The sequence below is a fragment of the Planifilum fulgidum genome, from assembly GCF_900113175.1.
Lineage (GTDB): Bacteria > Bacillota > Bacilli > Thermoactinomycetales > DSM-44946 > Planifilum > Planifilum fulgidum.
Genome location: NZ_FOOK01000002.1, coordinates 51,983 through 107,873, shown reverse-complemented (window position 1 = coordinate 107,873; position 55,891 = coordinate 51,983). Strand labels below are relative to the sequence as shown.

General features: G+C 59.7%; 57 protein-coding genes, 3 tRNA genes and 1 riboswitch (1 of these 61 only partly in view). Of the genes, 40 read left to right on the top strand and 20 right to left on the bottom strand.

Translation table 11 applies throughout. The features are described from left to right. From BM063_RS01535 to fdhD, 3 genes are all read right to left on the bottom strand, one after another. Positions 1–1,307: the 5' portion of a DUF2339 domain-containing protein gene (locus tag BM063_RS01535; protein ID WP_092035558.1), read on the bottom strand. Its footprint begins 1,048 nt before the window's first position; 1,307 of the gene's 2,355 nt are visible here — the first part of the coding sequence; it begins with the start codon at positions 1,305–1,307; the stop codon falls past the left edge of the window. A 219-nt stretch (positions 1,308–1,526) separates the two neighbouring features. Next, complete coding sequence (locus tag BM063_RS01530; RefSeq protein WP_092035557.1) at positions 1,527–3,806, bottom strand: FdhF/YdeP family oxidoreductase; 2,280 nt, start codon at positions 3,804–3,806, stop codon at positions 1,527–1,529. A 43-nt stretch (positions 3,807–3,849) separates the two neighbouring features. Next, positions 3,850–4,716, bottom strand: a complete 867-nt coding sequence (gene fdhD / locus BM063_RS01525; RefSeq protein ID WP_092035556.1) for a formate dehydrogenase accessory sulfurtransferase FdhD — start codon at positions 4,714–4,716, stop codon at positions 3,850–3,852. Positions 4,717–4,962: 246 nt separating this feature from the next. Between fdhD and BM063_RS01520 the strand changes: the two genes are divergently transcribed. Continuing rightward, positions 4,963–5,889 carry a hypothetical protein gene (locus BM063_RS01520; protein ID WP_092035555.1) on the top strand — a complete coding sequence of 309 codons (927 nt, stop codon included), beginning with the start codon at positions 4,963–4,965 and terminating at the stop codon, positions 5,887–5,889. Between the two features lie 81 nt (positions 5,890–5,970). On the opposite strand, the gene BM063_RS01515 is transcribed toward BM063_RS01520, so the two are convergent. Then, a complete protein-coding gene (locus BM063_RS01515) occupies positions 5,971–6,273 on the bottom strand; it encodes an MTH1187 family thiamine-binding protein (protein ID WP_092035554.1) in 303 nt (100 codons plus the stop codon). Between the two features lie 185 nt (positions 6,274–6,458). Here BM063_RS01515 and BM063_RS01510 point away from each other — a divergent pair, with 185 nt between their 5' ends. From BM063_RS01510 to BM063_RS01475, 8 genes are all read left to right on the top strand, one after another. After that, positions 6,459–7,532 (top strand): M42 family metallopeptidase, encoded by a 1,074-nt coding sequence (locus BM063_RS01510; protein WP_143085202.1) that lies wholly within the window; start codon positions 6,459–6,461, stop codon positions 7,530–7,532. Positions 7,533–7,673: 141 nt separating this feature from the next. Beyond that, positions 7,674–8,408, top strand: a complete 735-nt coding sequence (locus BM063_RS01505; RefSeq protein ID WP_092035552.1) for a cysteine hydrolase family protein — start codon at positions 7,674–7,676, stop codon at positions 8,406–8,408. 39 nt (positions 8,409–8,447) lie between these two features. Further along, on the top strand, positions 8,448–9,542 hold the full coding sequence (locus BM063_RS01500; protein ID WP_092035551.1) for an NADH-quinone oxidoreductase subunit D: 1,095 nt from the start codon (positions 8,448–8,450) through the stop codon (positions 9,540–9,542). Between the two features lie 89 nt (positions 9,543–9,631). Next, positions 9,632–10,249: a DedA family protein gene (locus BM063_RS01495; protein WP_092035550.1), complete on the top strand. Its 618-nt coding sequence runs from the start codon at positions 9,632–9,634 to the stop codon at positions 10,247–10,249. 108 nt (positions 10,250–10,357) lie between these two features. Continuing rightward, a riboswitch (TPP riboswitch) is annotated at positions 10,358–10,464 on the top strand. Beyond that, positions 10,460–11,128: a thiamine phosphate synthase gene (locus BM063_RS01490; protein ID WP_092035549.1), complete on the top strand. Its 669-nt coding sequence runs from the start codon at positions 10,460–10,462 to the stop codon at positions 11,126–11,128. (Overlaps the previous riboswitch by 5 nt.) Positions 11,129–11,172: 44 nt before the next feature. After that, positions 11,173–12,285 carry a glycine oxidase ThiO gene (gene thiO, locus BM063_RS01485; RefSeq protein WP_177198919.1) on the top strand — a complete coding sequence of 371 codons (1,113 nt, stop codon included), beginning with the start codon at positions 11,173–11,175 and terminating at the stop codon, positions 12,283–12,285. A 33-nt stretch (positions 12,286–12,318) separates the two neighbouring features. Beyond that, entirely contained in the window at positions 12,319–12,522 is a 204-nt protein-coding gene (gene thiS, locus BM063_RS01480; protein ID WP_092035645.1) for a sulfur carrier protein ThiS, read from the top strand. A gap of 3 nt (positions 12,523–12,525) precedes the next feature. Then, entirely contained in the window at positions 12,526–13,293 is a 768-nt protein-coding gene (locus BM063_RS01475) for a thiazole synthase (RefSeq protein WP_092035547.1), read from the top strand. A gap of 57 nt (positions 13,294–13,350) precedes the next feature. Here the strand turns inward: BM063_RS01475 and ftsW are convergent, their stop codons facing one another. After that, positions 13,351–14,469 carry a putative lipid II flippase FtsW gene (gene ftsW / locus BM063_RS01470; RefSeq protein ID WP_092035546.1) on the bottom strand — a complete coding sequence of 373 codons (1,119 nt, stop codon included), beginning with the start codon at positions 14,467–14,469 and terminating at the stop codon, positions 13,351–13,353. A gap of 254 nt (positions 14,470–14,723) precedes the next feature. On the opposite strand from ftsW, the gene BM063_RS01465 reads away from it, so the two are divergent. Together BM063_RS01465 and BM063_RS01460 are read left to right on the top strand one after the other, a co-directional pair. Then, positions 14,724–14,996, top strand: a complete 273-nt coding sequence (locus BM063_RS01465; RefSeq protein WP_092035545.1) for a hypothetical protein — start codon at positions 14,724–14,726, stop codon at positions 14,994–14,996. 60 nt (positions 14,997–15,056) lie between these two features. Then, on the top strand, positions 15,057–15,278 hold the full coding sequence (locus BM063_RS01460) for a DUF1540 domain-containing protein (protein ID WP_092035544.1): 222 nt from the start codon (positions 15,057–15,059) through the stop codon (positions 15,276–15,278). Positions 15,279–15,326: 48 nt separating this feature from the next. Here the strand turns inward: BM063_RS01460 and BM063_RS01455 are convergent, their stop codons facing one another. Then, positions 15,327–16,544: a cation:proton antiporter gene (locus BM063_RS01455; protein ID WP_092035543.1), complete on the bottom strand. Its 1,218-nt coding sequence runs from the start codon at positions 16,542–16,544 to the stop codon at positions 15,327–15,329. Between the two features lie 304 nt (positions 16,545–16,848). Here BM063_RS01455 and BM063_RS01450 point away from each other — a divergent pair, with 304 nt between their 5' ends. From BM063_RS01450 to BM063_RS18125, 3 genes are all read left to right on the top strand, one after another. Further along, positions 16,849–17,529: a zinc metallopeptidase gene (locus BM063_RS01450; RefSeq protein ID WP_092035542.1), complete on the top strand. Its 681-nt coding sequence runs from the start codon at positions 16,849–16,851 to the stop codon at positions 17,527–17,529. A 169-nt stretch (positions 17,530–17,698) separates the two neighbouring features. Next, entirely contained in the window at positions 17,699–18,214 is a 516-nt protein-coding gene (locus BM063_RS01445; protein WP_177198918.1) for a YhcN/YlaJ family sporulation lipoprotein, read from the top strand. A 161-nt stretch (positions 18,215–18,375) separates the two neighbouring features. Next, entirely contained in the window at positions 18,376–18,660 is a 285-nt protein-coding gene (locus BM063_RS18125) for a DivIVA domain-containing protein (RefSeq protein ID WP_092035540.1), read from the top strand. A gap of 45 nt (positions 18,661–18,705) precedes the next feature. On the opposite strand, the gene BM063_RS01435 is transcribed toward BM063_RS18125, so the two are convergent. Further along, complete coding sequence (locus BM063_RS01435; RefSeq protein ID WP_092035539.1) at positions 18,706–19,626, bottom strand: C40 family peptidase; 921 nt, start codon at positions 19,624–19,626, stop codon at positions 18,706–18,708. Positions 19,627–19,781: 155 nt separating this feature from the next. Here BM063_RS01435 and BM063_RS01430 point away from each other — a divergent pair, with 155 nt between their 5' ends. Both BM063_RS01430 and BM063_RS01425 read left to right on the top strand, forming a co-directional pair. Further along, entirely contained in the window at positions 19,782–21,404 is a 1,623-nt protein-coding gene (locus BM063_RS01430) for a peptide ABC transporter substrate-binding protein (RefSeq protein WP_092035538.1), read from the top strand. A gap of 623 nt (positions 21,405–22,027) precedes the next feature. After that, positions 22,028–22,483 (top strand): hypothetical protein, encoded by a 456-nt coding sequence (locus BM063_RS01425; protein ID WP_092035537.1) that lies wholly within the window; start codon positions 22,028–22,030, stop codon positions 22,481–22,483. Positions 22,484–22,528: 45 nt separating this feature from the next. Here BM063_RS01425 and selB read toward each other — a convergent pair whose 3' ends face one another. After that, the gene (gene selB, locus BM063_RS01420) at positions 22,529–24,421 is read right to left on the bottom strand and encodes a selenocysteine-specific translation elongation factor (protein WP_092035536.1); all 1,893 of its coding nucleotides are present in this window, start codon (positions 24,419–24,421) and stop codon (positions 22,529–22,531) included. A 96-nt stretch (positions 24,422–24,517) separates the two neighbouring features. On the opposite strand from selB, the gene BM063_RS01415 reads away from it, so the two are divergent. Both BM063_RS01415 and BM063_RS01410 read left to right on the top strand, forming a co-directional pair. After that, positions 24,518–24,591 (top strand) — tRNA-Gly (locus BM063_RS01415). A 55-nt stretch (positions 24,592–24,646) separates the two neighbouring features. Beyond that, positions 24,647–25,276 (top strand): O-methyltransferase, encoded by a 630-nt coding sequence (locus BM063_RS01410; protein ID WP_092035535.1) that lies wholly within the window; start codon positions 24,647–24,649, stop codon positions 25,274–25,276. Between the two features lie 29 nt (positions 25,277–25,305). Here BM063_RS01410 and BM063_RS01405 read toward each other — a convergent pair whose 3' ends face one another. The 3 genes from BM063_RS01405 to BM063_RS17500 all read right to left on the bottom strand — a co-directional run bounded on the left by BM063_RS01405 (position 25,306) and on the right by BM063_RS17500 (position 27,858). Next, positions 25,306–25,542 (bottom strand): PGPGW domain-containing protein, encoded by a 237-nt coding sequence (locus tag BM063_RS01405; protein ID WP_092035534.1) that lies wholly within the window; start codon positions 25,540–25,542, stop codon positions 25,306–25,308. A gap of 1,053 nt (positions 25,543–26,595) precedes the next feature. Further along, positions 26,596–27,579, bottom strand: a complete 984-nt coding sequence (locus BM063_RS01395) for a poly-gamma-glutamate hydrolase family protein (RefSeq protein ID WP_092035532.1) — start codon at positions 27,577–27,579, stop codon at positions 26,596–26,598. Positions 27,580–27,761: 182 nt separating this feature from the next. Further along, positions 27,762–27,858: transfer RNA gene (locus BM063_RS17500), tRNA-Sec, on the bottom strand. Positions 27,859–28,076: 218 nt separating this feature from the next. On the opposite strand from BM063_RS17500, the gene BM063_RS01385 reads away from it, so the two are divergent. The 3 genes from BM063_RS01385 to BM063_RS01375 are packed head-to-tail and all read left to right on the top strand — an operon-like array spanning position 28,077 to position 29,369. Next, on the top strand, positions 28,077–28,286 hold the full coding sequence (locus tag BM063_RS01385) for a hypothetical protein (protein WP_092035530.1): 210 nt from the start codon (positions 28,077–28,079) through the stop codon (positions 28,284–28,286). Positions 28,287–28,306: 20 nt separating this feature from the next. After that, on the top strand, positions 28,307–28,633 hold the full coding sequence (locus BM063_RS01380; protein ID WP_092035529.1) for a hypothetical protein: 327 nt from the start codon (positions 28,307–28,309) through the stop codon (positions 28,631–28,633). 34 nt (positions 28,634–28,667) lie between these two features. After that, complete coding sequence (locus BM063_RS01375) at positions 28,668–29,369, top strand: Type 1 glutamine amidotransferase-like domain-containing protein (protein ID WP_092035528.1); 702 nt, start codon at positions 28,668–28,670, stop codon at positions 29,367–29,369. Positions 29,370–29,413: 44 nt separating this feature from the next. Here the strand turns inward: BM063_RS01375 and BM063_RS01370 are convergent, their stop codons facing one another. Continuing rightward, positions 29,414–29,602, bottom strand: coding sequence for a hypothetical protein (locus BM063_RS01370; protein WP_092035527.1), 189 nt, complete (start codon positions 29,600–29,602; stop codon positions 29,414–29,416). A 228-nt stretch (positions 29,603–29,830) separates the two neighbouring features. Then, the gene (locus tag BM063_RS01365) at positions 29,831–30,064 is read right to left on the bottom strand and encodes a hypothetical protein (protein ID WP_143085196.1); all 234 of its coding nucleotides are present in this window, start codon (positions 30,062–30,064) and stop codon (positions 29,831–29,833) included. 227 nt (positions 30,065–30,291) lie between these two features. On the opposite strand from BM063_RS01365, the gene queF reads away from it, so the two are divergent. Further along, positions 30,292–30,711 (top strand): preQ(1) synthase, encoded by a 420-nt coding sequence (queF, locus tag BM063_RS01360; RefSeq protein ID WP_092035525.1) that lies wholly within the window; start codon positions 30,292–30,294, stop codon positions 30,709–30,711. Positions 30,712–30,891: 180 nt separating this feature from the next. Here queF and BM063_RS01355 read toward each other — a convergent pair whose 3' ends face one another. Then, entirely contained in the window at positions 30,892–31,431 is a 540-nt protein-coding gene (locus tag BM063_RS01355; RefSeq protein WP_245751962.1) for a GNAT family N-acetyltransferase, read from the bottom strand. Between the two features lie 270 nt (positions 31,432–31,701). Between BM063_RS01355 and BM063_RS01350 the strand changes: the two genes are divergently transcribed. From BM063_RS01350 to BM063_RS01330, 5 genes are all read left to right on the top strand, one after another. Beyond that, positions 31,702–32,961 carry an extracellular solute-binding protein gene (locus BM063_RS01350; protein ID WP_177198917.1) on the top strand — a complete coding sequence of 420 codons (1,260 nt, stop codon included), beginning with the start codon at positions 31,702–31,704 and terminating at the stop codon, positions 32,959–32,961. Between the two features lie 68 nt (positions 32,962–33,029). Beyond that, positions 33,030–34,328 carry a sugar ABC transporter permease gene (locus BM063_RS01345; protein ID WP_092035522.1) on the top strand — a complete coding sequence of 433 codons (1,299 nt, stop codon included), beginning with the start codon at positions 33,030–33,032 and terminating at the stop codon, positions 34,326–34,328. After that, on the top strand, positions 34,325–35,170 hold the full coding sequence (locus BM063_RS01340) for a sugar ABC transporter permease (protein ID WP_092035521.1): 846 nt from the start codon (positions 34,325–34,327) through the stop codon (positions 35,168–35,170). The genes BM063_RS01345 and BM063_RS01340 overlap by 4 nt, the downstream gene beginning before the upstream one ends. Before the next feature lie 25 nt (positions 35,171–35,195). Next, positions 35,196–36,965 (top strand): glycoside hydrolase family 13 protein, encoded by a 1,770-nt coding sequence (locus tag BM063_RS01335; protein WP_092035520.1) that lies wholly within the window; start codon positions 35,196–35,198, stop codon positions 36,963–36,965. A gap of 57 nt (positions 36,966–37,022) precedes the next feature. Then, positions 37,023–38,990, top strand: coding sequence for a glycoside hydrolase family 15 protein (locus BM063_RS01330; RefSeq protein ID WP_092035519.1), 1,968 nt, complete (start codon positions 37,023–37,025; stop codon positions 38,988–38,990). Between the two features lie 262 nt (positions 38,991–39,252). On the opposite strand, the gene BM063_RS01325 is transcribed toward BM063_RS01330, so the two are convergent. The 4 genes from BM063_RS01325 to selD form a co-directional block, all read right to left on the bottom strand. Further along, positions 39,253–40,230 (bottom strand): S66 family peptidase, encoded by a 978-nt coding sequence (locus BM063_RS01325; RefSeq protein ID WP_092035518.1) that lies wholly within the window; start codon positions 40,228–40,230, stop codon positions 39,253–39,255. 133 nt (positions 40,231–40,363) lie between these two features. After that, positions 40,364–40,846 carry a glutathione peroxidase gene (locus tag BM063_RS01320; protein WP_092035517.1) on the bottom strand — a complete coding sequence of 161 codons (483 nt, stop codon included), beginning with the start codon at positions 40,844–40,846 and terminating at the stop codon, positions 40,364–40,366. Further along, complete coding sequence (gene selA, locus BM063_RS01315; protein WP_092035516.1) at positions 40,843–42,351, bottom strand: L-seryl-tRNA(Sec) selenium transferase; 1,509 nt, start codon at positions 42,349–42,351, stop codon at positions 40,843–40,845. Before selA ends, BM063_RS01320 begins: the two co-directional genes overlap by 4 nt. 108 nt (positions 42,352–42,459) lie before the next feature. Beyond that, complete coding sequence (gene selD, locus BM063_RS01310; protein WP_092035515.1) at positions 42,460–43,515, bottom strand: selenide, water dikinase SelD; 1,056 nt, start codon at positions 43,513–43,515, stop codon at positions 42,460–42,462. A 183-nt stretch (positions 43,516–43,698) separates the two neighbouring features. Between selD and BM063_RS01305 the strand changes: the two genes are divergently transcribed. The 6 genes from BM063_RS01305 (at position 43,699) to BM063_RS01280 (ending at position 50,069) form a co-directional block, all read left to right on the top strand. Next, positions 43,699–44,727, top strand: a complete 1,029-nt coding sequence (locus tag BM063_RS01305; protein WP_092035644.1) for a LacI family DNA-binding transcriptional regulator — start codon at positions 43,699–43,701, stop codon at positions 44,725–44,727. A 151-nt stretch (positions 44,728–44,878) separates the two neighbouring features. After that, entirely contained in the window at positions 44,879–46,033 is a 1,155-nt protein-coding gene (locus tag BM063_RS01300; RefSeq protein ID WP_092035643.1) for a cysteine desulfurase family protein, read from the top strand. 2 nt (positions 46,034–46,035) lie between these two features. After that, positions 46,036–47,232, top strand: coding sequence for a tRNA uracil 4-sulfurtransferase ThiI (thiI, locus tag BM063_RS01295; protein ID WP_092035514.1), 1,197 nt, complete (start codon positions 46,036–46,038; stop codon positions 47,230–47,232). A gap of 261 nt (positions 47,233–47,493) precedes the next feature. Next, positions 47,494–48,162 (top strand): YjbE family putative metal transport protein, encoded by a 669-nt coding sequence (locus BM063_RS01290; protein WP_245751961.1) that lies wholly within the window; start codon positions 47,494–47,496, stop codon positions 48,160–48,162. 97 nt (positions 48,163–48,259) lie between these two features. Continuing rightward, positions 48,260–48,835: a YkoP family protein gene (locus BM063_RS01285; RefSeq protein ID WP_092035512.1), complete on the top strand. Its 576-nt coding sequence runs from the start codon at positions 48,260–48,262 to the stop codon at positions 48,833–48,835. Between the two features lie 94 nt (positions 48,836–48,929). Beyond that, positions 48,930–50,069 (top strand): MGDG synthase family glycosyltransferase, encoded by a 1,140-nt coding sequence (locus BM063_RS01280; RefSeq protein ID WP_092035511.1) that lies wholly within the window; start codon positions 48,930–48,932, stop codon positions 50,067–50,069. Here BM063_RS01280 and BM063_RS01275 read toward each other — a convergent pair. Further along, on the bottom strand, positions 50,066–50,899 hold the full coding sequence (locus tag BM063_RS01275) for a metallophosphoesterase (RefSeq protein WP_245751959.1): 834 nt from the start codon (positions 50,897–50,899) through the stop codon (positions 50,066–50,068). The genes BM063_RS01280 and BM063_RS01275 overlap by 4 nt on opposite strands. Positions 50,900–51,117: 218 nt before the next feature. Beyond that, positions 51,118–51,192 (bottom strand) — tRNA-Gln (locus BM063_RS01270). A gap of 171 nt (positions 51,193–51,363) precedes the next feature. On the opposite strand from BM063_RS01270, the gene BM063_RS01265 reads away from it, so the two are divergent. Genes BM063_RS01265 through BM063_RS01235 form a run of 7 tightly spaced genes read left to right on the top strand, consistent with a single transcriptional unit; the run spans position 51,364 to position 55,502 of the window. After that, entirely contained in the window at positions 51,364–52,446 is a 1,083-nt protein-coding gene (locus BM063_RS01265; RefSeq protein WP_092035509.1) for a GspE/PulE family protein, read from the top strand. Then, positions 52,439–53,479, top strand: a complete 1,041-nt coding sequence (locus BM063_RS01260; protein ID WP_092035508.1) for a type II secretion system F family protein — start codon at positions 52,439–52,441, stop codon at positions 53,477–53,479. Before BM063_RS01265 ends, BM063_RS01260 begins: the two co-directional genes overlap by 8 nt. A 24-nt stretch (positions 53,480–53,503) precedes the next feature. Next, positions 53,504–53,845, top strand: a complete 342-nt coding sequence (locus BM063_RS01255; RefSeq protein WP_092035507.1) for a competence type IV pilus major pilin ComGC — start codon at positions 53,504–53,506, stop codon at positions 53,843–53,845. Further along, entirely contained in the window at positions 53,832–54,287 is a 456-nt protein-coding gene (locus tag BM063_RS01250) for a GspH/FimT family pseudopilin (RefSeq protein ID WP_092035506.1), read from the top strand. Before BM063_RS01255 ends, BM063_RS01250 begins: the two co-directional genes overlap by 14 nt. Beyond that, the gene (locus BM063_RS01245) at positions 54,287–54,655 is read left to right on the top strand and encodes a pilus assembly FimT family protein (RefSeq protein ID WP_092035505.1); all 369 of its coding nucleotides are present in this window, start codon (positions 54,287–54,289) and stop codon (positions 54,653–54,655) included. The genes BM063_RS01250 and BM063_RS01245 overlap by 1 nt, the downstream gene beginning before the upstream one ends. Continuing rightward, entirely contained in the window at positions 54,652–55,116 is a 465-nt protein-coding gene (locus BM063_RS01240) for a hypothetical protein (RefSeq protein WP_092035504.1), read from the top strand. The genes BM063_RS01245 and BM063_RS01240 overlap by 4 nt, the downstream gene beginning before the upstream one ends. Further along, a complete protein-coding gene (locus BM063_RS01235; protein WP_143085194.1) occupies positions 55,113–55,502 on the top strand; it encodes a hypothetical protein in 390 nt (129 codons plus the stop codon). The genes BM063_RS01240 and BM063_RS01235 overlap by 4 nt, the downstream gene beginning before the upstream one ends. Positions 55,503–55,891: the final 389 nt, after the last annotated feature.

Genomic DNA, 55,891 nt, shown 5'->3' with positions numbered 1-55,891 from the left:
ATGAGACAGGCTTCCAATCCCCAGAGAACCGTCAGGGTGTATCCGGAAAACCGGTCCAGGGTGGCCAGGACGACCAGGCCGGCGGCGATGAACAGACACTGGGAAAGCTGTCCCCGGATCGGCTTGGGGAAGGGTTTCATCCGGTCCGCCATCAGGAAGGAGCCCCCGTAAGCCATGCCGATGAGCAAAAGGGCCGCGGCTGTCCAATCGCTCGCCTCAAAGCTCACCAGGTCGTAAACGATGACGGTGAAGAACAAGGCGTTGAAGGCGCTGACGATCCGGCGGATCACCGCGTGGGACTTCACCCTTTTCAGCCAGCAGAAAAGGTCCAGTCCGTGGAAAAGACCCCAATAAACCACGGCAAAGGCGAGGGCAATCCCGGTCTCATCCGCGGAGAACATCTCGGAGCGCCAGAATCCGAATACCAGGTATGTGGCGACAAAGGTCAGGGGCAACAGGACGATCCACTGCTCCCTTTTGGCGATCACCAGCAAAACTCCCGCCGTCAGCAGGGCGAGATAGGTGAGAAGTCCCAACGACTGGGCTTCTCCCGTGCTGAGAAGAAAGGGCGTCAGATAACCTCCGGTCCATCCCAGCAGGGAGACGGCCAGGGAATGATGGCGCATCGCCTGTTGAAAGGCGAGGACGGTGACTCCTGACATGCCCACAAAAGCCGCCATTTGCGGGACCAAGTGGTAAAAGTTGAAGGAAGCGTACACGGAGAGATATAAAACGGCGATTCCCGCTCCCACCAGCCCTTGGGCGAAGATGGGCAATCCCTTTCTCGAAAAGCGGCCGCCGGCGATCAACAGACCGGCTCCGGCCAGGAATCCGATCAGCACGCGCATCCATTCGGGGATCAGATTGTTGTCAAAGGCGTATTTGAGGAAAAACCCGATGCCCAAAATCAGGGCAAACGCCCCGACCCGGTTCATCCATTTTCCCCCGATCAGCTGTTCCCATTCGGAACGGGAGCGGCGGGGGGAAGTGACGGAGGCCGCTTTTCCTCCGGCCGGAACGGGACGAGGAACCGCCGGTTCCGGTTTTTTGCCCGGACCGAAAGGCGAAGGTTTCTCCTTAAGCTCCTTTTCCCGGGAAACCGAAACCGGATGGGGAAGCATCGATGAATCCCCGGCGGCGCGGCGCCGTTCGTCTTGTGGGAGGCCTTGGACATGGGCGCCGGGATCCGGCCGATGCAAGGGAGCGATCCTTTGTTTCAATTCCTTCAATTCGCGTTCCAGACGGTTGGTTCTGTCCCTTTCGAAAATCAAATAAATAATGAGTCCGATGATGACAATCCATTCCATCTTTTCTTCCCTCCCTTTGGTTCGGCGTCCGTTTTTCTTTCGGGTCCCGGATTTTCTTTCATTACGCCATCGAGGAATGGTTTTCCTTCTTTTTCAGGGAATGTTCTTGGCTGGGGATAAAAAAACACCGTTTTTCCCCATCCGGGAAAAACGGCCCGTGTTGCGGCGGTCATAAATCCACTTTTGGCGGATTTCCTTTTCTTCGCGGATGTGAAGGGATCAGCCTTCCCCCGCCGAGGCGGTTTCGGACCCGGTTTCTCGGCCATTCAGGGGGATCGCCTCCACCACGGCGTTGTAGTCCGGTTCGCCGCTGTCGGGATCGAACCGCCGATAGGGGATGAGCACATTTCCCTCAGGCCAATGAACCTGCAGGTTTCCGGGGCGGATGCGGGCGATTTTGACCCGGCCCCGGTATTCTCCGGACTCGGAACGGAGCAGGATCGGGTCCCCTTCTTCCAGGCCCAGCCGCTTTGCATCCTGCCGGGAGATGAAGACCTCGTCGCGCCCGGCGCCCGTCAGGGGATCGCGTTCCCCCCACACGATGCTGTTGAATTGTTTGCCGCGCCGCGTGCTGAGGATGAAGCGGCCTTCCGGGAGGGAGTCCTCCGGCAATCGGGCGATGTGGAAGCGGGCCCGGCCGTCCGGCGTGTTGAATTTGTAGCCTTCGCAGAGCCGGGGACCTCCCCACTGGAAGTTGTCCCCCTTTTTCTTGAGGTGTTGAATGCCGTCGTAGGCCGGAATGATCCGGCTGATGTCTTCCCGGATTTGTGCGGTGCCGTCGTAATGGATCAGGTGCGCCCGGTCGGGATGGACCCGCTCGGCGATCTGCACGGGAATTTCCCATTCCGGCCGGGTTTCGCCGATGCGGGGACCGGGGATTTCCGGGCTGAAGATCACCCGCCGTTCGGTGGTGGTCTCCGTGACGCCTCCCGGCGTTTCGTATCGGGTTCTCCCGGGAAGCAGGAGGACCGTCCCTTGCGGATCCCGGGGTTCCACCAGCATCTGCGGATTTAAGACGATGTCCTGGTGGATGCGGAGGGGCACGCGGGCGATCGCTTCGCGAACGAAGTCCGGATCGGGAAGGGTCTCCAGAAAGTTGCCGCCGATGGAGTAGAGGACGTCCAACTTTCCGTCATGGGCCGCCTGGATCATACTGGACGCTTTCATTCCCGGCCGGTCGGGAACGGGAAAACCCCACAGCTCCCCGATCGCCTTTGCCGTCTCCTCATCCACCGGACGGTCCATGCCGTAACTGTCGGGGACCGCTCCCATTTCGGCCCCTCCCTGCACCCCGGAGTGGCCGCGGATGGGGCAAAGGCCGGAATGGGGCTTGCCGATCCGCCCGAGGGCCAGGGCGAGATTGACGATGGACAGCACGTTGTTGGTCCCGTTTCGATGCTGGGTGACGCCCATGCTCCAGACGATGACGGAGCTGTTCGCCCGGGCGTAGATTTCGGCGAAGCGGCGCATTTCTTCCCGGGAGGTTCCCGCCGATTTCTCCAGCTCCTTCCAGCCGATCTCCGACACGAAGCGGCGCACCTCTTCAAAGCCGGCGGTATGGTTGCGGATGAATTCCTCGTTCACTTTTCCCGTTTCCACGAGATGTTTCAGCGCGCCGTTGAAAAAGGCGGCGTCTCCGCCGGTGCCGATTTGGAAAAATTCATCCATGATCCGGGTGCCGAACAGGGCGCTTTCGGTGACCGAGGGAATCCAGTAACGTTCCAGTCCTTCCTCCTTGTAGGGGTTGACCACGATCACCCGGGTGCCAGCCTTTTTCGCGTAATAAATGTACTTGGTGGCCACGGGCTGATTGTTGGCCAGATTGGTGCCGACGAGGATCAATAGATCGGTTCCGATCCAGTCGGAGTAGGAAATGGTCGTCGCTCCGTAGCCGATCGCCTTTTTCAGGGCGACGGTGCTGGGGGCGTGACACAGTCGTGCGGCGTTGTCGATGTGATTGGTCCCCAGAAAACGGGCCACTTTGTTGGCGGCGAAATAAACCTCGTTGGTCAGGCCCCGGGAGGTGAGGTAAAAGGCGATCCGTTCCGGCTTGGTCCGGCGGATTCGCTCCGCCGCCAGATCCAGCGCCTCATCCCAGGTGATGCGGCGGAACCCCTTTTCCCCCCTGCGGCGGACCATCGGATAGGCAAGGCGTCCCAGGCTTCTAAGTTCCCGTCCCGATTTTCCCCCGAGGCGGGAGACGTCCTCGAGCAGGGCGGGGTCCATCGCCGGCATGGTGTTCAGCCGCAAAAGGTTGAGGCGAACCATGCAGAGGTGGGTGCCGGGAAGGGTCCAGTCCCTCATTCCCATGGTGCCGAGAGCGCAACCGTCGCAACATCCGTCCCGTAGGATCCGCCAGGCGTATCCCGGCTGATCCCGGTTTTCCCAGGCAGCCCGCAACATTTCCCGGAAATGGTGCGGTTTCACCTGGCCCAGTCCGGTGGGGACGAGATTGACCCAACTTTTCGGATTCCACTTTCGGGAAAACCGTTTGGCCATTCCGTGTTGCACCTCCGTTCAGCCCTTTTGCCGTGGGCGTCGCTCATCCGGCCGGAGACGAAGGGATGCGGATCCGCTCCGTGCCCGCGTAGATGTTGAAGCGGTTGTCGCGGGCGAAGCCGATCAGGGTGATCCCGAATTCCCGGGCGACTTCCCTGGCCAAGCTGGAGGGGGCGGAAACGGCGACCACCATGGGTACGCCGGCCACCGCCGCCTTCTGCATGATTTCGAAACTGGCCCGGCCGCTCACCATGAGGATCCCGTCGGAAAGCGGGCATTTCCGCTCCAGGAACGCGTATCCCAGCAGTTTGTCCACGGCGTTGTGCCTGCCCACGTCCTCCCGGACCGCCAACAGCTCCCCCTCGGGAGAAAACCACCCCGCGGCGTGGAGTCCACCCGTCTTCTCAAACACATCCTGTTCCGCCCGAAGGCGTTCTCCCATCCCGTGGATGACGGAGGCGGGAACCGACCACTCGGCGCGGATTTTGGGAACATTTCGGACGCGGATCGCCTCCAGGGAAGCCTTGCCGCAGATACCGCAGCTGGAGGAGGTGTAAAAGTGCCGCCTGAGCTGCGAGAGGTCAAAGGGGGTTTCCGGGCGAAGGTACACGTTGACGATGTTGTAGCGCTGCTCGCCGTCCGCATCGGGATCGGTGCAGTAGGTGATCCTGTGTATCGCCTCCGGCGTCTTCACAATCCCTTCGGTGAAGAGAAAGCCGGCCGCCAGTTCGAAATCGTTGCCGGGGGTGCGCATGGTGACCGAGATGGGAATCGGTTCTTTCGCCTGGGGAAAGACCAGCCGAATCTCCATCGGCTCCTCCACCACCAGCGCATCCTGCCGGTAGCGGAAGCTGTCTCCCTTCACCGCTTGCACGCGCAGCCGGGATGCCTTCGACCGCAATCCGTCCACGGCGATCGCCTCCGGGGAGGAAAAATGGGATAAAAAACACCATTCTCACAATTAACAATATACAAAGCGAAAAAAAGGTTCAACACGGATCCCGATCAGGAATCTTGTCCAAAGAGGGAGAAACGGATGGAAGCGGAAAGGATACGGCAAAACGGCGAAGATTGACCATCGAAAGATCCTTTTGGGCGACGGAGAACCGATTTCAGGAAAAACGCCGTTTTTTGTAGATGAAGGGGGGGAATTCCGTTGCTGGATGCCTTGCGCTTGATCAATCGGCACGGTGGGGCGATTTGGTTGTTTACCACATTGGGAGAAGGAATTCTGTTGGCGGTGTGGGCGGCGGGTCTCGCCGCCGTCTGGCTGATGGCGGATCCTTCGCCGGAGCTGGTACATAAGGTGTTGGCCGCCGTCTATTTCCCGGACCATCCCGAAGAACTCTTTGACCGGATCCCGGAGAAAATCCTGGGAGCTTCGCCGAAGACGATGGCGCTGCCCGCGACGATGGCCCTTTTTTTGGCGGCTTCCATTCTCTTTTCGGTCACGGGGATGTTGGGGCTGATCCGGCAGGCGGCTGTGGAAGGTCGCCTCTCCTTTGCCGACTTTTTCTCCTTTGGTTTTCGTTATTTCTTCCGGATGTCCGCATTGGTCCTGATCCTGGCGGGAATGCTGATGGGTCTCGGTTGGCTGTTTTTTCGGCTTAATTCCCTGGTGGACTCCCAAATCGCCTATTGGATTGCGATTTGGGGGATGGGGGGCGTGGTCGGCCTTTATTTGCTCGCCTGTTTTTCCTTCGCGCAGACGGTGATGTTGGTGGAACGGACGGGGGTGGTCCGCACCCTGGGCAGCGTGTTCCGCCTCCTTGGGAAGCGGCCCGCAAGGGCGGTTTTCATCCTGCTGGGCGCCTGGCTGTCCGCGGGTGCGGGAGTCGCGTTGCTCGGGTTTGTCTCCGCCTTCCCGTGGCTGATTCTGCAGTTTTTTCCGAATGGGACCATCGCGGCGATGGTGGGGAGCTTTTTCGGCCTGCTGATGCTCTTTACCTTTCACGCCTTTCCCGTCACGCTCTACATGGGAACCCTGATCCTGGCTTATGTGAAGATGAGGGAGGAGTTGTTCCCCGCCAGGAAGGGGGAAGAATCTCTTCCGCCTCAGCAGGCGATTTGGAGCGGGAGGTGAAGGGGGGGCATCTTGAGAGGTGAAAGCGGCCGCGGATGTTTTTCGCTCCGCGGCCTTCAGGCGGTGGCTCGGCAATGGGATTTACCGGATAGGGGAAGGTTGAACTTTGGCCACCTGCGAATGGAGATCCATCGGCTGATCCAGCCGGTCATCGATGGTGATCTGGGTGACCACCCGGTCCGCTCCGTGATTAAGCGGCGTCCGGTGGATTTCGACGGCCACGTTCATCAATTGATCGATATTTCCTTCGATCACCGTGGCCGTCGGCGTCACCTGGTAGGGGAGCCCGTGCTGATCGATGACGCGGCACACTTCCCGGATCACGCTGCTGAAGCTGGATGATTCCGTTCCCACGGGCACAATGCTGATTTCCATCAAAGGCATCGACATCCCTCCTTAACCGTAGTTTGAATTGCGTTGACAGGGAATATGTAGGGACGGCGAATCGGCCCTGGCGCTTGCCGGGTCGATTTTTTGCGGCGGGGGTTTTCCTCATGAAGTCGCCGGGACTCACCCATACTAGGATTTAAGGGCTGAGTTTTTGACAGGTGGGTGAGAGGATGTCCGATATGGAATTGTTGAAGGAGCTGACCCTCGCCCGGGGGGTTTCCGGTTACGAAGGGGAAGTGCGCCACATCATGCTGCGGGAACTGAAGCGGATCTCCGCCAAGATAGTGACGGATCACATCGGCAGCGTCTTCGGGGAAAAGGAGGGAACCTCCCCCTCTCCCCGCATCCTGTTGGCGGGCCATATGGACGAGGTCGGGTTTATGGTGAAGGAAATCACGAAGGAGGGATACCTGCGGTTTGCCACGCTGGGCGGCTGGTGGGATCAGGTGCTTCTGTCCCAGCGGGTGTCCGTCGTGACGGAAAAGCGGACCTTCACCGGGGTGATCGGCTCCAAACCGCCCCATATCTTGACGCCGGAGGAGCGGAAAAAAGTGTACCCCATCCGGGAGATGTACGTGGACATCGGAGCGAAAAGCGATGAACAGGTCAAGGAGTGGGGCATTCGTGTCGGCGATCCGATCGTGCCGGTCTGTCCCTTTGAAATCCTTCCGGACAGGGACACGATTCTGGCGAAGGCCCTGGACAACCGGGTCGGTTGCTACATGGCGATTCAAGTCCTGAAGGAACTTGCGAAAGCGGATCATCCCAACACGGTGATCGCGGGGGCGACGGTCCAGGAGGAGGTGGGGCTGCGGGGGGCGGTCACGTCTCCCCATGCGGTGGAGCCGGACATCGCCTTTGTGCTCGACGTGGGGGTCGCCGAAGACGGCCCCGGCAGCGAAAAAGGCAGCAAACCGCGCCTCGGAGGGGGGCCGCTCATCACCTTTCTCGATGCCACGATGATCCCCCATCTGCGCCTCCGCGATCGGGTGATGGAGATCGCGGAAGAATTGAACATTCCGGTCCAGGTGGAAACGATGAGCGGGGGAGGGACCGATGCGGGGAAGATTCACCTGTTCCGAAGGGGGGTTCCGTCCCTGGTGGTGGGGGTGGCCGCCCGATACATCCACAGCCACGTCTCCATGGTTTCCAGAAGCGACGTCCAGCAGGCGGTGCGGCTTTTGGTGGAAGTGATTCGGCGAATGGACCGTGCGTCGGTGAAGAACATGGTCCGGTTTGTCGAGGAGGCGTAGCGCATGCCGGGACGAAACGCGGACGGTGTTCCGGAAAGGGGCCGGAGGGCTCCTTTCTTTTTCTTTCAGGACATATTATAATAGCAACGAAGGTTTCGGCCGGTTTTCGAGGATGCCGGGTTTTCAGGAGGGGGAGCGAGCGTGGAGCCCAGGGATCGGTTTTTCAATCATGTGGCAAAGCAACTGTCCGCCTTGCCGCCGGAAACGGTTTCATCGCTGATCGATCAGGCTGGCGGTCCGGGGCGGGTTGTTTTGGTGTTTGTGGATATCTTGAAGGGCTTTTGCGAGAAGGGGCCTTTGGCCAGCGAACGGGTTGCCGGGATGGTGAAGCCGGTCAAGGCTTTGGCGGAGGCCCTGTTGAAAAGGGGAGTGCCCGGCGAAAACCTGGTTTTTCTCAATGACGCCCATCCCGAGGATGCCGTGGAATTTTCCGCCTTTCCCCCGCATTGCGTCCGGGGCACGGACGAAGCGGAGGTGGTGGATGAACTCAAGCCGCTCCTCGGGCGGGACGGTGTCCGGGTGTTCCGCAAAAACGCGACCAGCGGCCTGTTCGGCAGGGACGAAGGAGGGGAGCGCTTCTTCGAATATCTGGAGAAGCGCTTTGCGGAAGGGCCGGTCACCTTTGTCGTCGTGGGGGATTGTACGGACCTGTGCATTTACCAGAACGCCATGGGCATCCGCCTTCTGGCCAACGAGCACAACGCCCGCGTCCGGGTGATCGTTCCCCTGGAGCACGTCCGAACCTACGACGTGCCGGTGGAGGTTTCCGAGAAGACGGGAGCGCCCGCCCACGACGGAGATGTGATGGACCAGCTGTTTGCCTATCATATGCTGTTGAACGGCATCGAGGTCGTCCGAACGGTGGAAGACCGGTAGAGGCAGTGGTTTTGGAATTCGATGAAGGATGGTGTTTGGATGCGGACCGAAGAGATGCTCCTCAATGTGGGGCCCCAACACCCCAGCACGCACGGTGTGTTCCGGATCTTGCTCAAGATCGACGGGGAGATCATCCGCGAAGCCACCCCGGTGATCGGATACCTGCACCGGGGAACGGAGAAGCTGGCGGAAAACCTGAACTATACGCAGATCATCCCCTACACGGACCGGATGGACTACCTGTCGGCGATGATCAACAATTACGCCGTGGTCCACGCCGTGGAAACCCTGATGGGTCTGGAGATTCCCGAACGCGCCGAATATCTGAGGGTCATCGTGATGGAACTGAACCGGATCGCCAGCCATCTGGTCTGGTTCGGCACCTATCTTCTGGACATCGGCGCGATGAGTCCCTTCCTGTACGCCTTCCAGGATCGGGAGAAGATCATCGATCTGTTCAACGAGATATCCGGCGCCCGCCTCACATACAATTACATGAGGGTCGGAGGTGTCAAATGGGATGCTCCCGAAGGGTGGCTGGACAAGGTGCGCAATCTGGTTTCCTACCTGCGGGAGCGTCACGAAGAATATCTCGAACTGGTGGGGGGCAACGAAATCTTCATCAACCGGACCAAAGGAGTCGGCAAATACGACGCAAAAACCGCCGTCCAGTACGGATTGTCCGGTCCGTGCCTCCGTTGCACGGGAATTCAGCGGGATTTGAGGAAGGATCAGCCCTATTCGATCTATGACCGGTTCGATTTTGATGTTCCCATTGCCACCGAGGGGGACTGTTACGATCGCTTCCAGGTCCGGATGGAGGAAATCCGTCAATCCCTGCGGATCATCGAACAGGCGGTGGAGCAGATCCCCGAAGGGCCGATCATGGCGAAAGTGCCGCGGTTGATCCGCCCGCCGGAAGGGGAAGTGTACACGGCGGTGGAAAACCCCCGGGGAGAGCTGGGCGTTCACCTGATCAGCAAAGGGAAAGCCAATCCCTGGCGGATCCATTGGCGCCGGCCGTCCTTCCACAATCTGCAGATTTTGCCCCAGCTGTTGGAAGGGGAAAACATCGCCAACTTGATCGCCATCCTCGGTGCGGTGGATATCGTGCTCGGTGACGTTGACGGTTGAGAAGCGGAAGCGGTTCCCGTCCCCTTGATGAGGCTGGAACCGCTTTTCACAAGCGCGGTCTGAACTTGATCAAAAACGGGGTTAACTGAATGGAACAGACATGGGCCGAGTTTTTGTTGCAGTACGGATATATCGGGATTGTCTTCTTTCTGATCCTGGGAATCGCCGGCATTCCTCTTCCCGATGAAATCTTCATGACCTTCATCGGGTATCTTTCGTCGGAGGGGAAATTGAATCTGTATCTCACTTACATCAGCGCCCTTTCCGGCTCCGTCGGCGGAATCACCCTCAGCTACGTACTGGGAACGCGTTTCGGCTATCCTCTCCTGAAGCGATACGGAAGCAAACTCTTCATCACGCGGAGAAGGCTCCGGATCACTCAGTTTCTGTTCCGGAAATACGGCAACTGGGTATTGTTTTTTGGCTACTTCATCCCGGGAGTCCGTCATTTGACCGCCTATTTGGCCGGGATATCCAGACTTTCTTACGCCCGGTTCGGTTTGTACGCCTACTGCGGGGCGGTGGTCTGGTGCGCCACCTTCATCGGATTGGGGTATGTGCTGGGTTCCAGCTGGGAACTGGTGTTTCATTTCCTTAACCGTCTCGGGCCGGTGTTTCTGTTGGTCCTGATCCTGGCGGGAGGGTTTCTCGCCTGGTATTGCTGGTCGATAAGCCAGAACCGGGCCGGGTCCTCCCGCCCCAAATGATGAAGGGAGGCTTTCGGAAAATCGCGCCCCCTCTTCCGGAAGGGCGGATGCGGGATGCGATTTGACGCCCTTTGCGGGGGACTGCTAGAATAATAGAAAAACGTGAAAGGAGTCCACTGGGGGTGCACCTGTACGGTGCTGAGAGGGGTTTGCGCCCCAACCCTTTGAACTTGACCTGGGTAATACCAGCGCAAGGAATGTGGCGGTTGCGTGCGTTGCCGGTATCCACCAGGATACCGGTTTTTTGCAGGAAAGGGGGAGACGGGAATCGGAGCCAGACTTCATCTCGTCACCGGGGACCGCCACTTGCCGGACCACATTGTGGCCGTTGTCGAAAAGGTCCGGCCGTGGGTGGACCAGGTCCACCTGCGGTGGAAAAGCCGGACCGCCCGGGAGATGTATCGCTTGGGGAGCAGGCTTTTGGAGCGAGGGCTTTTGACTTCAGGACAGCTGGTCGTTCATGATCGGCTGGATGTGGCCATGGCGCTTGGTTGCGGCATCCATTTGCCGGAAGCGGGTCTGCCGGTGGATCGGGTGCGGGAAATCGTCGGTTGCCGGCATCGGGTGGGGGTGTCGGTTCATTCGGTCCGGGCCGCGGAACAGGCGGCCGCCCTGGGGGCGGACTACCTGATGTTCGGCCATGTATTTTCCACTCCGTCCAAGCCGGGGATTCCACCGAAGGGGCTTGAACTGCTTTCCCGGGTGGTTCGGGCCGTGAAGGTTCCGGTTCTGGCCATCGGTGGGATCAACGCGGAGCGGATTCCCCGGGTGATGGAGACGGGTTGTGCGGGGGTGGCCGTCCTTTCCGCTCTGATGGACAGTCCGAATCCCGAAGGGGCGGCCCGTCGAATGAGGGCACGGCTGGATCGCCTATCGTGACCATCCGGAGTGCGCCGGAGAGGAGAAAAAAGGGGGGCTACAGGTTGCATGAGCGGGATGTGGTGGTGATCGGAGGTGGTGTGATCGGCTGTTCCATCGCATACTATCTGGCCAAGCGGGGAGCGCGGGTCACCGTCCTGGAGCGGGATCTGATCGGCTCCCACTCCTCGTCCGCCGCCGCGGGGATATTGGGAGCCCAGGTGGAGATGGCCGAACCGGGGCCGTTGAGCGAGCTGTGCGTGAAGAGCCGGTCCATGTTTCCCGATTTGGCTTCGGAGCTGTATCGTCTGACCGGCATCGACATCGAATTGATCCGGACGGGCGTGTTGCGGATCGCCTGGACCCGGGAAGAGGCCGAGGCGCTTTATAAGCGGGGGGTTTGGCAGCGCGAACGCGGCGGGACGGCGGACTGGTGGGACAGGGATCGGGTTCGGAGCGTGGAACCGGCGGTGTCCGACCGGATCGAAGGGGCGCTGTACATCCCCGGGGATTCCCATGTTTCCTCTTCCCGGTTGACCCGGGCCTTTTCCTATGCGGCAGAGCTGCTCGGGGCCGAACTGATCGAGCGGTGTGAAGTGACTGCCTTGCGCGCCGGAAAGGACCGGATTGAAAGGGTGGAGTCGGACCGGGGGACGTTTCAGGCGGAGCACGTGGTGCTGGCGGCGGGGGCCTGGAGCGCCGCGCTGGCGGGGAAATTGGGATTGCGATTGCCGGTGGTTCCGGTCAAGGGGGAATCCCTGGCGGTATATCCCCGAAGGGCGCTCTTTGAAAGGACGCTGTTTGCGGAGGGATGCTACCTGGTCCCCAAAGCGGACGGCAAGGTGATCGTGGGGGCGACGGAGCGGGCCGGCGATTTTACCGAATGGGTGACGATGGACGCCATTCAGAAACTGACCTCGGAAGCGGTCCGGCTGGTCCCGGAATTGGCGGACAGCACGTTTATCCGCGCCTGGTCCAGCGTCCGTCCCGGGTCCGTCGACGGCCTTCCCTTTATCGGGAAGTTTGAACCCTACCGCAATCTGTTTGTCGCCACCGGCCATTTCCGCAACGGCATTTTGCTCAGTCCCGTCACCGGCCAGGGGATTGCCGAAATGATCGCGGGAGAGGAAGTTCCGGATCTGAAACCCTTTTCGCCCAATCGCCTGTCGCAGCCGTAAACATTCCGGCTGCCCGTGAAAGGGGGAGAGATTATTCGCATCCGCGTGAATGGAAAAGAGATGGAACTGCCCGAGGAAGTCCGAACCGTCTCCGGACTTTTGGAACACCTGGGGGTGGAAAAAAGGATCGTTGTGGTGGAGCGGAACCGACAGATCCTGGAAAGGGAAGAGCATGACTCGACTCCCCTTGCCGAAGGGGATTCCATCGAGATCGTTCATTTTGTCGGAGGGGGTTAAAGCGTGCTGAAGATCGGGAAATACACCTTCCGTTCCCGGCTTTTTTTGGGAACCGGGAAGTTTCCGTCGCTGGACATTCAGCAGGCTGCCGTGGAAGCTTCGGGGGCGGAGGTGCTCACCTTTGCCGTTCGCCGGTTGAACATCAGCGATCCGAATCAGCCCAACTTCTTGGAGCGGCTGGATCTCAGCAAATACACCCTGCTCCCCAACACGGCGGGGGCCACCAGCGTGGAGGAGGCCCTGCGAATCGCCCGGCTGGCCCGGGCCTCCAAACTGTGCGACATGATCAAGGTGGAAATTATCGGGGATCCCAAAACCCTGCTGCCCGATCCCGTCGCCACCCTGGAGGCGACACGGATTCTGGTGGAGGAGGGATTCACCGTTCTGCCCTACACCTCCGACGATCCGATCCTGGCCAAGCGGTTGGAGGAAGCGGGGGCCCACGCCATCATGCCCGGCGGGTCCCCGATCGGATCCGGGCTGGGACTGCTCAATCCCCACTATTTGAGCCTGATCATCGAACAGGCGAAGGTCCCCGTCATTGTCGACGCGGGGATCGGATCCCCGGCGGACGTGGTTCAGGCGATGGAGCTGGGAGCGGACGGGGTGCTGCTGAACACCGCCGTATCCCGGGCGAAGGATCCGGTGAAGATGGCCCGGGCGATGAGATGGGCCGTCGAAGCGGGGAGATTGGGTTTCGAGGCGGGAAGGATTCCCAGGAGGCGTTATGCTTCGGCCAGCAGTCCCCAGGAGGGATTGGTGGGCTCCTGAGACAGCGGTGTGAAGCTTCCGCCGGAACAGGGGCGCCCTGGGGTGCCCCTTGCGTTTTCATCGGGAAAGGTTTTTCCGCCGGGGATCCGGCCGGTAGCGGGAGATGTTGAGGAGTATTCCCAGGGAAGCCATGTTGATGAGCAGGGACGATCCGCCGTAGCTGATCAGGGGAAGGGGAATGCCCGTCACGGGAAGGATCGCCGTCACCACGGCCAGATTGAGCAGGGCTTGGATGGCGATGGAGCTGACCAGGCCGATGCCGAGCAGGGTTCCGAACGGATCCGGGACGATCAGGGAGGCGCGAATGCCCCGCAAAATCACAGCCACAAAGAGGAGGATCAGGAAGAGGCACCCAAAAAAGCCCAGTTCCTCGGCAATGATGGCAAAGATGAAGTCGGTGTGCGCCTCGGGCAGATAGGCCAATTTTTGGATCCCGTTTCCCAGTCCCCGGCCGGCCAAACCTCCGGGACCGATGGCATAAAGGGATTGGATGATCTGGTATCCCGTGTCGTTGGGATCCTTCCAAGGGTCGTAGGCCGCTTCCAGGCGCTCGATCCGGTAATCCGCCAGATAGAGGACCATGATCAACACAGGCACCGATACCAGCCCCAGCAGCAGCAAGTGGCGGATCCGCGCGCCGGCGCAGAAAATCACCACCATGCAAGAGGCCAGGATGATGATCGTGGCGCTGTAATGGGGTTCGATCATGATCAAGAAGCAGACCAGTCCGATCACAATCAGCGGGGGAAGCAACCCCCGCGCGAAGTTGTCCAGATGGGGCTGCTTTTTTGTCATGATCGAGGCGGTGTAGATGATCATCCCCAGTTTTGTCAGCTCCGAGGGCTGAATCGTCAGCGGGCCGATCTGAATCCAGCGGGAAGCGCCGTTGGCCTCGACGCCGATGAAGGGAACGAACACCATCACCAGCAGGATCAAACAGGCCAGCAAAATCCATCCGACATAGCGCCGATAAAGGGTGAACGGGATGTTGGCGAACGTGAAAAACAGAACCAAACCCAAGCCGGCCCACGTCAGCTGCCGCTTAAAAAAATAGTAACTGTCGTTGAACTCGGTCCATCCCTCATAGTAGCTGGCGCTGAACACCATCACCAGCCCGAATCCCAACAGGACAAACGTGAAGAACATCAGCCAGAAATCCGGTTTGCCGCGAACCATTTCCCCATCCCCTCAACCGTCAAATGCAATTCATCTCAAATGATAACACACGGCTTCTTCGGAAACATCCATGAAATTCCTCCAACCCCGTTACCTTCCATTTTTAGCCATTTTCGCCCCCGATAACACCTGCCGAAGCGCGACTTTTAGTACTTTCTGTAACGGCGTCATCTTTTCCTTTTTCGCTTTGGACGATGAAGTGTCACGGGGGATGTGGTATAATTACCATCGACAAACGCAGGAGGGTGAATATTTTGAAGGTGACACGGATTCACTTGAACATTCACGAGCAGGATTTTGAACCTTATGAGGAGGAACTGGTGCGGCTGGGATGGAAAAAGATCGGAAACCAGCCGGTGTTCCGGAAAACATACGGAGACACGGAAGTGGAAGTGAAGGAATACATCCCCGCCTTCAGCGGCGAGGTTTATTTTGTGGTGTCCGCCAGGAACGAGAACGGCATCTCCTTCGAATCGATTTCCGCCATCCTGGACGAGCTGCGGCAGGCAGACAAAACCAAGGATTAAAATTTCCACTGATACCTTCCTCCTGGCTCGAGAATACTTAAGCCAGGAGGTGATCCGGTTTTGCCTGAAGTCAAATGCAGTGTGGCCAACTGCTACTTCTGGGCCGAAGGGAACAAATGCACGGCGGATGCGATCATGGTGGAAATCGATCCGCATGCCAACCGCCGGTTCGATGAGGAAATCGGGGGAGAAATGGTGGGAACGGGCCACCGGGATTATTCGGCCCGCCGGTCCGCCGACACCTGTTGCCATACCTTTCGGCTCAAGGAAAAGCACCGGTGAAAAGGAAAAAGCACCCTGCCGGGGTGCTTTTTCCCTTTCCGGATTTGGTCAGGGGTTCCGCGAGGGCTCGGTGCGCCGACCGATGAAGGCCTTCAGGGCGGGGGGCGTCACCAGCGTGGTGACCAGCACGATGACCACCGCCGCGGTGAACAGGGACTGGTCGATCAATCCCTTCTGCAAGCCGATGGTGGCGACGATAAGCCCCACTTCCCCCCGGGCGATCATTCCGGAGCCGATGATGGCGGAACTGCGCCAGTTGAACCCGGCCAGTTTGGCCCCCAAGCCGCCGCCGATCAGTTTGGTCAGGACGGCCACGAGGGTGAGGACCACGATGAGAAAGAGCATCTCGAAGGTGAAATTCTTCACCTGTGCCGTCACGCCGATGCTGACGAAAAAGATCGGCACAAAGAAAGAGAAGGACACCGTTTCCACCTTTTCGAACAATTCCTCCCGGAAGCTGGAGAGGCTGAGCATCAGCCCGGCGAAATAGGAGCCGACGATCCCGGCCATTCCGAACATTTCCGCGAAATAGGCAAAGGCGAGGGCGGTGATGATGCCGAAGGTGAGCACCACCTCGGTCGTGAGCATGCCGGAGACGGCGCGAAACAGCCTCGGGAGCACGGTCCGACCCGCCAGGAGGGTGATGATGAAGAAGAGGATGATCTTCACCAGGAGAAGCAGGATGCCCGCAACGCTTCCGCCGCTGTCGTCGCTGGCGACAAAGCCGATGACGACCGACAGGGTGATGATGCCCAGGATGTCGTCCAGCACGGCGGCACCCAGGATGGTGACCCCTTCCTTGGATTGAAGCCTTCCCAATTCCCTCAGGGTTTGCACCGAAATGCTGACGCTGGTGGCCACCAACACCGTTCCGATAAAGATGGCGGTGGAGTAGTTGTAGCCGAACAGCAATCCGACCCCGAAGCCGGCGATCAGGGGAAGGATCACCCCTCCGACGGCCGTAAGGGAGGAACCGTATGCGGTGCGTTTGAATTCGTTTACATCGGTTTCCAGGCCGGCGAGGAACATCAGCAAAATGACGCCGATTTCGGCCAGCTCGCGGAGCATGTCGCTCTGCTGGACCCATCCCAGGAGGGAGGGGCCGAGGATCACCCCGACGAGCAGCTCGCCGAAGACGGCGGGTTGTCCGAACCTTTTGCTCAAATGTCCCGCGATCTTGACCGCGACCAAGATGAGGGCGATCTCCAGCAGGAAATGGAACTGACTCAATTCCTCCGTATTGATCAACTGTTCGATCAGGTTCATCTCCTACCTCCTTTACGACCGATGTCCCTCTTATTGTAACAAAAAATTAATGCCGGTTTCACTGGATGAAAGCGAGGAGATAAAACCTATTCTTTCCCCCGGCGCTTCTTTCCAAAACCGGCCGCGATGAATGGATTCCGCTTATGGTATAATATAATAGCTGAAGAGGCGCGCGCCGTGATGCTCTAAGCGGGGGTGCCGCCGGTCTTTCCTTCCGGTGGTGTGCCGGCAACCGCGCCGGAAGGTCTCGGTCTGAGCTGGATTCCGAGAACATGGAACGCGCTTAAGGAGGAATGAAGCGGATATGTCTTCGGTATTGTATCTATTGATCATCGTCGCCTTCGGACTGTCCGTATGGGCGCAATTCAAGGTGAAGGGAACCTTCAACAAGTGGTCGGAAAGTCCGGCTTTCTCCGGGATGACCGGGGCGGAAGTGGCCCGCCGCATCCTCGATGCCAACGGCCTGCACGACGTGCCCGTGGAGCCGGTGCCGGGGAAATTGACCGACCATTACGATCCGGTGGCCCGGGCGGTCCGCCTGTCGGAGAGCGTGTATTATTCCAATTCGATCGCCGCGGTTTCGGTGGCGGCCCACGAGTGCGGCCACGCCCTGCAACATCGGGATGCCTACGGTTTTCTGGTGCTGCGCCACAAGATGTTCCCGGTGGTCAATTTCGCTTCGGGCGTCGCTCCGCTGCTGTTGCTGGCCGGATTCCTCTTTCAGGCGCTGAACCTTTTGGCGCTGGGCATCCTCTTCTTCTCGGCGGCGGTCGCATTCCAGGTGGTGACGCTGCCGGTGGAGTTTAACGCCAGCAACCGCGCCAAGGACATCCTCGTTCGACAGGGCTTCATTCGCAACACCGAGGAACGGGGCGTGAGCAAAGTGTTGAATGCCGCGGCATTCACCTACGTGGCCGCCACCCTCGTCGCGGTGATGCAATTGCTTTACTACATCTCCATTTTCTTCGGTCAGAGCGATGAATGATGGCCGGAAAAATTCAGGGCGGAGCACCCGGTTGCCGGATCTCCGCCTTGTTTTTGCGTATCGGAAGAGCCGCCCGGGCGGCTCTTTTTTTGTTGCGGGAGGGGAAACACATATTTTTTCCGGCCGGACGGATACTATGGACGAATCCTTTAAGGAAAGGAGGATGCCCATGCGTTCCGCGAGAAAGTGGGCGCTCGGAGCACTTTCGGCGGCCCTGGCCTTGGGGTTCATCGCCGGTTGCGCCACTCAGCAGCGTCCCGAAGAGACGCAAATGCGAAACGACGCCCTTCAGCGGCCCGCCCGGCCCTTAACCCATCAAACGGACCGGCGGGATGCGGCGCGGCAGCCGATGTCCCGGCAGATGCGGGTGGCGGATCAAATCGCCGATTCCCTCGCCGGCATGAAGCGCGTGGACACCGCGACGGTCATCTTGACGGATCGGACCGCGTATGTGGCTGTCATGCTGCCCTCCGGCGTCCGCTTGACCAAAGGTTTGGAGCGGGAGATCGCCCGCAGGGTCCGGGCGAAGGATGCCAGCATTCGGAGGGTGTACGTGTCCGCCAATCCCGACTTTGTCAAACAGATGGGGGATTTCGCCCGGGATATCCGCCAAGGCCGTCCGGTGGCGGGACTGTGGAATAATTTCATGGATGTGGTTCGCCGGACCTTTCCCCACGCGGGCTGATCGCTCCGGAGCCCGGTCCGTCCCCTCTCCGGGAGGAGGAGGTGTCCTCCTCCTCTTTCGCGTTTCTGGCCGGTTCTTTTCCGGCCACTGGACGCGAAAAGGCGGTATCATAGTATAATAAGAAATGAATGGCAGAAGTGTTTGGGGGAGGGATTCGCAACATGAAGCGGCTGACGCCGATGGACATCTTCAACAAGGATTTCAAGCACGCCATTCGCGGGTACGATATCGATGAGGTGAACGAATTTCTGGATCTGGTCATCAAAAATTACGAGGATTTGATCGAGGAAAACGAGCGCCTGAAGGAGCAACTCCGCAAAGCCCAGCGGGGATCGTCGCGAATGACCGCGGAAGATTCCGGACAAAGCGCGGCGATTCGGGACCTCGCCCGTAGGGTGGAGCGGCTTGAGCAGGTGGTGTTTCGGCAAAACGGACGAGGCCGATGAAAAACGGGAACAGGGGGCACCGGAAGTTGCGCCCTTTTTTCGTTTTCAGAAGGTTTCATTTCCCTGATACCTTCGGGCAAGGCAAAATTCCCGCGCATAGTTTTCCTCGGACAGCCGGTCGATCCGAACCGGGTGGCCGGTGCGGGGGGAATGGAGAAAGTTTCCTTCTCCCACGTACATGCCCACGTGATGAATTTCCCCTTTCCCCTCATTGTAGGCGAAAAACACCAGATCTCCCGGCCGAAGCTCCTCCTTCGTCACCCGCTTTCCGAAGCGGGCCTGGTCGCCCGCATCCCGGGGGATGCGGATCCCCGCCGATTCGAAGACGCGATACATCAAGCCGGAACAATCAAATCCGTAGGCGGAAGTGCCTCCCCACAGATAAGGCAGGCCCAGGAAACGCTTGGCGGTGGCGACCCGGACTTCGCCGCCGGCGGTTGGCAAGGTGCGTGCGACGGTGATGTCCTCGGCGGGGAGACGCCCCACCGTTCCCCGGGGGGTGAGGACGATGGCTTCCCCGTCCACTTCGCCCAGCCAGGGAAGTTTGCTCATAAATCCGAGAGATTGTTCCGATTCGCTCCCCTCCAGGCGCAACCGGGTGAAGGGGACGGTCACATAGGCCAAGGGTTCCGTTTGCCACGCCTGGTGATAATCCGGGTGAAAGGTGAGCTGCTCAAGGGGAATCCAGCCGGGATACCCGCTCTCATCTTTATGGGAATACTGTTCCGGGACGCGGATTTCCGCCCACCCGTTCCTTTCTCCGACGATCCACACCGGTTCCCCGTAGAGCACCTGGGTTTCCAAGCGGCCGACCAGGTCGATCCGCCCTTTTTCATCGCCGTCCAGGCGGGAGAGCCATTCCTTGATGTCTGCCGGACGAAAGAGGGAGGGAGCGTCCAGGTCCCGCGGCTTTTCCGGGCTTGACCAGACGTTTCCCACCGTCACGTCCACAAAGCGGATGTCCATGGAAGTCACTCCTCGCGTCGAGAAATTCCTTATACCCTTTCTTCACGGCGAAGCGGGGTTCCTTTTTCCGGGCAAAGGCGACCCCGAACGGAGGGAAAACGGTTCCATCCGTCGAATGTTTGAGAAGCAAGAATTTTTCCGCCTCGACAGGAGGGATGGGTGTGAAGAAAGGGTGGCGCGCGACGATCGCGCTGTTCATGGCCATGGCCCTGATTCTTTCCGCATGCGGCACGTCGGGTGATTCGGAAGAAGGCACGTCACAATCCCAGCCGATTCTGAAGCTGAATCTGCCCAACGGGGAGCCCACTTCCCTGGATCCGGCCAAAGCCTTTGACGCCGAATCGATGGAAGTGGTCAATGCCCTTTTCGAAGGTCTGATGCGCCTTGATGCAAATCATCAGCCGAAACCCGCCGTGGCCGAAAAGGTGGACGTCTCGCCGGACGGGCTGACGTATACCTTCACCCTTCGGAAGGACGTCAAATGGTCCAATGGCGAACCGTTGACGGCCCACGATTTCGAGTACGCCTGGAAGCGGGTCCTCGATCCCAAAACCGCCTCCTCCGCGGCGTTTCTTCTCTATTTCATCGAAAACGCCGAGGAATACAACACCGAGAAGGCCTCCGCCGACCAGGTGGGGGTGAGGGCGAAGGACGATTACACCCTGGAGGTGCGCCTGTCCAAGCCGACGCCCTTCTTTTTGCAGCTGACCGCCTACACTGTGTATTATCCGGTGTACAAAAAAGGATTGGAGGAAGATCCGAAACTTTATGAGAACGGGGATTCCTACGTGAGCAACGGCCCCTTCAAGATGAAGGAGTGGAAGCATGACTCCGCCGTGAAGACCGTTAAAAACGAGCATTACCGGGAGAAGGACCGGGTGAAGCTGGGCGGGATCGAATGGGCGATGGTGAGCGATCCCAGCTCGGCCTATCAGATGTTCAAAACCGGAAAGCTCCATTCCGCGACCCCGCCGCCGGACATTTTGCCTTCGCTGATCAAGAACGGGGAAGCCAAGGTCCTGGATGGATCGGGACTCGAGTTTTTCCGGTTCAACGTGGAGGAAAAGCCCTTCACCAACAAGAAAATCCGGAAAGCCTTCGCTTTGGCGGTGGACCGGAAGTCCATCGTGGAACGGGTGGTGCAGGGGAACCAGCAACCGGCGCTTGCCTTCGTGGCTCCGGGCACGATGACCCAGCTGGGGGATTTCCGGGAAGGGCGCGAGGAGCTGATCGCCGACAATCAGGTGGAGGAAGCCAAACGCCTCCTCAAAGAGGGGATGAAGGAGGAGGGGTGGAAATCTCTGCCCACCGTCACCCTGCTTTACAATGCCAATGAAAAGAACAAATTGGTGGCGGAAGCCCTTCAGGAGATGTACCGGAAGAATCTGGGGGTGAAAATCAAACTTCAAAGCCAGGAGACCAAAGTGTTCTTCGACAGCCAGATCAACCGGAATTACCAGATGTCCCGCTCCAGCTTCCTGCCGGATTACAACGATCCGTACAATTACCTGGAAAGCTTCCAGACGGGGCATTCCATGAACCGGACCGGATGGAGCAACAAAAAATATGACGAATTGCTCGAGAAATCCACAAAAGCCAAAAGTGAGGAGGAACGGGTGAAACTGCTCCAGGAAGCGGAGGAGCTCTTGATGGAAGAGATGCCCGTCTTTCCGTTGTACTATTACAACAACGTGATTATGGAATCGCCGAACCTGAAAAATGTCCTCCGCCATCCCGTCGGTCCTCCGGATTACAAGGAAGCCGAACTGGCCGAATGAGTCGGTGCCTTGATCCCGCAACGGTTGTTGCGGGATTTTTTTGTTTTTTGGTTCGGCAAGAGGGGGACCCAGTGGGGTCCGATTCGGAAACAAAGGTCGGCGCGGCCTTAAGGTTGGCGCCGCTTCGCCGAAGTGGGCCTTCATCCGGCGGTCCGGGACCTCCCGCCCCGGGAGCCGGGCCGCGGATAACGGATGCGGGGACGGGATCCGATATTTGCTGTGCAATGCAGTTTTGACGCAAGCCGGCGTGGACGCACCCCCGAAACTGGCGACGGAGCGGGCGAAGGGGAAGGGACCTCCGGACGCCCACGAACTTAGGAAGATCTGTCTTTTGATTTTGCAAACAACCGGGTGTGATCCCGGCGGAAAATCCGGCCGATTTTAAAGGAGGATGCCGGAAACTGTCCCCAAAAAAAGGGCGATTCCGATGAGCGCGACACCTGGTCCGGACGTTTAAGCGGAGCGTTTCTCCCGCGGTCCCGCCCTGACGATTCGGAGAAACGAAGGAAGGAGGCGGAAGGCATAAGCGGAATTGGCCCTGCGGGAATGCTCCGTAATCTGGAAAATTACTGCTTCCTCCCTCATCGCATACTATGGAAAAACCGTATTGGAGGGGACACTCCTTGCGCGATGAAGAACTGGAACAGATGGACGAGCGGATGCAGACCGACGGCATGATCGATCGGGCCACGCGGAAGACGGACCCGCCCAGGGTCGATTTGCCCCACCTGGAGGGGAAGGACGGCCGGAACTCCCCGAAGCGGAAGGAGACGGGGAAAGGGGACGCGACGGGGGATGTCGATGTGGAAGCCGCGGAAGAAGTGGCTGAACCGGTCCCGGCGGGAAAGGGTTCAAAGGGAGAGGAAGAGGGGTTTGAAGGGAGCTGGTTGGGCACCCTGGCCATAGTTTTGTCGGTCCTGTCCCTGCTGTTGGTTCCCTTCATCCTCGCCCCTGCGGGCATTGCCCTCGGCCTCATCAGCGGCATCCGCGGATATCAACTGGGATGGTGGGCGGTGGGAGTGGGCGCGTTTTCCCTCATTGTCAACCTCGCCGCCGTCCCGTACCTGCGCCAGTACTGAAGGCGCGACGAAGGGAAGCCGTTTTCCCGACGGAAAACGGCTTCCTCATGCGTCGACCAGCTCCCGCACATCGCCGCGACGCCGGGTGATGCCCCTTTGGTCCATGGTTTCCAGCAGAGGAATCAGATATTTGCGGGAGACGGGGAGCCGCTTGCGGAGATCGGAAATGGACTGGGGCCCCTCCCTTCGGATCGCCTCGACCACTTGCTCGACGGCAGCGGAGAAGGCATCGTGGTGAAGCAGGATTTCATCGGTCAAGGGAATCACCGTTCCCTCGCGGATCCAATAGGGGCGCAGTTCCTTGCCCACCTCGGGAGGGATGCCCGCTTCTTCAAGCAGCGCCTTCCAATTCGGCGGGGAGATGCCCTCTTCCTTCAATCGACCGAGCAGTCGATTCGCTTTTTCCGACCACCGGTCGGGAATGTGGGGGGTGAAGGAGGGAAGGGACAGGTTTTCCCCGTCTTGCCGGAGACTCCCCCTTTCCGACCAGAAATCCATCAATCGGGAAGCTTCCCTCGCCGTGATGCCCTCCAGCAGGCGGGAGATCACTTCCGCCTTGGGCGCTCCCTCGCGCATCGGATATTCGCGGTGATACCTGTCGAGCCACTGAATGACCCGATTTTCCCTTTCCTGCAGGTGACGGGTGGAAGCGACGCGATCGAAAAAGGAGACGACCCGGCCCTCCTTTTCCATGTTGTTCAGCGCGCCGCTTACGGCCTTCTCCGGTTCCGTCAGATGGCGGGCCAGCTCGGACGGGCTCATGAAAAGGCGATCTTTCAAGGCTTCCAGAATCCGATCCTCCAGTCCGGCGGAAAGGCGCTGCGCGATCCACAGGGCGGATTCGGGCCGGATTTTGTGTTTGGGGGGATAGGGGTCGATCACCTCGCCGCCGCCGATGGTGGCGGCAGGGGAGGGGCGCCGCAGGATGAAACGGTCTCCCCTTCCCGCCACCACCGGTTCCCTCAACCGCAACGTGACGAAGGTGTCCTCGCCCGGCTCCCACTCTTTCCGGTCGTACAGGATCAGTTCCGCCATCGTCTCGGCGGTGCCGATCAGGAGCTTCAGCAGGGCGCGGTGTTTCAAGGTGAAATCCAGATCGGGAAGGGATTTCACCCGGGCGTCCAATCGGTCGGTCACCGACCATGCCCCGGCTTCCGTCAGGGTTTGTCCCCGGTACAGGCGGTCCGCATCCGCCGCGCTCAGGTTGAATGCCGCCCGTTGGCCGGCCGTGGCCCGGGGGACGGTTTCCCCGTGAACCTGGATCTGACGAACCCTTACCCGCAGGTTTCCGGGGAGAATTTCCAACTCGTCCCCGGTTCGGGCCGAGCCCGATTGCACGGTTCCCGTCACGACCGTGCCGGCTCCGCGGATCGTGAAAACCCGGTCGATCGGGAGACGGAAGGGGGCTTCCGATTGGCGCGGGGGAAGGCTGCTGACCAGGCGGTCCAGAGTCTGGACCAGCTCATCCAGTCCCTCGCCCGTTCGGGCGGAGACCCGGCAGATGGGAGCCCCCTCCAGGGCCGTGTTTTTCGTCAGCATCCGGAGATCCTCTTCGATCAAAGGGATCAACTCGGGGTCCGCCACATCCATTTTGGTCAAGACGATGACCCCGGTGCGGATGTTGAGCAATTCGATGATGTGCAGATGCTCCCGGGTTTGGGGCATCACTCCTTCGTCGGCGGCCACCACCAGCAGCACCAGGTCGATGCCTGCCACGCCGGAAACCATTTGACGGATGAAGCGCTCGTGTCCCGGAACATCCACGATGGACACCTTTTGACCGGAAGGCAGGCGAAAGGGGGCGAACCCCGGCTCAATGGAAATGCGCCGCTCTTTTTCTTCCTTCAACCGGTCCGTGTCCACCCCGGTGAGGGCTTTGGTCAACGCGGTTTTCCCGTGGTCGATATGGCCAGCGGTTCCCAAGACATAGTGGCTCAAGGAATTTCATCATCCTTTCTCCATCGTTTAAAAATGCTTGCAATCCGAAAAAAGGGCTGTTATAATATAAAGTGCATCGCACGAATGAACTTGCGCGCGGATGTAGTTCAATGGTAGAACACCAGCTTCCCAAGCTGGAAACGCGGGTTCGATTCCCGTCATCCGCTCCAAACAGAAACCGCTGCACGAGAGTGCGGCGGCTTTTGCTTTTTTAGGAGGGTTGGAATGGATCAAGTTCGGTACATTCGTTCGTTGTTTGCCCGGGAAGATGAAGTGCTCCGTTCCATCGAAGGCGGTTTGGCGGAGCGGAAAATGCCGCAGATTTCCGTCCCTCCCGAAACGGGAAAAACCCTGTACCTGCTTGCGAAAATATGCAGCGCCCGCCGCATCCTGGAGATCGGCGCGCTGGGGGGATACAGCACCATTTGGCTGGCCCGGGCCTTGCCGCCGGGAGGACGGCTGATTTCTCTGGAGCTGAAGGAGGAACACGCCTCCTTTGCCCGGGAAAACGCCAACCGCGCAGGAGTGGGGAAGCAGGTGGAATTCCGCGTCGGGGACGCGACGGAACTTCTCGCCGCCCTGGAGAACGAAGGCGCATCCTTTGATTTCGTCTTCATCGATGCGGATAAAGAAAGATACGTGGATTACCTGGAAAGGTCAATCCGTCTGGCCCGCACCGGTGCGGTCATCTGCGCGGACAACGCGCTCCGGGGAGGAAGGGTTTGCGATGAATCGGACCGGAGGCCCAGCACGGAGGCCATCCGCCGGTTCAACGAAGCCCTGTCCCGGGATCCGCGGCTGGAATCCATGCTTGTCCCCGTCGGGGACGGCCTCGCCGTCGCGCGGGTACGCTAGAAGATCGGGGATGTTTTCCTTGAGGGAGCCTACCGTTTAAACCCCCGGGCGGTGAAGCGGTCCAGTTGACGGGCGAACCGGGGAAAGCGGGTCTGCAGACGGAGGAGGAGCTTTTTCGCCAATCGGGAGGTTTTCGACAAGAGGTAAAGACCGATCAATAAAAACAAAATGCCTTGCAAGAAAGGGAGGAAAAGCCCGGCAATCCCGAGCAGCAAAAATAGAAAGCCGAGAGTCATGGTCCAGATGCGTTTTGCTCTTTCTCTCATACGGCAGCTCCTTTGATTTGATCCGTCATAACTCAGTATAACCTTAGTCCGGAATTGATATCAATCCGGAAAAACGGGAGGAAGGCGTGGTTTCCGGGATCCGCCAACCGGGTGAATCGGCAGGGATTCATTCTATTTTACTAAGCAATAACCCATCGTTTGGATTACCTGATTGTTCTGGACATTAAAAATCTTTCATTGTAATATAACGGCGTGGGGAGAGGGAAGAAGCGCCCTTGTGCCGGCGCCCATGGCCGCTCCGGCCGCGTACGCCCATCCTGCGGGAAAGCCCGAGGCGGTAAATGGAGGTTTGTCGGCGGAGACGGCAAATTCCGGTGGCGGTCGCCTTATCGGCTGCGAAAGGGGAGCGTCAAGAGCTCTCAAGGTTGACATGACCTGTGCTCCAACGCGCAAGTGACGGTCGGCGGCCGCAAGCTCTCACCCCCGAAGCATCACAGCCGGCCTCCAACTGACGGGTGCTTTGGATAGGCAATCGGAATGAAGCCGCATTCCAGCCCGGCCGTGGGATCGACCTTATAATCTGCGGCTGTGCCTGAATTTGAACTCCGACGTCTTGCGCCGGCGCAGCAGGGCAAAGCGAAGGTGGACTGTCGAGAGGCAAGATGCGGTGACGGCTCCGGCGAGGGCGGCTCAGAGGATGACGGCGACAAGGACGGCGTATAGGCGAGGACGACGATGGCCGGGAGGCATTGCGGCGGAAAAGGCGCCGACAAGGGCGGAAAACAAGGGAGTCAATCTCCCCCCGCCGTCACCTTGACGAAAACCGCCGCCCCTCCCCCCGGCCTTTCCCCGCTCGGCTCGCCCCTCCTCCTTACAGAGGCGGCACTTTTCCGATTGGGCGCCGGAAAATGCGATATCGGCTTCCCTTTCCCGTGAGCGTTCATTCGAAATGGATTGAACTTTCCCATCCCCATCCCTGTCCGAAGAGGGATCGTCCATTCGGCCGATCCCTCTTCGTTTTGCCGCAAACCGCCTGGATGCCAAACGAAAACATCCTGGACGTTGGAGTCCAGGATGCCGGTTTTTCCGCCCTCAATACTGAAGGCCGCCGTAAATCCAGGAGGGATTTCCCGACACGTTGACGACCTTGATCTTGTAGTACCCGGTCGGCAGTCCCAAAATGTACTTGAACCGCTTGTGACCGACGGCTTCCGCGGAGCGGGACACGATCAATTTGTTGTTTTGATCGTAGATGTCAAAGCGGATTTTCTGCTTTTTGGAGGGGTCCAACGGGCTTTGGACACCCAGAATGGTATCCTCCGGGGTCAGATAAAAGGGATTTCCGTTGTTCAACCAGAAATAGTTGGAGAACTGATGGCTGCCGAATTCATAGGTCCGCCCTCTGGGGTGGGAAGAGGCCTTGGAGATGGCTGTCCGGACGGCGTTTGCGAATTTCTCCATCTGGTCGGGATTCTCAAGCAGCTCTTCACGCAGGGCGGTGGTCAGCTCCATTTGCGCCCCTTCCAGGGTGCGGTTCTTGTTGGCGATGTTTTCCGGATGGTTTCCGTTGAGATCTTCGGGAGCTTCTTCCGTGCGGAAGCCGGCGGCCGACAGTTCCCTGTCGATAATGTCCCTCAGGTATTCATTCAGGCCGCCCATGTACACGATCTTTTCCGTGCCCTTGGCTCCGTGGAGGGAAACCACTTTGTTTTTCTGGGCCGTCATTTGGAGAGCCCTCGGTTCGTCGTAGTTCTTGGCCGTCAGATGGAGATCGTTGCGCTGATCCTGGTTGGTGTCGTGGTAGACGTGGGCGTGGAAGATGTAATAGCTGTGGTCGTCCTTTGCGATGGCTTTGGCCAACTCGCTGGTGCCTTTTTCGACCCTTCCGCCGTGAATGGCAAGGATAATGACATCATTGGAAGTGGATTGGGTTTCGATGGTGAAATCCTTGCCCTCCTGGTAGTGCGAAGACAGCTCGTTCCAGTTTCTGAAGATGTCTTTGGCGGCAAAAGCGTTCGGTGCGGAAAGCGAAACGACGACGAGTGTGGCCAGAAGAGAAACCAAGACTTTTTTCATGAAAATCCTCCATTTGAAAAAGTGATACGGGTTTAAAGATATATGATTTTTTCCAGCGGATCAAGCGAAAAAATATATTATATTTTTTATAAATATTATAAATATTTTTGGGTCGTTTCGGCGCCTGCCGGCGGCCGAAACAAAAAAACGGCTATACCGCTCCGTCGCGGTTTGCCGTCCCTTGGCGGGAACGGGTGGGAATCGAACCCACCGGAGACGCGACGCGCCTCCCGCTCGGTTTTGAAGACCGGGGGGGACACCAGCACCCCATCCGCTCCCACATTTCCCGCATGGTGATTCGGTTTTCCGCCTAAGACGTCCGGTCTCCGTTTTTGAACGCGTACGGACCCGAAGTAAGGCGTACGGTCTTAATTATAACGGGAAGGAGGGCGGGGCGTAAAGGGAAGGAAAATAGGGATAATTCCAAATAGACCCTTGGCAATCAAGGGAAGGGTGTCGCTGGAGAATAGATAATGAATCTAAGGAGATGGGGTTTAATGGTATCGATCACAGATCCATCTGTAATTGCTTCCATAGCTGGAACTGGCGCCGCGATCTTCATGATCGGATTGGGTCTCTTCATTGAAAAAACAAAAGAAGAGACGAAAAGTTCGTATTTTGCGCATTATTTCAGCCCGATGATGTTATTGGGGATTGGAATGGCCTTGTATTTTATGGCAGGCTGGATGCAGGATTCGCTGGAGTGATTTAATGGGAGGCAAGGATTATGGTGATAGAGAGATGGCAACTCCTAATAGCCAACGCGAGTACGCGTTTTGCAGGATTTCAGCGTGTTTTCTTCACTCTTCGCGATGGGTTAAGAGATGCGTTGATCCTCAATAAAAACGACGAAAAGAAATTCTTAAAGGAAGGCCTTTGGATTCGGTTTTCGCAAGAGCCTTGGTTTAGGCGGCGGCGTTCGCTTAAATTTAAGATCCGCCCGGGAGACAGGTCTGAAATATTCGTATCCGGCGGGTCCGTGCCGGGAGGCATACCTTTAGAGTTTTTGTGTTTGTTGGATATTATCCTTGAAAAAGCCGTTTCCAGAACCTAAAGCGCCTCGGGCGCACCGGTTGGGAGGGGAGAAAATGAAACAGATCGTCGCCATCGGCGGGGGCGGCTTTTCGATGGAACCGGACAATCCGCTTCTGGATCAATATGTTCTTAACCAGTGCGGGGCGGAGAGGCCGAAAATCTGTTTTGTCCCCACCGCGAGCGGCGATGCGGAGGGGTATATCGAACGGTTTTACCAGGCCTTCGGCAGGTTGGAGTGCCGGCCTTCGCACTTGTCGCTGTTTCGTCCCCACACCGCCGATCTGGAGGCGTTTGTCCTGTCCCAGGATGTGATCTACGTGGGAGGCGGCAACACGCGCAACTTGTTGGTGCTGTGGCGGGAGTGGGGATTGGATCGGATATTGCGGTCCGCCTGGGAGAAGGGGGTGGTGCTGGCGGGCATCAGCGCGGGAGCCAACTGCTGGTTTGAGGAGTTTGTCTCCGATTGCATCCCCGGTCGGCTGACGGCCCTGTCGGGACTGGGGTGGTTGGCCGGGAGCTGTTGTCCCCATTATGACGATGAGGAAGCGGGGTATCGTTCGGGATGTCACCGGCTGCTTCTGGAGGGGAGGCTGAAGGACGGTTACGGAATCGAGGACGGGGCGGCCCTTCACTTCATCGACGGGCGGTTGCACCGATCCGTCGCTTCCCGGCCCGCGGCCAGGGCTTACCGGGTCCGGGTCAGGGACGGAACCGTTGAAGAGGAGGAGATCGAGACGGTTTTTCTCGGCGGATGAGGGAAGGGGACCTGTCCGCATGCAAAATGGAAAAAACCCCGGGCTCAGCCGGGGAAGGAATCGTCCAGTTCTTCTCCTCGCGTGTACGGACGCCTGCGTTCCAACTGGGTGACCCTGCGCTCCAGGTTCTCCACCCGACGGTTCAGACGGCGAACTTGTTCCTCCAGGTTGGAGACGCGCCGCCAAAGATTGGGCTGACTGATGTACGGATCGCCGTAGTCGTAATAATACATTCGCTAACCCACCTTGTTTAAAGTTTTCAGGGCATATATATGCCGCGACGGGACGGATCGCCATGGACATTCGGCCATTTGTCGCCGAAAGTGTCCCGATCCGGCGTGGGTCGGGCCAGCCCACCCTCGGGCGGAGAACCGGCGGCTTCCCCGGGACCGGTTTGACGGACCCGTTGGTATGTAAGGAAAGGGACTTTATCCGACGGGGCCGGTGGGTTGAATGCCGCATCAGATCCGCTTCAGGGTTTTTGCGCTGTACAGGAGGATGTGTCCGCACTGATTGCATTGATAACTCAAGACGGGGATCGAACCGTCCGGATGCAGACGGGTTCCCCAATCCGTTTTGCTCATCGGGACAAGGGCAAAGATCTGGCCGGTTTCGCTGAAGCGACGGCTGCCGCATTGGGGGCAGTGAATGCGGGCCGGATGGGTTCGGCCAAACTCCTGGTCGTCCATTGCCAAGACACCTCCTCCCCTCCCATTCTACACAATTTGCGCAGGGTCTGCGCGGCTTTTCCGTCACCGACCGCCCCTCGTAACACCGGCCGAACTTTGGTAAAATGATCAGGGACAGGCGGAAAAGCTTTGCATCCCTTATTCGGCAGGAATCAAGGTGCCGGCCTTGCCCGGGGTCCTGCGGGCAAGGCGGAAGAAGAGGCTAAAACTCGATTTGCGGGGAGGTTTGGAGGATGGGGAAGGTGACGGTTGACCACAGCAAATATGCCAACATCCGGTTCGACACCCAGGATGAATCGGCGATCCGCACGGATCTTCTGGAGACGATTCCCTACGAGTATCCGGGGAAGGACACGGAGGTGGTGATTCCCACCAGCGAATTCACCACGGTCTGCCCCTGGTCGGGCTTGCCGGATTTCGCCGATTTGACCATCACGTTCATTCCGGACAAATATCTGATCGAGATGAAATCCCTCAAGTATTACCTCACTTCCTTCCGGAACGTGGGGATTTATCAGGAGCATGCCACCAACCGGATCCTCAAGGATCTGGTGGAGCTGGCGAAGCCCAAGTACATGAAGGTGGAGGCGGTCTGGAATCCCCGCGGCGGCTTGGGAACGCGGGTGGTCGTGGAACACGGAAAGAGGGATTGAGAAAAGCGCCGGGCCATTCCCGGCGCTTTTTGTTGGGCGATCAAGCGGAATCCGATTGGCGGCGCCCCGGTTGCCGGATTTCTCGCGCGAAGACGGGCCGTCGACGGGAGGAAGGGAAAACCCCTGCGGTGCCCGGAGGGAATGGGAGAGCTCCCGGGGGAGTTTTGCGTGAGGACTTGGTCAAAACGGCACATCGCCCCAATCGACAGGCGTGACTTTGTTTTCCTCCCAATCTTCCCGCGTGATCCCATAACCGACCGAATCGTGCAGTGTGCCGTCCGAGGAAGGCCAAGCCTTGCGGTAGCAGGCCTCGCGGACATACCCGCATTTGAAAAACACCTTGCGCATGGCGTAGTTGTCCTTTCTCGTGTGTCCCTCGATTCGGATCGCTCCCGGGTGGTGGGTGAACACGTGGCGGGTGAGCCATTTCACCGCCTGCTCCCCGATTCCCATCCCCCGGTATGGACGGGTGATGCGGAGGTCGAACAGGGGAGTGGGGTCCTGCAAGTCGAAAATTCGGATCAGGCCGATCTTCCGGCCGGAGTCGATCACAATCCAGAAGGTTTCGACGTCTTCACCGGTGTAATACCCTTGCTTGAAGGCTTCCCGGATTTCCGCGGCCGAAGGATTGGGATTTCCGTGATCATCCCACGATTCGGAAGTTAGAAACCGGATCAGGGTATCCACCTCTGTCGTGAGTGGTTGGAATCGGAGTTTCACCGCTCCTCCCTCCATTTCCTTTCGTCCCCATCAGTTTACCTTTCCGAGGAGGGGGTGTAAATGCGGGAAAAGAGTGAACGGGCAGCGTTTTGAACCTTCATTTTCCTTGCGGCAGAAATTTTTTTCGAACAAGAAGGAAAAACGGGGGGATCAGCCGAATAAAATCATTGCAAACGTTTTACCTATTTTTGTTCATGCAACCGCTTCATTTTTTTATGAAACGCCATGCAACCGATTGCGCATCCTTTGATTCCAAGGAGGGTTCGTGGGATGAAAAGGCGGAAGGGTTTGTCGCTGCTGATGGGGCTGGTTCTCGTCTTGGGACTGCTTGCGGGATGCGGTCCCCGGGAGGAGGAAACCGGCGCCGGGGGCGGCGGAAGCGAAGAGAAGCCGGAGAAGCTGGTGGTCTGGGCGAACAACGACCCGATTCAGCTGAAAAACACGCGGAAGCTGGCCAAGGAGTATGAAGAGAAGAGCGGCATCAAGGTGGAAGTGGTGCCGGTCGATCTTCTGAAGCAGCAGGAAAAGCTGGCCTTGGACGGGCCGGCGGGAAAAGGGGCGGACCTGGTGACCTGGCCCCATGACCAGCTGGGAGAAGCGGTGATCAAGGGGTTGGTCCGGCCGCTGGAGGTGGGGGAGGATGTGACGGGACAGTTCAGCGAATCGGCGGTCCAGGCCCTCACCTATGACGGGCAGGTGTACGGACTGCCCTATGTGACGGAGAGCATCGCCCTCATCTACAACAAGAAACTGATGCCGGAACCCCCCGAGACCTTTGACGAACTGATCGATTTCGCCAGGAAAAACACAAATCCGTCGGAGAAGAGGTACGGCCTCCTGTATGAGGGCGCCAACTTTTACTACAGCTATTTCCTGATTGACGCGATGGGGGGTTACATTTTCAAGGACGACGGCGGCAAGGTGAACACGGAGGAACTCGGGCTGAACAACGAAGGCGCGAAAAAGGCCCTGAGGACGCTGCAGGAATGGTACAAGGAGAAGCTGCTCCCCGTCAAAGTGACGGCGGACACGGTGAACGGGCTGTTCAAGGAAGGGAAAGCGGCGGCGGTGATCAACGGGCCCTGGGCGGTGAAGGATTACGAGCAGGCCGGCGTCGATTTCGCCGTGGCCCCGCTGCCCTCCATCGACGGGAAGAACCCGCGGACCTTCATCGGCGTGAAGGGTTGGTATGTGTCCGCCTACAGCAAAAACCCGACCTGGGCGACGGATCTGATGAAGCACTTCACCAGCAAGGAATCCCTGCTCCTCCGCTTCCGGGAGACGGGGGAAATCCCTCCGCGGAAGGATCTTTTGGAGGATCCGGTCATCAAGGATGATCCGGTGGTGAACGGTTTTGCCCAGCAGGCCAGCCGCGGCACTCCGATGCCCAACGTGCCGGAAATGGGACAGGTCTGGGAGCCCATCGGCAACGCCATCACTTTCGTGGCGCAGGGGAAGCAGTCCCCGGAGAAGGCCTTGGATGATGCCGTCAAGATGATCCGGGAGAAGATCCAGGCGCAAAAACAATGAGGCGGAGGGGACGGGCGGCGCGAATGCCGCCCGCCCGAAATTGCACGGGTAAAAGGGGTATGCATCGCATGGACACGCTCCAAGCAGCAGCAAACCGAAACTGGAGGACGCGGCACACGGCGGCGTTTCTGTCGGCTCTGGCCATGGGGCTCGGGCAGATGTACAACCGCCAGTGGGTCAAAGGGATTCTTCTGTTGGTGCTGGAGATTTCCTATCTCGGGGTTTTCCATGATCTCTTCAACATGGGACTGTGGGGGATCGTCACCCTGGGAACGAAGCCCTTCCGCGATCATTCGATCCAGCTTTTGGCGGAAGGGATCATCGCCCTGATCCTGATCGCCTTCGGCCTGTTGTGCTATGCCCTGAACGTGCGGGATGCCTATCGGGTGGGGGCGATGCGGGAGCGGGGGCTTCGTCCCCCGGGCGTCTGGGAGACCTACCGGACGGTGACGGACAAGGGGTATCCGTACCTGTTGATCGCCCCCGGCATGCTCCTCCTGGTCTTCGTCGTCCTGTTTCCGCTTCTGTTCATGGTTCTTCTGGCCTTCACCAATTTCGACCTGTACCACTGGCCGCCGGCCAAGCTGGTGGACTGGGTGGGGTTTTCCAACTTCATCCAACTGTTTCGGCTGGAGATCTGGCGAAATTCCTTTTTCAGCGTGATGTCCTGGACCGTGGTCTGGACGCTGGTTTCCACGACCGTCCAGTTCGCCCTGGGTTTCCTTTTGGCCGTGCTGCTCAACCAGGAGCGGGTGAAGGGGAAAAAACTGTTCCGGACCCTCTTGATTCTGCCCTGGGCGGTTCCCTCCTTCGTTTCCGTCCTGGTGTTTGCCGGGATGTTCAACGACGATTTCGGGCCGATCAACCAGATGCTGCAGGCCGTCGGGATGGAGGCGATTCCTTGGCTGACCGATCCCTTCTGGACCAAGGTGGCCATCCTGCTGATCCAGTTCTGGCTGGGCTTTCCCTTCAATCTCGCCCTGTGCACCGGCGTCCTGCAGACGATTCCCTCGGACCTGTACGAGGCGGCGGAGGTGGACGGGGCGACGCCCTGGCAGAAACTGAAGGATATCACGCTGCCGCTGGTCCTGTATGCCACCGCCCCCCTGCTGATCGTCCAGTACGCCGGCAACTTCAACAACTTCACGGTGATCTACCTCTTCAACCAGGGCGGGCCGGCGGTGCCGGGACAAACCGCCGGCGGATCGGACATATTGATTTCCTGGGTGTTCAAGCTCACCTTTGAGACGCAGAAGTTCAATTACGCCGCGGCCGTGTCCGTCATCATCGGAGTGATCGTGGCGGCCCTGGCCGTCTGGCAGTTCCGGAAAACCCGATCCTTCCAGGAAGAGGATTTGATACAATGAGCGGAACCAAACGGAAATGGAGCATCGGCTTGCTGCTGACCTACGCCTTTTTGCTCTTCATGGTGGCGGTCACCTTGTATCCGATTCTGTGGGTGATCGGTTCCTCCCTCAATCCGGGGACCAGCCTGTTTTCCAGCACGCTGATCCCCAAGAACGCCACATTGGATCATTACGTCTGGCTGTTCACCAGCCCCGACAGCCAGTACCTGGTCTGGTACAAAAACACGCTGAAGATCTCCCTGATCAACGCCGCGGTGTCGGTCATCCTGACGACGGGGACCGCCTACGCCTTTTCCCGGTATCGGTTCTTCGGCCGGAAGTACGGTTTGGTCGCCTTTCTGGTGTTGCAGATGTTTCCCCAGGCGATGTCGATGGTCGCCCTTTACATTCTGCTCAACGAGATCGGCCTGTTGGACACCCACCTGGGCTTGATCCTCGTCTACGCCGGGGCGCAGATTCCCTTCAACACCTGGCTGGTGAAGGGGTATTTCGACACGATTCCCCGAGGGTTGGACGAGGCGGCGCGGATCGACGGCGCGGGGCACAACACGGTTTTCTTCCGGATCATGCTCCCCTTGGCCCGGCCGATCATCGCCGTGGTCGCCCTGTTCAACTTCATGGGTCCGATGACCGATTTCCTGCTGCCGCGGATCGTTCTGACCAATCCGGACAAGTGGACGCTGGCGGTGGGGCTGTTCGGCTTTATCAGCGACAAGTTCGGCCAGAATTTCACCGTCTTCGCCGCCGGTTCCGTGTTGATCGCCCTGCCCATCGCCCTCTTTTTCCTGGCGATGCAGCGGTACTTCATTTCCGGCCTCACGGCGGGGGCGACCAAGGGATGATGGAGGATGGAAAGGGAGATGCGCCATGTTGAAGGAAGCTGTTTTCCATCGCCCCGAGGGGCCCTATGCCCATCCCGCCGGCCCCCGGGCGCTCCGGGTCCGGCTGCGGGCCAAACGGGGGGATCTCTCCTCCTGCCATCTCTTCCACGGCGACCGGTACCAAGGGGAAGAAGAGGGGGACATTCTCCGGCTGGAAAAGGCGGGATCGGACGAGCTTTTCGACTGGTTCGAGGGGGTGATTCCCTCGGCCACCCGCCGCCTTCGTTACGTGTTTTATCTGGAGGGGAAGGAGGGCGGCCTGTGGTACGGCGAGCGGGGATTCGCCGCCGACCGGCGGGAGGCCGGCGCCTTTCAGTATCCCTACATCTGCGAGGGGGACTTGTTCCGGGTCCCCGACTGGGCCAGGGACGGGATCGTGTATCAGATTTTTCCCGACCGCTTCTGTAACGGGGACAAGGAGAACGACCCGGAGGGGATCGAGCCCTGGAGTGCGGCGGCCCGGCCGCGGCCTAACAGCTTTTACGGAGGGGATCTCCGGGGAATCATCGAGAAGCTTCCCTACCTGGAGGCGCTGGGCGTCAACGTGCTCTATCTCACCCCGATTTTTCTCTCCCCTTCCAACCACAAATACGACACCGCCGACTATTACCGGGTGGACCCCGCCTTCGGGGATGCAAAGATCCTGAAGGAACTGGTCCGCCGGGCGCACCGGAGGGGAATCCGGGTGCTTCTGGACGCGGTGTTCAACCACGCCGGATACGGCTTTTTCGCCTTTCAGGACGTGCTGCAAAGGGGAGCGGCCTCCCCCTACGCCGACTGGTTTTTCATCGAGGATTTTCCCGTGGTCACGACGCCCCGGCCCAACTATGAAACCTTTGCCAACGGCGTGTGGACGATGCCCAAGCTGAACACGGCCCATCCCGAGGTGCGGGCGTACCTGCTCGACGTGGCGGAGTACTGGACCCGGGAGGCGGAGATCGACGGCTGGCGCCTCGATGTGGCCAACGAGGTGGACCATCGCTTCTGGCGGGCCTTCCGCGACCGGGTGAAGGGGGTGAATCCGGAGGCTCTGATCGTCGGGGAGATCTGGCACGACGCGGGTCCCTGGCTTCAGGGGGACCAATTCGATTCGGTGATGAACTATTTGTTTCGGGACGCCGTGCTGGATTTTTTCGCCGCCGGAAGGATCGGCGCCGACCGCTTTGACGCTTTGCTGACCCGCATCCGGATGATGTACCCCGAACCGGCCCACTTCGCGATGTTCAACCTGCTGGGTTCCCACGACACGGAGCGGTTCCTCACCGCCTGCGGAGGACGGCTGGAGCGGATGCGCCTCGCGGTGCTGTTTCAGATGACCTATCCGGGGATGCCGATGATCTACTACGGCGACGAGGTGGGGATGCGCGGAGGGCCGGACCCGGATTGCCGGCGCCCCATGGTGTGGGAGGAGGAGAAGCAAAACCGGGAACTGCTCGCCCACTACCGGAAGCTGATCGCTCTCCGGAAGGCGCTGCGTCCCCTGCGGCGGGGGGATTTCCGGACGTGGCTGGTGGACCCGCTTCGCAATCTCTACGGTTTTGTGCGGCGGGAAGGAGAAAGCTGCGTCGGGGTGCTCCTCAACAACAGTCCCCATGAGCACCGGGTCGAAGTGGATCTTCACCCTTTCGGAGGGGCGGAGAAACTGAGGGACGCCCTTTCCGGGAGAACGGCGGAGGCGGCGGGCAGAAGCCGCCTGACCTGGATGATGGCCCCCTTTCAGGGAGTGATCCTCACCCCGGTGGGGCAGACGATGTAAGAAGACGAATCCGAGCACAACATGGCCGAGAAACTGATGGGAGATGGAGGGAAAGGAATGGGTGAAAAACCCTATCTGATCGACGCGGTGGTCGGCAACGGGCGGATGCTGGCCACGCTTGGGAGAAACGGCAGGCTGTATCGCCTTTGGTGGCCGCGGATCGATTTTCCCCAGCACGTGCGGGAGATGCATGCGGGAATCTGGTTGCCCGGAGCGGCGGAGAAGGTCCTCTGGCTTCACGAGGGGAATGAATGGTCGCATCGCCAGCGATATGACGGCGATCTGCCCATTCTCGTCACCGAGGCGGTTCATGCAGGTTCGGGCCTTAAAGTGAGCTGCGAGGATTTCGCCGTGCCCGGGGCGGACGTGTTGGTCCGGAGGTACCGGGTGACCAACGGGTCCGACCGCACCGTGCCCGTCCGGTTCCTCTGCGTTTCGGCGCTGGAGATTGCGGAAAGCCCGAAATACAACACCGTCGCCTTCGACGCGGAGGCGGATGCGCTCCTTCATTTCCGCCACCGGTACGCCTTTGCCCTGGGAGGGGACCGCCCCTGCAGCGGATACCAGGCGGGGGAAGCCGTGGCAGACGCGGCCGACGGCTTCCTTCAGGGAAACCGGATCGCGATGGATCCGGAGGGAGCCCTTGCCTGGGATCTGGGACGGCTTGAGCCGGGGGAATCGGAGGAACTCACCCTGTTCCTGGCGGCCGGCGAGGGGAGAGAAGCGGCCCTTGCCGCGCTCAAGAAGGCGAAAAGGAGCGGCTTTCGCGCGCTGCGGGAACAGACGGCCGACCACTGGAGGGAATATCTGGCGTCGGCCCGTCCCGTTTTCACCGGCGACGAGATTGTCGACCAGCTGTACCGGCGGTCGCTGGTGGTTTTCAAGCTGATGAGCGATGAACGGGAAGGGGGAATGATCGCCGCCCCGGAGTTTGACGAGACCTTCAGCCGGTGCGGCGGATACGCCTATTGCTGGGGACGCGACGCCGCCTATATCGCGACGGCCATCGATCGGGCGGGTTATTCCGAGATGACCCGCCGGTTTTACCGCTGGACGCTGAAGGTGCAGAATCCCGACGGGTCCTGGGATCAGCGCCACTACTTGGACGGTTTTCTCGCCCCCTGCTGGGGGATGCAGATCGACGAGACGGGGTCCATTCTCTGGGGGATGTGGCGTCACTTTGAGGAGACGGGGGATCGCTCCTTCCTGGAGGAAGTGTGGGATGCCGTCGAGAGGGGGGCGGAATTTCTGACCGGCTTTCTCGATCCGGAAACCGGCCTGCCCCGTCCCAGCCGGGACCTGTGGGAGGAGCGGGACGGGGAGCACACCTATTCGGCGGCGGCGGTTTTCGGGGGGCTGATTGGCGCCGCGGAGATCGCCCGGGCGAAGGGGCGGATGGATCGGGCGAAAGCGTGGCGAAAGGCCGCCGAGGGGATTCGGGAGGCCGTCGCCCGCCTGTGGAACCCGGAGCGGGAAGCGTTTCTCCGGGGACTCAAAAGGGCCGTCAGCCGGGAAGAGTACGAGGAAGCGGTCCGGGCGGGGAAGCGGGTGGTGACGGAAACGGACTCCAAGGGTTACGTCACCTACCGGGTGTGGGAAGACCCGGTGATCGACGCCAGCCTGCTCGGGGTGTCGGTGCCCTTCGACCTTTTTCCCGTCGATGACGAACGGGTGGCGAAGACGGCGGCGGCGGTGGAACGCTATTTGGGCACATCGCCGGCGGGCGGCATCAAGCGGTACGAGGACGACCCCTACATCGGCGGGAATCCTTGGATCATCACCACCCTGTGGCTGGCCCGGTATTTAGTGAAGGCGGGCCGGATGGAGGAGGCCCTCCGGTGGTTCCGCTGGGCGGTGGACCATCGGACGGAGCTCGACCTGCTCCCGGAGCAGGTGGACCGCAATACGGGAAAACCCGCCTGGGTGGTTCCCCTCACTTGGTCCCACGCCATGTTCGTTCTGACGGTGCTGGATCTGTTGGAGGCCGGGGCGTTTCAGGTCTCTTCGCGGCAGGCGGAGATGTGAAGAGAAGAAGCAAACACCCTGCGCCTGGAAGACTGCCGTCAAATGAAGTGCGAAAAGCGCCAGAAAAGTGCTGCGCGAGAAGGGGTGTGCCGTTTGGCGCCTTTGCCTAAACGGCACACCCCTTCGGCATCGGATGGGGATGGTTTCTTGGTGCGTCTAAAAAGGACGGGGACGCGGGGTTCCGCCCGCGTCATGCAGCAGGGTCTGGCGGGAAAATCGGTCCCTCCCGCCGCATTGTCAATGCCCTGCCTGAGGAAATCCGTCAATGCGCCAGGATGGTCAGTTCCGCCCCGTTCTCCCTTGCCGCGAGCCGGGCTTGTCCGCCGATGGGAAACGTGAAGATGGGGGTGGTATGGCCGAAATCGAGATCGGCGATCACCGGGATACCGGTCAACTCCGGTTTGGATCGGATGATCGAAGTCAGCACATCCCGGCTCATTCGGCTGTCGCGCTGGAACCGGCCGATGACCAGGCCCTTCACCCGGTCGAAGCCGGGTTGATGAAGGAGGGATTGGAGATACCGGTCAAACCGTTCGGGGTGCACTTCCCCGTCATCCTCCAGAAACAGAATGGCGTCCGCAAGCTCCGGCAGATACTCCGTTCCGTGGAGAAGGACAAAGGTGGAAAGATTGCCGCCGATCACTTTTCCCCGCGCTTCGCCGGGGGAGAGGACAAACCAGCCGTCGTTGGGGATAAAGCGGCGATTTTCCTGATCCTGATACCAGGGGTCGTCGCTCCAGGAGGGAGAGGGGCGGACGGGGAAAGGTTCTTTTTCCATCAGGCATTTTCGGAAATAGTCCATCGTGTATTCGAATCCCTTTTTCATTCCGAAACTCGAAAAGTGAGGACCGCTGTAGGTCAAAAGTCCCGTCTTCGCGTAAATGGCGTTTTGCAGGGCGGTGATGTCGGAGTAACCGCAAAAAACCTTGGGATTTTTTCGGATCAGGTCATAATCCAATTTTTTCAGAAGCTGATTGCAGTTGTAGCCGCCGATGGCGGTCAAAATTCCCTTTACCTTCGGATCGGCAAAGGCTTCGTGCAGGTCTTCCAGGCGGGCGTCCGCGGAGGAGGAGCGAAAGCGGTCCATCTCTTCCGCATGTTTGGATATGGTGACCCTAAAACCAAGCGCTTCCAACCGCCGAAGGGCCATCTCCCGCACTTCCTGCGCGATGATTCCCAGACTTTTTGACGGGGCGATGATCCGGATTTCGTCGCCCGGCTTCAATTTTGGCGGAATCAAAGAGACACCTCCCGGGGAAGAAATTCCGAAACATTCGTCGGGGGCGGGCATCGCCCCCTGCGATGGTCGTAGGACGGCCGGTCTTCGGCCGCGGTGGGGTTGGGCGGTCGAGGCATGCCGCCGCGGACGGGGGTTACGGTTTTTCCAGCCATTCTTCGATATCCCTGGCGATCCGCCGGGGGGATGTCTGCGGGGCGTACCGCTTGACCACTTCGCCGCGCCTGTTCACCAGGAATTTGGTGAAGTTCCATTTGATTTCCTTGCCGAGCATCCCCGGAGCGCTTTCCGTCAGGTATTTGAACAGGGGATGGGCGTCGGGCCCCTTCACCTTCACCTTGCTGAAGAGGGGAAAGGTGACGTTGTACTGGGTTTCGCAGAACTTTTGGATTTCCTCCTCCGATCCCGGCTCCTGGTTGGCGAATTGGTTGCAGGGGAAAGCCAGAATCTCCAGTCCCCGGTCCCGGTATGTTTCATAGAGTTCCTGCAGTTCCCGGTATTGGGGCGTGAATCCGCAGCGGCTCGCCGTGTTGACGATCAAGAGGACGCGCCCTTCGTAATCGGACAGGGATTTCTCCTCGCCGGTGATGGTCCGGGCGGAAAAGCGGTAGACGCTCATAAAGGTTCCTCCTCACGATTTTTTCGCCGGGGGCGGTCGGATGGGGATGGATGCCCGCCGGGCCCTTCCATCCTCTCATGTCCCTGCAGGTGGCCGCCCTCGCTTTCCAAGACCTGGCGGAGGGCGGCGGCGATGTGGAGGTGTTCTTCATCCTCCACGGTGCGCAAATCCAGAAGAAAGCGGTTTTTGGCCACTCGACCGATCACCGGGGGGTTTCCCCGGCGAAGCCCCTCTTCCAGCCGGTGTGCGGGCATGCGGGGATGGGAGATGGACAGGCAGAAGCTGGGGAGCTCCACTCCGGGCAGCGACCCTCCCCCTACCTCCGACGCGGAGGGAATCACCTCCAGCCGCAGCGCTTCCCCGAAGTCCCTTTGCAGCCGCTTCTTCAGCCGTTCCGCCGATGCGCGGATTTCCTCCGGCTTTTTCAAGATCTGCCGGAGGACGGGGATCTCACGGGCCGCTTCCTCCGGATTCAGGTAATGGAGCAAGGTGGCTTCCAGGGCGGCCAGGGTCATTTTGTCCACGCGGAGGGCGCGGAGCAACTGATTCTTTTTCAAGGCGTCGATCCACCTTTTCTTGCCGACGATGATCCCCGCCTGGGGACCGCCGAGGAGTTTGTCCCCGCTGAAACTGACCAGGTCCACCCCCGCCCGGAGGCATTCCTGAACCGTGGGCTCTTCTCCGATTCCCCGGGCACGCAGGTCGTAGAGAACGCCGCTGCCCAGGTCCTCGTAGCAGGGGATGCCGTGCTTGCGCGCGATTTCCACCAACTCTTCCCGGGAGACGCTTTCGGTGAAGCCGATGATCTTGAAGTTGCTGGTGTGCACCTTCATGAGCAGGGCCGTTTCCTCGGAGATGGCCGCCTCGTAATCTTCCCGGCGGGTTTTGTTGGTCGTTCCCACTTCCACCAGCCGTGCGCCGCTCTCCCGCATGATTTCGGACACCCGGAAGGAGCCGCCGATTTCCACCATCTGTCCCCGGGAGACGATCACTTCGCGGCCCCGGGCCAGGGTGCGCAGGACCAGCAGCACCGCCGCCGCGTTGTTGTTGACCACCAGGGCGGCTTCTGCGCCGGTCAGACGCCGCAGCACCGTTTCGACGTGGTCGTGGCGGGACCCGCGTCGCCCGGTGTGCAGGCGGTATTCCAGGTTGGAATAGGAGAGGGCCGTTTCGCTGACCGCCCGCATCGCCGCCTGGCTCAGCCGGGCCCGTCCCAGGTTGGTGTGGAGGACGATGCCGCTCCCGTTGACGACGGGACGGAGGCGGGGGGTGGTCAGTGCGTCCAGGGATTCCGCGATGCGCGCCGCGATCCTTTCCGGATCCGGCGGGGTGGGATGATCGGTATCCAGCATGCGACGGCGTTCGTCCGTCAGCACTTCGTTAGCGATGTCCACCACCAACTTGCGGGGAAAACGCTCCAGGTAAGGGCCAAGCGCAGGATGTTCGAGGAGGAGATGGACCGCAGGCAATCGTCGCAGTGCTTCCCGTTGTGTTTTCGTCGGCATAGCCACACCCACTGTCCTTTTTTCATATTTAGCAACGTTGCAGGTAAGGGGAAAAAAGCGGAGCCGCCGGCTTGCGCGTTCCGACGGCCCCGAGGTTGCGGTGAATCGTCATCCGGTGATCCGGATGTGCGCCGGGTGATCGGACACCACCCGGCCGATGATCCGCGCTTCCGCGACTCCGTTTCGGTGCAGTTCTTCCAGCAGGGGGACGGCCTGTGCCTCCGGCACGGCCGCCAGCAGGCCGCCGGAAGTGACGGCGTCACAAAGGATGATGCGCATCACTTCATCGACGTCTTCGGAGAAGGAGAGGCGATCGGCCAGCCATCGGGCATTGGCCCGCGTTCCCCCGGGAACGATGCCGGCCCGGGCCAGTTCGTCGGTCCGGGGCAGCACGGGCACTTCCCGGGCATCGATCTCCAATCCCACCTGGCCGGCCCGGCTCATCTCATAGGCGTGTCCGAGAAGTCCGAAGCCGGTCACGTCGGTGCAGGCGTGGATTTCGTAGGAACGCATCACCCGTGCCGCATCCCGGTTGAGGGCGGCCATGACCCGGGTGACCCGTTCGATTTCCTCATCCCGCAGGGCTCCCCGCTTGATGGCCGTGGTGTGGATTCCGACCCCCACCGGTTTGGTCAGGATGAGCCGGTCGCCGGGCCGGGCGCCTCCCTTCCGCCAGATGCGGTCGGGGTGGACCTGGCCGGTGACTGCGAGGCCGAATTTGGGCTCCGGATCGTCGATGGAGTGACCGCCGATGGTGACGGCTCCGGCCTCCTTCACCTTGTCGGCGGCGCCGCGCAGGATGTCGACGAGCAGGGACGGATCCAGCTTGTTCACGGAGAAAGCCACCAAGTTGAGCACCGTCAGCGGTTCCGCCCCCATGGCGTAGATGTCGCTCAAACTGTTGGCGGCGGCAATCTGACCGAAGGCGTAGGGATCATCCACCACGGGCGTGAAAAAGTCCACCGTTTGCACCAGAGCGCATTCGTCGCTGAGGCGGATCACTCCCGCGTCGTCCGGTTCCGTCAGGCCGACGAGGATGTCGTCGCGTTCTTCCTCTTCACGGGGCAAGCGGCCGAGTACGTGCGCAAGGTCCTCCGGACCCAGTTTGCACCCTCACCCCGCTTTGGAGGACAGCTGGGTCAGGCGAATCGTTTCGCGGTCCATGGGGCCACCTCCTCTCCCTCGGGAGGGATTCTCCCGTCTATTATATCCGATCCGTTCCGGTCGATGAAACAGGCCGGGCGCGGATGCGCCGCCGGGATCCGTGTTATAATGGGATTCAAGGTGAAATCGATTGCACATGGCCCGAAGGCGCTTCGGGCCGGGAAAAAGGAGTACGTGAAACCCATGGCCACCATTAAAGATGTCGCCAAGTTGGCGGGAGTGTCCCCGTCGACGGTCTCCCGGGTGATCGCCGGGAGCAACCGGATCAGCCTGGAGACGAAAAACCGGGTGCGAAAAGCGATGGAACAATTGAATTACGTTCCCAACGCCATCGCCCGCAGCCTCGCCCGCAGCCACACCCACACCATCGGGTTCGCCCTGTCGCGGCGGGCGGATCAGGCCTTCTCCAATCCCTTTTTTTCCGAAGTGATGCGGGGCATGTCTACGGTGGCGCAGGCGAGGGGATACAACATCCTCCTTTCGATCAGCATCAACCCGGAGGATGAGTTGTCCAAATGCCTGCAGTTGGTGCGGGAGAGGCGGGTGGACGGCCTGATTCTTTCCACTTCCCGCGTGAAGGATCCGCTGATCGCCGCCCTGTCCGAGGAGGGGGCCCCCTTCGTGGTGATCGGCCGCTGTCTGGAAAGGCCGGTTCTTTCGGTCAACAACGACAACGTGAAGGCCGGGTACAACGCCACCGTGCACCTGCTGGAGGAGGGTTACCGGGAGATCGCCTACCTCAGCGGGGAAACCGATCTGGTGGTGACCATCGACCGGATGAACGGATACAAACAGGCGTTGCTCGAACGCGGGCTGCCGCTGGTTGAGGAGCGGATCGGAGTGGCCGATTTTTCCGAACAGGACGGGTACGAAGCGCTGTGCCAGATGAAGGAGCGGGGGGTTTCCTTCGACGCCGTGGTGGCATCGGACGATCTGTTGGCGCTGGGGGCGCTGCGGTTTGCCGAGCGGTACGGGCTGAGGGTCCCGGAGGATCTGGGCATTGTGGGATTCAACGACACCCCGCTCATGGTATACACCCATCCGCCGCTGACCAGCGTGCGCATTTTATCCTACGAACTGGGCGTCGAAGCGATGGACCTGTTGATCGATGCGTTGGAGAATCCGGACAAGAAAAGGCTGAAAAAAGAGGTTGTCCTGCCCTCCGAATTGATCGTGAGGGGATCCAGCCGGCGCAGGGAAAAAGAGAAATAGGTCCATGCGGTTCGCAGGGGACGCCCCTTTCCGTTCCGCTTACGGACCGCCGCCTTTTTTTGGTTTCTTCCCTGTGGTATCATGGGTGTCGTTACGGCGAAGAAGAATGCCGTCGCTTCCAAAAGGGCGGAAAAGGGGGGTGCATGAGGCGATGGCTTACTTGGATAACAGCGCCACCACCCGCACCGATCCGGAAGTGATCCGGGTGATGGTGGATGTGATGGAAAAGGTGTACGGCAATCCGTCATCCCTTCACGGAATCGGCGTCAAGGCCCACCGGCTGGTTGAGGAAGCCCGGGAAGCGGTGGCCCGCACCCTGGGCGTCCGTCCCCGGGAGATCCTGTTCACATCCGGCGGGACGGAATCGAACAATCTGGCGATCAAGGGCGTCGCCGAACAGTTTAAAAGCCGCGGCCGTCACCTGATCACCACGGAAGTGGAGCATCCTTCGGTTTATCAGGCGTTTCGCCAGTTGGAAGACAGGGGCTGGCGAGTCACCTACCTTCCCGTGGATCGGTTGGGGCGGGTGAGCGTGAAGGATGTGGAAAGGGCCCTGACCGACGAGACGGTGCTCGTGTCCGTCATGCACGTCAACAACGAGGTGGGAACGATACAGCCCGTCGAGGAGATCGGGCGGATTTTGAAATCGCGTCCCAAGGTGATTTTCCACGTGGATGCCGTCCAGGCCTTCGGGAAGGTGGAGCTGAATCCGGCCCGGTGGGGAGTGGATCTGCTTTCTCTTTCCGGCCACAAATTCCACGGGCCGAAAGGCGTGGGCGTCCTCTATGTCCGGGAGGGCCTGCGCCTCGCCCCCTTGCTGGCGGGGGGAGGTCAGGAGGGCGGCCTTCGTTCGGGGACGGAAAACGTGCCGGGAATCGCCGGATTGGCCAAGGCGGCGGTTTTGGCTCACCAGAGGAGGGAGAAAGCCCTTAAGTGGCAGAGGTGGAAGAATGAGCTGATCCGGGAAGTCACCTCCCGCCTGGACGACGTGGTGGTGAACGGGGACACCTCCGCCGGGGGCGGAGCCCCGCACATCCTCAGTCTGGCTTTTCCGGGATTGAAATCGGAAGTGATCGTGCACGCTTTGGAGAGGGAAAATGTTTTCGTCTCCAGCAAATCGGCCTGCTCTTCCAAAAAGGAGACGCCGAGCCGCGTGCTCACGGCGATGGGACTGGATGATCGGACCGCCATCGGGGCGATCCGGATCAGCATGAGCCATGAGACCGAGGAATCCGATATCGAGCAGTGCGCCCGGGCGCTGATCCGCGTGATTCCCGAATTGCAGCGCGTCATGAAGGGGGGGTGAAGATGAATACCGAAGTGATTTTGGTCCGGTACGGGGAATTGGCCCTGAAGGGGAAAAACCGATCCGACTTTGAAGACCGGCTGGTGCGGAACATTCGTCAGAAACTGGCAAGTATTCCCGATGTGAAGGTGGTCAAGAGCTTCGGCCGCATTTTTGTGGAGACGGATCGCTCCCACAGCGCTTCCGTCCTGCGCGGGCTGGGCGACGTGTTCGGCGTGGTGGGTTTCAGCCCGGCGAAGCGGGTGGAATCCGACCTGGAGGCCATCAAGGAGGCCGCGGTCCGCTTGGTTGAATATCGGAATCCCTTTCCGCGTACGTTTAAGGTAGCGGCCAAGCGTGCGGACAAATCCTTCCCCCTTTCCTCCGCGGAGATCAACCGCCAGGTGGGCGCCCATCTTCTGCGGAACGTAAAGGGTCTCCGCGTGGATGTTCACCGTCCGGACCTGACGGTTCACGTCGAAGTCCGGGGCGGGCACACCTATGTGTACGGGGACGACTTGCCCGGGCCGGGCGGACTTCCCGTGGGATCCAGCGGCAAGGTGATGCTTCTGCTTTCGGGGGGGATCGACAGTCCCGTCGCCGGATACCTGTCCCTGAAACGGGGAGCGGAGCTTTTGGCGGTCCACTTTCACAGTTATCCCTACACCAGCGAGCGCTCCCGGCAAAAAGTGATCGATCTGGCCCGGATCCTCACCCGATTTGCCGGGCGCATCCGGCTGCACGTCGTTCCCTTTACCGAAATTCAGACGGAAATTCGCCAGAAGTGCCTGGAGTCCTATTCCATCACCGTGATGCGCCGCATGATGTTCCGGATCGCCGAACGGTTGGCCCGGCGGGAGGGAGCCCTCGCCCTGGTCACCGGGGAGAGCCTGGGCCAGGTGGCCAGCCAAACTCTGGAGAGCATGAATGCGATCAATGAAGTGGTGAATCTTCCCGTCCTTCGTCCGCTGATCGGGATGGACAAACAGGAGATCGTTTCCCTGGCCAAGAAGATCGGCACCTATGAAACATCGGTGCTTCCCTACGAGGATTGTTGCACGGTCTTCCTGCCCCGGTCTCCCAAAACCCGTCCGGATCTGGAAACGACGCGGAAAACCGAGTCCCGGTTGGAAGTGGACCGGCTGGTGGAAGCGGCGGTGGAGGGGACGGAGGTGCTTGAACTCGTTCCCGGGGAGGAAAAGGAGTTCACCTATTTTTGACGGGAAGTGAGCCGGCGTCGGCCGGGAGGAGGGGTCCTTTTGGTTCGTCCCCGCGCGGTGTCCGCGAAAGGGGCCCCTCCTTCCGAGGTTTTCGCCGCTTTCCCTATGCCTTAAAGGGACGGGACGCCTGAAGACCAGCCGGAGGGAAGGAGGAGAGGATTTGTCCGATGGGCGTGGGCGCGGATGTTTTTCCCGATGGGGAGACATCCGTGATCCGCGATGCCGCATGGCCGAACCGACAATCAGGAAAGGAACGTTTCGATGGATACCACCTTTTGGGTCGGCCTGGTCAATATCATCGTTCTGGACATCGTTTTGAGCGGGGACAATGCGGTGGTGATCGGCATGGCGGCCCGGACTCTGCCCGAACGCCAGAGGAGGCGGGCGATCGCCCTGGGGACGGCGGCCGCCGTGCTGCTCAGGGCGGCTTTGACCGGCATCGCCGCGTGGCTTTTGAACATCCCCCTCCTGATGACCTTCGGAGCGGTGTTGCTTTTGTGGATCGCCCTGAGGCTGCTCACCCAGAACGGAAGCAAAACCCATGTGTCCGCGGGACGCAGCTTGAGCGGGGCCGTCAAGACCATCCTCGTCGCCGATGTGGTGATGAGTCTGGACAATGTGGTTTCCGTGGCGGCGGTGGCCCACGGGAACCTGGTGCTGCTTCTCCTTGGGCTGGGACTCAGCATTCCCATCATTATGTGGGGAAGCCGGCTCGTGGTGCTGGTGATGAACCGTCTGCCGTGGCTGGTGTATGCGGGGGCGGCGATTCTGGGATACGCGGCCGGACAGCTGATCGTCGAGGACGACATCGTGCGCCGGTTTGTTCTTCTCCCCCTGCATCTCCCGGCCTGGGCGGTTCCGGTCGGTCTGACGCTTTTTGTTCTCATCGCGGGCAGGATCCTGCGGAGCAAACCCGCCTTGAAAGCCTGAAAGGGGAAGGCGCCTCCGGAATCCGAAACGAAGGCGGTGGGAATCCTTCATACTGAGTTTAGAGGCGATCATCGCCGGAGGGAGGTGAACCCCTTTCATGAGCGGAGGCGGATTGCTCACCGCATGGCGCCTCTGGGACCGGATTTATTACCGCCTGACGCGGCTCAAATATGTGGACAAGGAAAACCGCAATCTCTTTCGCGTGGTTGTCAAGCGTTACAGGGGGGAACCCCTGGTCACCTCCGACGGCGTATCCCTGAAAAAGGGCGATTGGTACGTGAAACTTCACTTGCACAATTGCCTGCTTGCCCAGATGATCCGGGAGCAATCCCTGGAGGGAATCCCGCTGGCGCTGTTTACGGTGAACAGCATTCGGGAGTCACTCCCCGCCCTGGCCCGGTATGTGGCGAACCACCCCCGTTCGGAGGAGATTCAGGTCCTCCTGGGAACCACTTTCCTGCACCGGGGAGCCCGCCGATTGGGCTTCGATGTCAGCGACATGGTCTGCGGCCCCTTTTACCTGCGGTACAAGTCCTGGCTTTTCAAACTGATTTTGGCCAATTGTCACCCGGATGGTTGGCGGAGGCTCAAGGAAGTCGGACATCATCTGGTTCCAAAACGGGTATATATTTCTAAAGAGAAATTTTTTGAGCAATATCTCACGCCCCGGTAAAAAGGCGGCATGCCAAGGGACGTCCCGCGCGCCGGATGGTGCGGTGGGAAACCGGACACGCTAACGTTGCAGAAATCCCACAAACCGGCCGGTGATGAAAATGAGAAAAGTGCTCATCTTGACGGAAACCATCGGAGGCAACGGACATTTTCAGGCCGCAAGGTCTCTGAGTCAGGGGTTGTCCCGGGTGGAACCGGAGCTCAGGGCGGAGATCTGGTGCGGAATGCACCTTGTGAGCAGGCAGTTGGAACAGTTGACCCGGGCGGTCTATCTGAACACGCTCCAATACGCACCTGCCCTTTGGGGGGCCGCCTACAGTCGGGAAGGGGAGATCAGCGACCGCTTCCGAACGTCTTTGGGAAAGTTGTTGTCGAGGCGCCTCCAGGAATCGTTGGAGGAGATGCAGCCGGACGTGGTGGTGTGCACCCACGCCTTTTGTCTGAGCGCCCTGGGCGTGATCAAGGAGCGCATGGGCGACCGCTTTCGGCTGGGAGCGGCGATCACCGATTTCGACGTCAACGGATTTTGGGTTCATCCGGAAGTGGATTTCTTCCTCGTTGCCCACGAGGATGTGGCCAAGAAGCTGCGGCGGCGGTTCGGCGTTCCGGATGAGGCGATCCACCGAACCGGCATCCCGATCGACCCGGAATTTTCGAAGCCGCAGCCGCCCAAATCCGTTTTGCGGAGAATGCTGGGGCTCGAACCCGATCGCTTCACGATCCTGCTCATGGGCGGGGGAATCGGCCTCGGACCGATCGAGGAGTGCATGGTTCACTTTCGCCGGATGTTGCCCGCACACCAATTGGTGGTGGTGACCGGAAAGAACCGTTCCTTGTATGAGCGCCTTCGGCAGCAGTTCGGGGGCGACTCGAGTATCCACCTGCACGGCTTTGTCGAGAGCATGGTCCACTTCATGCATGCGGCTGACATCATCGTCACCAAGCCGGGGGGGCTTACTTCATCCGAGGCGTTGGCCTGCGGGTTGCCCATTTTCATCTGCCGCCCGATTCCCGGCCAGGAGGAGAGGAACAGCCGTTTTTTAATGCGTAAACGGGTCGCTCTTCGCCAGGATGAGCCGGCGGAGATGGCGAGGCAGATCCGCGCGTTGATGGAAAACCGGGAGAGGCTGAGGGAGATGAGCAGGCGGGCCCGGGAGTTGGGAAGGCCGGACTCTTCCCTGGCCGGGGCGAGAGTGATTCAGGAACATCTGCTGACAAAAAGTCGACCGGTTTAAACGGTCGACTTTTCCATTGATTCGCACAGAGTGTGGAATGTGATTTCCGGACGGGAGCGCAGCCGCAGATTGAGGCCGGTCTGTCCGAGCCCCTCGCTGATGTAGAAGGCCCGGTTCCGGTGATAATGAAGGCCGCGGATGATTTTCAGGTGCGGCAGCTTTCCCATCCGCTTCAGATGGTACGGTTTGGGCCAGTGGATTTGACCGCCGTGAAGGTGTCCGGACAGCAAGTAATCAAAGGAGACGGATTTCATTTCCAGGACGATGTTGGGATCATGGGTCAGGACGAGGCGGATGCCTTTGCCGTTCACTCCCCGAAACGCGCGGTCCACATCGCTGCGGCCGGTGAAGTAATCGTCGATGCCGATGATGTGAAGATCGGTCCCTTCCTCCAGGGAGACGGTTCGATGTTCGTTCTGCAGGACGACGCAGTGCCGCTTTTCCATTTCCCGCTTCAGATAGGGAAGATGGTCTGCGATGACGTAATCATGATTGCCAAAGACGGCATACATTCCGTAACGGGGCTTCAGGGATGCCAAAGCGTCGAGATATTGAAGAAACCGTCCGGTCATTTCCTTTGTATCGAGATAATCCCCGGTCAGGGCGATCAGGTCGATTCGTTCTCCCTGCACGAGGCGCAAAAGCGCCTGGGGCTGGATGGAGCACTTTTCCATGTGCAGATCGGTGAGGTGAAGAATGTTCAGACGCTTTCCGTTCAGGGAATGCGCCACCTTCAGTTCCACCCGCTTGACATTCGGCTTATAGGTGTTGAAGCGGGCGATGGCCAACAGGCAGGCCAAAGCTGCGACAACAATCCAAAGAATCGCCACGGATTTCACCACCTGTGCTTCAACGCTGATGCTTTTTTTATATTAAGGGCTTACAGGGATTGCGTCCAGTGAAAATATATGTAAACAGAAAAACCCGGACATTCCGGGACCCGCGGCGACGAAGGGAAGGGGATTTTTATCGCTCAAGACGCGAAAAATCCCCTCCCCGATTCCGGACTTTGCAATTTGTCGGACTTGCCCGGATGTTTCCGGGTTTTTGGCTGGGGAGGCAGGATTCGAACCTGCGCATCACGGAGTCAAAGTCCGTTGCCTTACCTCTTGGCTACTCCCCATCGGGCAATTTTATTATGGATCATATCGGTTTTTAGTATGCACTTGTTTCGATCAAACGGAGTAAATACCGGATGAAGGTCGAAATTTCAAAAATCTTGGAGGAGAATGTTAGGAAGCGTCGAATAAATGGAATTCAAATCAATCAGATCCAATTTTTGAGGTGGTGATCGATGGATGTAGCGCTGTACGTATCCGAAATGCTGGATCGGGCCATCCAAAACCGGGCCAGCGACATTCATCTGGAGCCCCAGCCGGAGGGACTCCGCATTCGTCAGCGGATCGACGGGCAATTGGTGACCACCCAAGTCCTGTCCCGTTCGGAGATGAATCCGGTCATCTCCCGCATCAAGGTGATGGGTCATCTGGACATCGGGGAGAAGCGCCTTCCCCAGGACGGGGCGATGAGCATCACCAGCCGGGGAGAGCGGGTGGATGTGAGGATTTCCACCATGCCCACCCTGCACGGAGAAAAGGTGGTCTTGCGGCTGCTCCGCCATCGGCCGGAATTTCTCACCCTGTCGGAGCTGGGGCTGGATCCGGAGGATTTGGACCGGCTCCTTTCGCTCATTTTCCGTCCCTATGGGCTTGTCATCGTCACCGGCCCCACCGGTTCGGGGAAAACCACCACCCTTTACGCGATTCTGCAGGAATTGAACCGGCCCGAGGTGAGCATCGTCACCCTGGAGGATCCGGTGGAACTGCAGATCAGCGGCATCACCCAGGTTCAGATCAACCCGAAAGCCGGCCTCACCTTTGCCCAGGGCCTTCGGGCGGTGTTGCGACAGGATCCCGATCTGATCATGGTCGGGGAGGTCCGGGATCAGGAGACGGCGGACATCGCCGTTCGCGCCGCGTTGACCGGCCATCGGGTCTTTTCCACCCTGCACACGGGGGACGGCGCCAGCGCGGTCACGAGGCTGCTGGATATGGGAATCGCGCCCTACCGGGTCGCCTCCGCTTTGAACGGTGTGATCGCACAGCGGTTGGTGCGCCTCCTGTGTTCCCGATGCCGGGGGGCCGGCTGCGGGGAGTGCCAGGAGACGGGTTATTTCGGCCGGATCGGCGTGTTTGAGGTGTTGGAAATCGATCAGGAACTCCAGCGCCTCATCGTCGAACGGGCTCCCTTGTCCCGATTGCGGAAGGCTTTTCGGGAAAAGGGGTATCGGTCCTTGGGGGAGGCGGTGATGGAGAAGGTGCGCCGGGGGCTGACGACGAAGGAGGAGGGCTTCCGGGTGGTGGAGGGGATTGTTTAGGAGGCGTTGGTCCCATGAACGGTTGGTTCTTTTCAGCCAGCAATTGGCGATTCTGCTCGACAGCGGATTTCCGCTGACCCCCAGCCTGCGCCTGCTGGGTCAACAAGGGATTCTCAGCCCGGCGGAGGCGGAGCGGATCTGTCAATCCCTGGAGGCGGGGGCCAGTCTGTCGGAATCCCTTCGGGCGGAAGGATTTCCTGCCCTGTATGTATCGTTCATCCGGGCGGCGGAGGAGCACGGGGAGTATGCGTTTGGCCTGCGCCAGGGCGAGAGCTATTACCGGGAGAAAGGGGAGTTTCTGCGGGATCTGGGACAGGCCCTCCTGTACCCGGCCGTGGTGATGATCCTCGTGATCCTGGCCTTTTTGTTCCTGGTGACCGCCGTGATTCCCCGGTTTGCCGAATTGTACGCGTCGATGGGGATGGAGCTTCCCCTGTTCACCCGGCTGCTTCTCGGATTTTACGGATTGCTCCGCAGCGGATTCATGGCGATGCTTTGTCTCGCGGCGGTGATCGGGGCGACGGCTCTCCTCGTTCGCCGGCTGCCGCCCCGGAAGCGGTGGAGGTGGACGCGTTGGCTGTATCGGATTCCGGGGGTGCGCCATTATTTTTTGTATCGTTTCACGCACTATTTGTCGGTTCAGCTGGGGGCCATGCTTTCTGCGGGGATTCCCCTTCTCACTGCCCTGGAAACGATGCGGTCCCTCACGCCCTGGCCCTCGTTGGCGGAGGGGATCGATCGGATCCGGACGCGGCTTTTGGCAGGGGAATCCTTCAACCGCTCTCTGGCCGTTGAAGGCGGGCAATTGTTTCTGCCGGCGGTGCCCCAATGGGTCGCCCTCGGCGAGGAGACGGGACGTTTGGACCAATCCCTGCTCACCCTTGCCCGGGCGATGGAAAACGTGATCCGGGAACGATCCCGAAAGCTTACCCACAGTCTGGAGCCTTTGCTGATCTTTCTCATCGGCGTGCTGATCGCCGTCACCGTCATCGCCCTTTTTCTGCCGATGTTGCAGCTGACCAGGGCTATATGAGAGGAAGGAAAGGAGGATAAAGAGGTGGACAAAGGCGTGCTCCGCGATCAGCGGGGGCTCACGCTGATCGAGATGCTCGTGGTCTTGTTCATCATCGGGGTGATCGTGGCGATCGCTTTGCCCAATCTGAAAGCGGCGGGAGAAACGGCGCAGGAAAAGGCCTGTGCGGCCAATCGCCGGCTGATCGGCGCCCAGGCGGACAATTTCTTCCTGGAAGTGGGCAGGTATCCCAGGGGCGTGGCGGAACTGAGGCAAAGGGGGTTTTTGCGGACCGAACCCGCCTGTCCCGCAAAGGGAACGTACCGGATTCGGCCGGACGCCTCCGAAGAGAAGAGGGTGAATTGCACCGTCCATGGGGATGGATGAGCGAAGGATCAGAAATGAAGGCGGCTGGACCCTGGTGGAACTGGTCCTGACCTTGACCCTCCTCGGGCTGCTGGCCGCTTTGGCCGTCCCCGCCTTTTTTCAGATCGGAGAGCGGCTGGAGCGAAAACTCACCTTGGACGCCTTGGCTTCCGACCTCCGGTTGGCTCAGCGGGAGGCGGAAAGCCGGGAGACGGTGACGGAGCTCCGCATCGATCCCTCCGGGGACGGATACCGGCTGGTGCGGGAAGGGAAAACATTCCGCCGTGCATCCCTGCGGCCCCGTTACCGCCTGTCGAGCAATTATCCTTCGGGAAAAATCCTTTTTCGCCCATCGGGCCAGGTGCGGGGAGGCACCCTGTGGCTGGAGCGGGAGGGGAAAACGGTGGGACGCGTCGTGATTCAGGTCGCCTCCGGCCGCCCCCGAGTGGAGGTGGACCCCTGATGCGGCGGGATGAGAGGGGCTTTACTCTGGCTGAAATTGTGACCGCCCTGATGGTCCTCGGCGTGATGGCGGCGGCCATTCCCGTTTTTCTGGAATGGCGGGGAGCCCAGCATCTGGCGAGCCAACGGTTCGAGGCGCAACTCCTGCTGCAGGAGAAGATGGAACGCCTCCAGCGGGAAACCGATCTCCATCCAGCCCGCGGGACGGAGAAGCGCCGGGGCGAAGCCGCGAAGGGAACCCTTTACCGGATTGAATGGAAAAAGGAGGTTCGGGGGCGATTGATGCGCACGGATGTGATGGTGGCATGGAAGGATGCGCAAGGAATCGACAGGAAGCTGCGGTTAAGGGGACTTCAATTTGTCCCGTGACGGGAGAACGGGGTTTCACCTACGTGGAGTTGGCCGTCGCCCTCAGCCTGGTGGTCCTGCTCATTCCGGTCGTGTTCTCACTGGGCCACGCGGTGGAGGCGGGGATGAAAGAGGGGATGGGCCGGATACAGTTGCAGGAGGAAGCGAGCGCCTTTGTTTCCGATGTGCGGGATGAACTTCGCCGGGGATCCCGATTTCGGCTTTCTCCGGAAGGGGAGCTCCTGTTCGATTTGCCGACAGGGGAGACCATCCGTTACAAACAGGATCGCCGGCGGGTGATCCGCAGCGTGCGAAAACCGGGGGAAACCCGGTTTTCCGGAACCACCGTCCTGCTTCAGGAAGTGTATTATGCGGGCTTTTATCCGGACAAGGACGGGGTTTGGCTGGACCTCGGGCTGCAAAACTGGTACGCCGACCTCAGCGTCAAAACCTACGTCCGGGGCCGGGTGAACAACCGATGAGGCATGCGGGATCTCGGTTGGATGAACGGGGGGCGGCCCTGCCCCTCGTTCTGGCGGTCACTTTGTTGGTTTTCCTCCTGATCGCCGCGGGAGCCCTTCATGCGGTCAATCACCGGCGCCATCAACTTCTGGATTGGGAAATGCTCCGGGCTCAGTACGCGGCGGAAGCGGGAATCGCCGTGGTTCAGGCACGGCTCAGGGAAGATCCGGAATGGACGGGGGCCATGTCAATGACCTGGGACGGAATCCGCGTGCGCACCGTCGTCGAGGGGCGGACCTCCGACGGCATCCGCCTGCGCTCCGTCGGCCGCACTCCCGGTGTGAAACAAACCATCCGGGTGGCGCTGGATCCGGAAACGTTGGCAGTGAAGCGTTGGGAGAGATAGGAGGCGGACAACGTCACAACGCGGATCGGCGTGCCAAAGTCGCTCAAGGAAGATTGACACACGGTCTCCGTCGGGCCGACAAAATTGTGGTGCAGTGACTGCGAGAAATAAGTGAAAGTGTCATCGACCTCCGGTCATGCAAAAACCCCTGGAGGTCGACGACACTTTCATTTTCTTCCAATCCTCCGAAAGCCAAGCGAAAGTAGAGAAACGGCCATTTTCCCAATTGACGAAATTATTTCCGAAGGTTATAGTGTAAATACGCAGATGATGGATCTGGCGGTCTTTTTTAGGGTTTGTAGGTTACCTATAAGGGATTGAAACATAGCCCAGGGCCAACTCGGCGACCTTACCCTTTTGCCGTTTGTAGGTTACCTATAAGGGATTGA

Excerpts from the sequence above, each read along its gene's own strand:
- BM063_RS01530 (WP_092035557.1), bottom strand. The coding sequence starts at position 3,806 with ATGGCCAAACGGTTTTCCCGAAAGTGGAATCCGAAAAGTTGGGTCAAT.
- BM063_RS01515 (WP_092035554.1), bottom strand. The coding sequence starts at position 6,273 with ATGCCTTTGATGGAAATCAGCATTGTGCCCGTGGGAACGGAATCATCC.
- BM063_RS01510 (WP_143085202.1), top strand. The coding sequence starts at position 6,459 with ATGGAATTGTTGAAGGAGCTGACCCTCGCCCGGGGGGTTTCCGGTTAC.
- BM063_RS01500 (WP_092035551.1), top strand. The coding sequence starts at position 8,448 with ATGCGGACCGAAGAGATGCTCCTCAATGTGGGGCCCCAACACCCCAGC.
- BM063_RS01495 (WP_092035550.1), top strand. The coding sequence starts at position 9,632 with ATGGAACAGACATGGGCCGAGTTTTTGTTGCAGTACGGATATATCGGG.
- ftsW (WP_092035546.1), bottom strand. The coding sequence starts at position 14,469 with ATGGTTCGCGGCAAACCGGATTTCTGGCTGATGTTCTTCACGTTTGTC.
- BM063_RS01455 (WP_092035543.1), bottom strand. The coding sequence starts at position 16,544 with ATGAACCTGATCGAACAGTTGATCAATACGGAGGAATTGAGTCAGTTC.
- BM063_RS01450 (WP_092035542.1), top strand. The coding sequence starts at position 16,849 with ATGTCTTCGGTATTGTATCTATTGATCATCGTCGCCTTCGGACTGTCC.
- BM063_RS01445 (WP_177198918.1), top strand. The coding sequence starts at position 17,699 with ATGCGTTCCGCGAGAAAGTGGGCGCTCGGAGCACTTTCGGCGGCCCTG.
- BM063_RS18125 (WP_092035540.1), top strand. The coding sequence starts at position 18,376 with ATGAAGCGGCTGACGCCGATGGACATCTTCAACAAGGATTTCAAGCAC.
- BM063_RS01435 (WP_092035539.1), bottom strand. The coding sequence starts at position 19,626 with ATGGACATCCGCTTTGTGGACGTGACGGTGGGAAACGTCTGGTCAAGC.
- BM063_RS01430 (WP_092035538.1), top strand. The coding sequence starts at position 19,782 with ATGGGTGTGAAGAAAGGGTGGCGCGCGACGATCGCGCTGTTCATGGCC.
- BM063_RS01410 (WP_092035535.1), top strand. The coding sequence starts at position 24,647 with ATGGATCAAGTTCGGTACATTCGTTCGTTGTTTGCCCGGGAAGATGAA.
- BM063_RS01405 (WP_092035534.1), bottom strand. The coding sequence starts at position 25,542 with ATGAGAGAAAGAGCAAAACGCATCTGGACCATGACTCTCGGCTTTCTA.
- BM063_RS01395 (WP_092035532.1), bottom strand. The coding sequence starts at position 27,579 with ATGAAAAAAGTCTTGGTTTCTCTTCTGGCCACACTCGTCGTCGTTTCG.
- BM063_RS01385 (WP_092035530.1), top strand. The coding sequence starts at position 28,077 with ATGGTATCGATCACAGATCCATCTGTAATTGCTTCCATAGCTGGAACT.
- BM063_RS01380 (WP_092035529.1), top strand. The coding sequence starts at position 28,307 with ATGGTGATAGAGAGATGGCAACTCCTAATAGCCAACGCGAGTACGCGT.
- BM063_RS01375 (WP_092035528.1), top strand. The coding sequence starts at position 28,668 with ATGAAACAGATCGTCGCCATCGGCGGGGGCGGCTTTTCGATGGAACCG.
- BM063_RS01370 (WP_092035527.1), bottom strand. The coding sequence starts at position 29,602 with ATGTATTATTACGACTACGGCGATCCGTACATCAGTCAGCCCAATCTT.
- queF (WP_092035525.1), top strand. The coding sequence starts at position 30,292 with ATGGGGAAGGTGACGGTTGACCACAGCAAATATGCCAACATCCGGTTC.
- BM063_RS01350 (WP_177198917.1), top strand. The coding sequence starts at position 31,702 with ATGAAAAGGCGGAAGGGTTTGTCGCTGCTGATGGGGCTGGTTCTCGTC.
- BM063_RS01345 (WP_092035522.1), top strand. The coding sequence starts at position 33,030 with ATGGACACGCTCCAAGCAGCAGCAAACCGAAACTGGAGGACGCGGCAC.
- BM063_RS01340 (WP_092035521.1), top strand. The coding sequence starts at position 34,325 with ATGAGCGGAACCAAACGGAAATGGAGCATCGGCTTGCTGCTGACCTAC.
- BM063_RS01335 (WP_092035520.1), top strand. The coding sequence starts at position 35,196 with ATGTTGAAGGAAGCTGTTTTCCATCGCCCCGAGGGGCCCTATGCCCAT.
- BM063_RS01330 (WP_092035519.1), top strand. The coding sequence starts at position 37,023 with ATGGGTGAAAAACCCTATCTGATCGACGCGGTGGTCGGCAACGGGCGG.
- BM063_RS01320 (WP_092035517.1), bottom strand. The coding sequence starts at position 40,846 with ATGAGCGTCTACCGCTTTTCCGCCCGGACCATCACCGGCGAGGAGAAA.
- selA (WP_092035516.1), bottom strand. The coding sequence starts at position 42,351 with ATGCCGACGAAAACACAACGGGAAGCACTGCGACGATTGCCTGCGGTC.
- BM063_RS01305 (WP_092035644.1), top strand. The coding sequence starts at position 43,699 with ATGGCCACCATTAAAGATGTCGCCAAGTTGGCGGGAGTGTCCCCGTCG.
- BM063_RS01300 (WP_092035643.1), top strand. The coding sequence starts at position 44,879 with ATGGCTTACTTGGATAACAGCGCCACCACCCGCACCGATCCGGAAGTG.
- thiI (WP_092035514.1), top strand. The coding sequence starts at position 46,036 with ATGAATACCGAAGTGATTTTGGTCCGGTACGGGGAATTGGCCCTGAAG.
- BM063_RS01290 (WP_245751961.1), top strand. The coding sequence starts at position 47,494 with ATGGATACCACCTTTTGGGTCGGCCTGGTCAATATCATCGTTCTGGAC.
- BM063_RS01285 (WP_092035512.1), top strand. The coding sequence starts at position 48,260 with ATGAGCGGAGGCGGATTGCTCACCGCATGGCGCCTCTGGGACCGGATT.
- BM063_RS01280 (WP_092035511.1), top strand. The coding sequence starts at position 48,930 with ATGAAAATGAGAAAAGTGCTCATCTTGACGGAAACCATCGGAGGCAAC.
- BM063_RS01265 (WP_092035509.1), top strand. The coding sequence starts at position 51,364 with ATGGATGTAGCGCTGTACGTATCCGAAATGCTGGATCGGGCCATCCAA.
- BM063_RS01250 (WP_092035506.1), top strand. The coding sequence starts at position 53,832 with ATGGGGATGGATGAGCGAAGGATCAGAAATGAAGGCGGCTGGACCCTG.
- BM063_RS01245 (WP_092035505.1), top strand. The coding sequence starts at position 54,287 with ATGCGGCGGGATGAGAGGGGCTTTACTCTGGCTGAAATTGTGACCGCC.
- BM063_RS01235 (WP_143085194.1), top strand. The coding sequence starts at position 55,113 with ATGAGGCATGCGGGATCTCGGTTGGATGAACGGGGGGCGGCCCTGCCC.